At 69.7% G+C, this 57671-nt stretch carries 29 protein-coding genes and 9 pseudogenes; 19 read left to right on the forward strand and 19 right to left on the reverse strand.

Annotation, left to right across the window (positions count from 1 at the left end):
* Nucleotides 1–146 precede the first annotated feature (146 nt).
* Entirely contained in the window at nt 147–662 is a 516-nt protein-coding gene (locus CCZ36_RS02575) for a hypothetical protein (RefSeq protein WP_128816950.1), read from the reverse strand.
* A gap of 297 nt (nt 663–959) precedes the next feature.
* A complete protein-coding gene (locus CCZ36_RS02580; protein WP_069738614.1) occupies nt 960–1826 on the reverse strand; it encodes an alpha/beta hydrolase in 867 nt (288 codons plus the stop codon).
* A 183-nt stretch (nt 1827–2009) separates the two neighbouring features.
* On the opposite strand from CCZ36_RS02580, the pseudogene CCZ36_RS02585 reads away from it, so the two are divergent.
* Nucleotides 2010–4048, forward strand: a pseudogene (locus tag CCZ36_RS02585) (BTAD domain-containing putative transcriptional regulator).
* 328 nt (nt 4049–4376) lie between these two features.
* Here the strand turns inward: CCZ36_RS02585 and CCZ36_RS02590 are convergent.
* Nucleotides 4377–6865, reverse strand: a pseudogene (locus tag CCZ36_RS02590) (alpha-L-arabinofuranosidase C-terminal domain-containing protein).
* A gap of 958 nt (nt 6866–7823) precedes the next feature.
* On the opposite strand from CCZ36_RS02590, the gene CCZ36_RS02595 reads away from it, so the two are divergent.
* Nucleotides 7824–8669 (forward strand): aldose epimerase family protein, encoded by an 846-nt coding sequence (locus tag CCZ36_RS02595; RefSeq protein ID WP_237302585.1) that lies wholly within the window; start codon nt 7824–7826, stop codon nt 8667–8669.
* Between the two features lie 75 nt (nt 8670–8744).
* On the opposite strand, the pseudogene mmsB reads toward CCZ36_RS02595, so the two are convergent.
* From mmsB to chvE, 3 genes and pseudogenes are all read right to left on the reverse strand, one after another.
* Nucleotides 8745–9991 (reverse strand): annotated as a pseudogene (gene mmsB, locus CCZ36_RS02600) (multiple monosaccharide ABC transporter permease).
* On the reverse strand, nt 9988–11562 hold the full coding sequence (gene mmsA, locus CCZ36_RS02605) for a multiple monosaccharide ABC transporter ATP-binding protein (RefSeq protein ID WP_164873600.1): 1575 nt from the start codon (nt 11560–11562) through the stop codon (nt 9988–9990). Before mmsA ends, mmsB begins: the two are co-directional and overlap by 4 nt.
* 56 nt (nt 11563–11618) lie before the next feature.
* Nucleotides 11619–12728, reverse strand: coding sequence for a multiple monosaccharide ABC transporter substrate-binding protein (chvE, locus tag CCZ36_RS02610; protein WP_069738610.1), 1110 nt, complete (start codon nt 12726–12728; stop codon nt 11619–11621).
* A 1310-nt stretch (nt 12729–14038) separates the two neighbouring features.
* On the opposite strand from chvE, the gene tkt reads away from it, so the two are divergent.
* Together tkt and tal are read left to right on the forward strand one after the other, a co-directional pair.
* Complete coding sequence (gene tkt, locus CCZ36_RS02615) at nt 14039–16126, forward strand: transketolase (RefSeq protein WP_128816952.1); 2088 nt, start codon at nt 14039–14041, stop codon at nt 16124–16126.
* A 34-nt stretch (nt 16127–16160) separates the two neighbouring features.
* Nucleotides 16161–17294: a transaldolase gene (tal, locus tag CCZ36_RS02620; protein WP_128816953.1), complete on the forward strand. Its 1134-nt coding sequence runs from the start codon at nt 16161–16163 to the stop codon at nt 17292–17294.
* A gap of 153 nt (nt 17295–17447) precedes the next feature.
* On the opposite strand, the gene CCZ36_RS02625 is transcribed toward tal, so the two are convergent.
* The 4 genes and pseudogenes from CCZ36_RS02625 to CCZ36_RS02635 form a co-directional block, all read right to left on the reverse strand.
* A complete protein-coding gene (locus tag CCZ36_RS02625; RefSeq protein ID WP_128816954.1) occupies nt 17448–18131 on the reverse strand; it encodes an RICIN domain-containing protein in 684 nt (227 codons plus the stop codon).
* Nucleotides 18053–18334: pseudogene (locus tag CCZ36_RS36870) on the reverse strand (family 43 glycosylhydrolase); the annotation flags it as partial. The gene CCZ36_RS02625 and the pseudogene CCZ36_RS36870, both read right to left, overlap by 79 nt.
* A 2-nt stretch (nt 18335–18336) precedes the next feature.
* A pseudogene (locus CCZ36_RS36875) lies at nt 18337–19005 on the reverse strand (family 43 glycosylhydrolase); the annotation flags it as partial.
* A gap of 48 nt (nt 19006–19053) precedes the next feature.
* A complete protein-coding gene (locus CCZ36_RS02635) occupies nt 19054–20484 on the reverse strand; it encodes a glycoside hydrolase family 43 protein (protein WP_237302587.1) in 1431 nt (476 codons plus the stop codon).
* Between the two features lie 1017 nt (nt 20485–21501).
* Between CCZ36_RS02635 and CCZ36_RS02640 the strand changes: the two genes are divergently transcribed.
* On the forward strand, nt 21502–22896 hold the full coding sequence (locus tag CCZ36_RS02640; protein ID WP_370738502.1) for a family 43 glycosylhydrolase: 1395 nt from the start codon (nt 21502–21504) through the stop codon (nt 22894–22896).
* Nucleotides 22897–23769: 873 nt separating this feature from the next.
* On the opposite strand, the gene araA is transcribed toward CCZ36_RS02640, so the two are convergent.
* From araA to CCZ36_RS02660, 4 genes and pseudogenes are all read right to left on the reverse strand, one after another.
* Entirely contained in the window at nt 23770–25260 is a 1491-nt protein-coding gene (gene araA, locus CCZ36_RS02650) for an L-arabinose isomerase (protein WP_069736207.1), read from the reverse strand.
* A 138-nt stretch (nt 25261–25398) separates the two neighbouring features.
* Nucleotides 25399–25941, reverse strand: a pseudogene (locus CCZ36_RS35025) (L-ribulose-5-phosphate 4-epimerase); the annotation flags it as partial.
* Nucleotides 25941–27617 (reverse strand): ribulokinase, encoded by a 1677-nt coding sequence (gene araB, locus CCZ36_RS02655; RefSeq protein WP_128816957.1) that lies wholly within the window; start codon nt 27615–27617, stop codon nt 25941–25943. The gene araB and the pseudogene CCZ36_RS35025, both read right to left, overlap by 1 nt.
* A 141-nt stretch (nt 27618–27758) precedes the next feature.
* Nucleotides 27759–28790, reverse strand: a complete 1032-nt coding sequence (locus tag CCZ36_RS02660) for a LacI family DNA-binding transcriptional regulator (RefSeq protein ID WP_069736204.1) — start codon at nt 28788–28790, stop codon at nt 27759–27761.
* A 337-nt stretch (nt 28791–29127) separates the two neighbouring features.
* On the opposite strand from CCZ36_RS02660, the gene CCZ36_RS02665 reads away from it, so the two are divergent.
* From CCZ36_RS02665 to CCZ36_RS02685, 5 genes are all read left to right on the forward strand, one after another.
* A complete protein-coding gene (locus CCZ36_RS02665) occupies nt 29128–30093 on the forward strand; it encodes an ABC transporter substrate-binding protein (RefSeq protein ID WP_069742555.1) in 966 nt (321 codons plus the stop codon).
* A 76-nt stretch (nt 30094–30169) separates the two neighbouring features.
* Nucleotides 30170–31720 (forward strand): sugar ABC transporter ATP-binding protein, encoded by a 1551-nt coding sequence (locus tag CCZ36_RS02670; RefSeq protein ID WP_069736202.1) that lies wholly within the window; start codon nt 30170–30172, stop codon nt 31718–31720.
* Nucleotides 31717–32724 (forward strand): ABC transporter permease, encoded by a 1008-nt coding sequence (locus tag CCZ36_RS02675; protein ID WP_128816958.1) that lies wholly within the window; start codon nt 31717–31719, stop codon nt 32722–32724. The genes CCZ36_RS02670 and CCZ36_RS02675 overlap by 4 nt, the downstream gene beginning before the upstream one ends.
* On the forward strand, nt 32721–33698 hold the full coding sequence (gene yjfF, locus CCZ36_RS02680) for a galactofuranose ABC transporter, permease protein YjfF (RefSeq protein ID WP_128816959.1): 978 nt from the start codon (nt 32721–32723) through the stop codon (nt 33696–33698). The genes CCZ36_RS02675 and yjfF overlap by 4 nt, the downstream gene beginning before the upstream one ends.
* A 223-nt stretch (nt 33699–33921) precedes the next feature.
* Nucleotides 33922–34362: a hypothetical protein gene (locus CCZ36_RS02685; protein WP_069736199.1), complete on the forward strand. Its 441-nt coding sequence runs from the start codon at nt 33922–33924 to the stop codon at nt 34360–34362.
* A 718-nt stretch (nt 34363–35080) separates the two neighbouring features.
* Here the strand turns inward: CCZ36_RS02685 and CCZ36_RS02690 are convergent.
* Both CCZ36_RS02690 and CCZ36_RS02695 read right to left on the reverse strand, forming a co-directional pair.
* Nucleotides 35081–36064, reverse strand: a complete 984-nt coding sequence (locus tag CCZ36_RS02690) for a phosphotransferase family protein (protein WP_128816960.1) — start codon at nt 36062–36064, stop codon at nt 35081–35083.
* A 152-nt stretch (nt 36065–36216) separates the two neighbouring features.
* Nucleotides 36217–37462 (reverse strand): annotated as a pseudogene (locus CCZ36_RS02695) (IS110 family transposase).
* A gap of 528 nt (nt 37463–37990) precedes the next feature.
* Here CCZ36_RS02695 and rpmF point away from each other — a divergent pair.
* Together rpmF and CCZ36_RS02705 are read left to right on the forward strand one after the other, a co-directional pair.
* Nucleotides 37991–38161: a 50S ribosomal protein L32 gene (rpmF, locus tag CCZ36_RS02700; protein WP_128816961.1), complete on the forward strand. Its 171-nt coding sequence runs from the start codon at nt 37991–37993 to the stop codon at nt 38159–38161.
* A 7-nt stretch (nt 38162–38168) separates the two neighbouring features.
* Nucleotides 38169–39359 (forward strand): GTP-binding protein, encoded by a 1191-nt coding sequence (locus CCZ36_RS02705; protein WP_128816962.1) that lies wholly within the window; start codon nt 38169–38171, stop codon nt 39357–39359.
* A gap of 200 nt (nt 39360–39559) precedes the next feature.
* On the opposite strand, the gene yicI is transcribed toward CCZ36_RS02705, so the two are convergent.
* Together yicI and CCZ36_RS02715 are read right to left on the reverse strand one after the other, a co-directional pair.
* Nucleotides 39560–41827: an alpha-xylosidase gene (gene yicI / locus CCZ36_RS02710; RefSeq protein ID WP_128816963.1), complete on the reverse strand. Its 2268-nt coding sequence runs from the start codon at nt 41825–41827 to the stop codon at nt 39560–39562.
* Nucleotides 41824–44764 (reverse strand): annotated as a pseudogene (locus CCZ36_RS02715) (glycoside hydrolase family 3 C-terminal domain-containing protein). The gene yicI and the pseudogene CCZ36_RS02715 overlap by 4 nt, the downstream one beginning before the upstream one ends.
* 416 nt (nt 44765–45180) lie before the next feature.
* On the opposite strand from CCZ36_RS02715, the gene CCZ36_RS02720 reads away from it, so the two are divergent.
* From CCZ36_RS02720 to CCZ36_RS02750, 7 genes and pseudogenes are all read left to right on the forward strand, one after another.
* The gene (locus tag CCZ36_RS02720) at nt 45181–46854 is read left to right on the forward strand and encodes an extracellular solute-binding protein (protein ID WP_069742548.1); all 1674 of its coding nucleotides are present in this window, start codon (nt 45181–45183) and stop codon (nt 46852–46854) included.
* 36 nt (nt 46855–46890) lie between these two features.
* On the forward strand, nt 46891–47880 hold the full coding sequence (locus CCZ36_RS02725) for an ABC transporter permease (RefSeq protein WP_443069837.1): 990 nt from the start codon (nt 46891–46893) through the stop codon (nt 47878–47880).
* Between the two features lie 17 nt (nt 47881–47897).
* Complete coding sequence (locus tag CCZ36_RS02730; protein WP_069736191.1) at nt 47898–48821, forward strand: carbohydrate ABC transporter permease; 924 nt, start codon at nt 47898–47900, stop codon at nt 48819–48821.
* Between the two features lie 55 nt (nt 48822–48876).
* Nucleotides 48877–51117 carry a WD40/YVTN/BNR-like repeat-containing protein gene (locus tag CCZ36_RS02735; protein WP_128816964.1) on the forward strand — a complete coding sequence of 747 codons (2241 nt, stop codon included), beginning with the start codon at nt 48877–48879 and terminating at the stop codon, nt 51115–51117.
* 28 nt (nt 51118–51145) lie between these two features.
* Nucleotides 51146–53122 (forward strand): beta-galactosidase, encoded by a 1977-nt coding sequence (locus tag CCZ36_RS02740; RefSeq protein WP_128816965.1) that lies wholly within the window; start codon nt 51146–51148, stop codon nt 53120–53122.
* Nucleotides 53119–55337, forward strand: a pseudogene (locus CCZ36_RS02745) (glycosyl hydrolase family 95 catalytic domain-containing protein). The gene CCZ36_RS02740 and the pseudogene CCZ36_RS02745 overlap by 4 nt, the downstream one beginning before the upstream one ends.
* Nucleotides 55338–55370: 33 nt before the next feature.
* Complete coding sequence (locus CCZ36_RS02750) at nt 55371–56078, forward strand: GH12 family glycosyl hydrolase domain-containing protein (RefSeq protein ID WP_069736187.1); 708 nt, start codon at nt 55371–55373, stop codon at nt 56076–56078.
* A gap of 125 nt (nt 56079–56203) precedes the next feature.
* On the opposite strand, the gene CCZ36_RS02755 is transcribed toward CCZ36_RS02750, so the two are convergent.
* Nucleotides 56204–57211 (reverse strand): LacI family DNA-binding transcriptional regulator, encoded by a 1008-nt coding sequence (locus CCZ36_RS02755; protein ID WP_069736186.1) that lies wholly within the window; start codon nt 57209–57211, stop codon nt 56204–56206.
* Nucleotides 57212–57671: the final 460 nt, after the last annotated feature.

The raw sequence follows: 57671 nt of genomic DNA on the forward strand, positions 1-57671 counted from the left end.
CGCAAGCAGGGAGGAGTTGAGCTGGTCGGGGCAGGAGCCGGATCCGCGGGTCGAAGTACGGCTGTGCCGGCCGTCACTCCGGCCCATCGGTTCGCGCCCGGCTGCGGAACCCGGGGGGCGGGCCGGGACTCAGCGGTGCCGACGGGTCACCACCAGTCGACGCCGTTCTTGGCGGCGCAGCGGACGACGCCGTTGGTGGCGAGCGAACCGCAGACCCGGAACTGGTAGTCGGGGTCGGTACTGGTGCGCTTGAAGGGAGTCGTCAGGCTCTGACCGTGGCTCTGTACGGTGAACGGTCCGCACTGGAGCCAGGGGCGGATCGGCCATTCGGGCCTGCCTCCGTCGTCCCATCCGGCGGCACGCCAGTCCATCCACACCTTGTCCCCCGGTCGGGTGGGCCCGCTGATCTTCCCGAAGGCGATCTGCTGGCCCCCGTACACCCCCTTCTCCAAGGTGATGACGACCCCGCCGCCGAGGTCCAGGCTGCGAGGCTTGTCGGTGTCCCCGGAGGCGTTGTCCGGGTGGTCGCGGAAGCCCCGGGTGCCGCCCGTGCAGTCCGACGCGGCGGCCTGGGCCGGGGCGACGGGCCCGGCGACGGCCACGCCGGCCGCGAGGGCGCACACCGCGGTGAGTGAGGTGAGTACGGAGCGCAGCGAACGCATGGCGGAGATGTCCTTTCGGTGGTTTGGCGGTCGCGGCGTCAGCCGCGCCAGACCTTCCTGTACGTGACAGCGTCGTCGAGGTACGGGACCTGCCCGGTGAACGAGCCATGGCCGCGTGGGCCACTGGGGAACGACTCGGTACAGCCACCCATCACCTGGAAGGAGTCAGGTTGCTCCGTCCACCACGGGCTCCGCGAGAAGCCGTAGCCGTCCGCTCCGTTGCTCAGCCGCCCTCGCTCCGTGTCCCCTCTTCTCTCGTTCAGCCTGGGCGACGAAGCCGAGCCGTGCGGGGCTCCTTCAGCGGACGGTGAGGGCCCGGATCTCGGACGCGATCAGCTGGGGGTCCTCTTCGGCCATGAAGTGCCCGCAGGAGACGGTCTGGTGGCGGAGGTCGTCGGCCCAGGCGCTCCAGAGACCCTGGGCGTGGTAGCCGAGGGCGGCGCCCCAGTCCTGCTGGAGGACGGTGACGGGCATGGCCAGCTTGTTGCCGTTCTCCTTGTCGGCTCTGTCGTGGTCCACGTCCACCCCGGCCGAGGCCCGGTAGTCGGCGACGATCGAGGGGACGGCGTCCGCGGAGGCGGCGAGGTAGTGGGCGCGGACGTCGGCGGGGAGGGCGTCCGGATCCTTGGTCCAGGCATCGAGGAAGTAGCCGAAGAAGCTGTCCGCGGCACCCTGGATCATCTTCTCGGGCAGGCCGGGGGCCTGGGCCATCAGGTAGAGGTGGAAGCCGACGCGGGCGTCGACGCCGTGCAGCGCGTCCCACATGTCGAGGGTGGGCAGGACGTCGAGGAAGAGGGCCCGGGCGACGGCGTCCGGGTGGTCCATCGCGGCGCGGAAGGCGACCAGGGCGCCGCGGTCGTGGCCGGCCAGGGTGAAGCGGTCGTGGCCGAGGGCGGCGGCGAGGCGCACGACGTCTCGGGCCATGGTCCGCTTGGAGTAGACGTCGGGGCCGGTTTCGGCGGGCTTGCCACTGGCCCCGTAACCGCGCAGGTCGGGGCAGATCACGGTGTGGTCGGCGGCGAGGTCGGCGGCGACGTGCCGCCACATCAGGTGGGTCTGCGGGAAGCCGTGCAGCAGCATGACGGGGGTGCCGCTGCCGCCGACGGCGGCCTTCAGAAAGACGCCGTCGTCGACGGTCACGCGGTGCTCGGTGAATCCAGGCATGCTCGGGGTTGTCACGGTGGCTCCTGTGGTTCGTGGGAGAGTGGACGGCCCGGACCTGCGACCTCGTCGGTCCTGGCTGTCCGGGGACGTCACCCAGGTTGCGGGCCGCGGATCAGCGATCGATGAGCGCAAACGCTGCACGCTCCGGCGACGGCGCCGCCCCGTCCGCGAAAGGACCCTGCCGTGAGTGTGCAGTTCGGACTGCTGGGACCGGTCGTCGCCTGGGACCCCGACGGGGGCCTGCTGCCGCTGAGCGCGCCCCGGCACCGGGAAGTCCTCGGGCGGCTGCTGATCGCCCGGGGCCGGGTGGTCCCGGTCGGCCGGCTGGTGGCCGACCTGTGGGAGGACGAGCCCCCGGCGGGCGCGGTCGGCGCGGTCCGCACCTTCGTCGCGGCCCTGCGGCGTGCTCTGGAACCCGGGCGCCCGCCCCGGCAGCCGTCCCGTCTCCTGGTCACCGACGGCCCCGGATACGCCCTGCGCGCCGGCCGGGAGGCGGTCGACGCCTGGCGGTTCGAGAGCATCGCCGGCCACGCTGGCCAAGCGTCGCCGCGCGCCGCCGTCGCCCTCTGGGACAAGGCACTCGCCTGCTGGCGAGGGCCGGTGCTCGCCGATTTCCCCGCTGCCGCGTGGGCCGCCGCCGAGCGGGCGCGGTTGGAGGTGCTGCGCCTGGACGCGGTGGAGCGGCGTGCCGACGCCCTGTTGGCGACCGGCGCCGCCCGGGACGCCGTCGCGGACCTGCGGGCCCATGTGGCCGAGCACCCCGGCCGGGAAGACGGCTGGGTGCTGCTGGCCACGGCGCTGGACCGCGCCGGGCGGCGTGACGAGGCACTGCGGGCACTCGCCCGGGCCCGTGGCGCCCTGAACGGAGGCTCGGGCGCTCTGGCGCGGGCCGAGGCACGCATCCTCAGCCCAGCGGACCCCCGGCCGAACCGGCCGGAACGGCCGACGGCGTCTGGGACCGGGCGGCGGCCTCCTGGAACCGCTCGGTGCCCGCCCGGTCCCGGGCGCGGCTGCACGCCACCGCGGGCCTCCTGCGCGATCTCGCGGTAACCGGACCCGACGGACTGGAGGAGGCACATCGGCACCGGCGCGATCTGGTCTCGGCCGCGGAGACGACCGGCGACCCGGAACTGGCCGCCCGGATCATCGGCTCCTACGACGTCCCCGCGGTGTGGACCCGCGCCGACGACCCCGAAGGCGCCGGGGAACTCTCCCGGGCCGCGGCTCGGGCGGCCGCCCGGCTCGGCCCCGAAGGGCCGCCCGCCCTGCGCGCCCGGCTGCTGTCGGTCGTGGCGGTCGAGTCCCGGGGTGACGCCGCCGCCGACGTCCCGCTCCCCCGGGCCTCCGCCGCGCCCGCCACCGAAGCATGGCGGCTGCGCGCCGAACGCGCCGCCGCGGAGGCCGTCCGCACGGCCCGTCGCCTCGGCGACCCCGCTCTCCTGGCGTTCGCCCTCAACGGCGCCTTCATGCAGGGGTTCGCCGCCTGCGGGTCGGCCGCCCGCCGGGACGCCCTCGGCACCGAACTGACCCGCTTGGCCGTCGACCACCAGCTCCCCGGGCACGAGGTGCTCGGCCGCATCGTCCGCCTGCAGGCGCTCGCCGGACTCGGCCGCTTCACGGAAGCGGACGCCGAGGCCGAGGAGACCGACCAGCTCGCGGACCGCAACGAACGGCCGCTCGCCGGGGTCTTCACCGCCTGGTACCGGGCCTTGCGCCTCTGCGAGACGGGTGGCTGGCCGGCTGCCCGCCCCCGGTACACACGCGTCATGGCGGAGACCGCTGACTGCGGCATGCCCGGCCTCACCTCGGGAGCCGCTGCCCTCGTCGAGCTGATCCCCGTCATGCGAGGCGACGCCCTGCCCGATCCCGCCGACTTCGCCGACCTGGACCCGGGCCCGTACCGGCCGTGGCTCGCCCCCCTGCTCCTGGCCGCCTCCGGCGACACCGAGCGGGCCCGGCAAGCTCTCTCGACAGTCCCCCGGCCGCCGCACGATCTGCTCCAGGAAGCGCTGTGGTGCGTACTCGCCCGAGCCGCCGCGTCCGTGGGGCATCTGCCGGTACTGCGCCGCGCCCGGGACGAACTCGCCCCCGCCGAAGCCGAGTACGCCGGCGGGGGCAGCGGCCTGGTCTCCTTCGGCCCGGTCGCACGTCACCTGGCCGCTGCCGACGCGGCCATCGAGGCGCATGCCTCCGCCGCGGGGCGGTCCGCCGACGAGGAGTGAGCGGCCGACAGCGGGACGCTGTCGGCCGAAACCGTTCGTGCTGGGCTCGCGGGGCCGGGTCGAACCCGCCTGCCGCCGCCCGGTGCGATCACCGTCGGAAGGCGAGCCGTTCCCCGGCGCCTGCGGACCGGACACCTCCGTGCAACGCCATCACACCGGTGGACGTCCCGTGCGTCGTGAACATCCACCGTGACCATCGCCGACAGCCACCGCTGCTCCCGCCCGGTCCCGGTACCGGGACCGGGCGGGAGCAGCGGTGTACCTCACCGGACAGCCTCCGAAGGCGACGCACAACCCGAGGAGCGCCCGCGAGAACCGAGGGCGGTCGCTACCGTCGGGCGATCCTCAGGAACGTGACCGAGTTGGCGGGGAACGTGTATGTGAAGGTGTCCGAGATCCCGGTCAGGGTGGACCTGACGGGGGCGACGGGAGTGGCCGTCTCGCTGTTCTCGGCGGACGGCTCGGCCGAGAGGGTCGTCACCCGGCCCGGGAGGCCACTCGCGCCCCGCCCAGGTCGACCCTGGTGCGTGCTCCGGTCGCCTGGGCGTTCACGACCTTGACGATCAGGTCACCGGTCGCCGCGTCCCGGGTGACGACGTGACGGAACGGTTCGGCCACTTGGTCGTCGGTGAAGGCCCCCCACTCCTTGCCGTCCAGGTAGAGGGTCACCTGGCGTCCGCGGACCTTGACCTCGATGTCGTAGGCGCGTCCGGACTCGATGGTGCCGGGCTTGCTGATCAGTGTGGTCTTCGCCCCGTTGTCGGAGCGCTCGACTCCGTGCGCCGTGTTACCCCACCCTCCGAGGTTCCACCAGTAGTAGTTGCCGGTGTCCTTGACGCCGAAGGCGACCAGGAATCCTTCGGCGCCCGCCTGTTTGGTGGCCTTCACGCGCAGGTCGTAGTCGTGCCAGGCGCGGTCGCCCGCGGTGACCGTGGTGTTCTCGGCCGCGACGTCCGTCTGGACGTACTGCCCGTCCTGGACGGCCCAGTTGCCGGCACCGGTGTGGGTCCAGGCCGAGGCCGGTCCGGAGAAGTCGTCGGACAGGAGGGTCCTGCCGTCCGCGGCGGTCACCCGTACGTCGTCGTACGAGGCGGCTGTCGCCCACGTCGACAGGCCGACGGCCCCGGAGATCGGCCCGCTGACGGAGGGGGTGGAGGTGGCCTCCGAGGGAACGACCCGGCCACCCGCGTTGTTCATGAACAGCTTCTGGACCTCGTAGTTGGCCGACCCCCAGGAAGCACGGTTGTTGAACCAGATCAGGTTGGGGCGCCACTGCACGTAGTCCTCGTTGGCGAGGACAGGCGCGTAGGAGGCGAGTTTGACGATGTCCGCGTTGCGCTCCAGACCGGTCATGAACGCGGCCTCGGCGAGACCGTTGCCGAAGGTGTTGCCCTGGGAGGCGTACTCACCCAGGAAGACCTTGGGGCCGGAACGGTCGTAGGAGTCGTAACGCTGGTTGTTCTCCAGGAACCACCGCGGGCTGTTGTAGTAGTGCTCGTCGACCATGGCGACGCCGGCGTCGCGGTTGAGTTGCCAGAGGGTGTCGAAGGTCGCACCGGCCGCGGCCGGTCCGGAGTTGGAGACCACCGTGATCCCCGGGTACTTCGCCGCGATGGCCGCACGGAACTGCGTGAAGCGCTCGAAGAACTCCCGGGGCAGGTTCTCCTCGTTGCCGACCTGGACGTGCGTGAGTCCGAACGGCTCGGGGTGTCCCATGTCGGCGCGTTTGCGCCCCCAGGTGGATGTCACCGGCCCGTTGGCGAACTCGATGAGGTCCAGGGTGTCCTGGATGTGCCGCTTCAGCAGGGCGTCATCGACGACGGCCCGGTTCTGACCGCAGCCGGTGACCAGGGCGGGCACGACGGGCAGCGGCATCGCTCCCATGTCCTCGGCGAAGCGGAAGTACTCGTAGTAGCCGAGGCCATAGCTCTGGTTGTAGCCCCAGAAGTTGGCGTTGGTGGCACGCTGCTCGACCGGCCCTATGGTGTCCTTCCACTGGTAGGAACGGGCACGCTGCCAGCCGGACGCCTCGCTGTAGTCCTCCATCGAGCCGGTGTTGACGAGGCAGCCGCCCGGAAAGCGGAGGAAGCCGGGCTTCAGCGCGGCGAGCTTCTCCGCAAGGTCCTTGCGCAGGCCACCCGGCTGCTTCTTGTACGTGTCACGAGGGAAGAGGGACACTTCGTCCAGGGCGGTGGCGCCGGTCGAGGCTACGGCGAGCCGTCCGGCCGCGGTGGTGCGCGTCGCGGTGAACGTGGCGCGGTACTTCTTCCAGCCGCCCTTCACGGCCTTCTGCTGGGCCGTGGCCAGCACGCCGCCCGCGTCCTTGAGCGTGAGGGTGAGGGTGGTTCCGGCCTCGGCGCGGGCCCATACCGAGAAGTCGTACTTCGCCCCGCTCCTCAGCGACAGTCCGCTGTTGTAGCCGGAATTGGTCAGGGTCGTGCCTGCCGCCACCCGCGCGTAGTTGCGGTTGTTCGCGTGGAGACGGCCGTCGTCGTTCACGACCGTGGCGGAGCCGTCGACGTCCCAGGAGGTCAGCGAGGTGTAGGCCCGGTTGTCGGCGGTGGAGTACTCGAAGGACCTGTTCTGTACGAGTTCGGCGTACAGGCCTCCGTCGGCGGCCCGGTTGATGTCCTCCAGGAACAGCCCGTACATGGTGTCGTCGATCGCGGCCCCCTGCTTGCCCGGGTCCACGGTGATGGCGTAGTCGGTGACGGGCGCCTCGCCGTGCGCGGGGGCCGGCACCAGGGCGGTCGTGACCAGGACCGCGGCGGCCGTCAGGCCGAGCCTGAGACGTGGTCGGGTACTTCTGCGGGACATGGATCCTCCGAGTCGTGGCGCCGGAAGGCGCCGGTCTGGGCGGACAGAGGTGTCGTCGTGCGCCCGCGCCGCCGGTTCGGCCCGCGACGGCGGCCTCACCCCGGGTGACCGGGAGCAGGGCCGCACCGCCGGGAGCGGATGACCGGACGGGCTCGGGGCGGCCCTGTTGGCTCCGGCCGCCGTTCGGGGCTCGTACCACGCACGGGCCATCACCACTTCCAGAACAGGGCGTCCTTCGCGAGAAGGTCGACGCAACCGGCCGACGCGCACACCTCCGGGCAAGGGCGTCACACGACCACCCGCCGAGAATTGTGAGCGCTAACTCACCCTGAGCTCAAGACCCTTGCACGGCCCGCGAGGGCCGGGCGAGCGGGATTGCCCGGCGATCTGTTGGCACAAACGCCCCACTTGACCCGAAACCCGCCGCATACCGCGCCGGACTAAGGATCGAGCGGCGGACGAGAAACGAGCCCGCCCTCGCGCGCTCGACGCCGTGAGAGCCCTGGTGAGCCGCCCTTCGTCTTGTTATCGTTAACACACATGTGCGGGTATGCGGAGCCGAGTACGGTCAGTTGTTCGCCACGCCGCGCCCATACGGAGGCTCCGCCGTCCTCCGTCCCTGTCCGCGCGCGTTCGACAGACCTCTGATCCCCACCGCCGTCGGAACGTACCCGTCGACACCCCTCACCCCCTGCCGCCGTCTCCCCCTGTGGTCAAGGAGCTCCATGAACCCGTCCTCGCCCCCTTTCACCGGAGGCCCTCCGGTCTGTCGCCCCGACCCGGCAGCCGGGCAACGCTGGACCTTCGGCTTCGCCGGGGGACTCACGGCGGAAGTACACACCCACGGCGCCCGCATCCACGGACTGTGGGTGCCGGACCGGCACGGCCGTCCGGCCGATGTCGTCCTCGCGCCCGCGAACCGGGCGGGTCGACCGCCGCCCGGTACTTCGGAGCCACGGTGGGCCGCTACGCCAACCGCATCGCCCACGGCCGGTTCACCCTGGACGGCACGCCGTACCAGCTGACCACGCAGGAGAACGGCCATTCCCTGCACGGCGGAACCGACGGGTTCGACACCCGGATCTGGGAAGCCGAAAGCGTGCACACTCCGGAGCGGACCGGGGTACTCCTGCACCTCCGCAGCCCTGACGGCGATCAGGGCTTTCCGGGAAATCTGGACGTCACGGTCAGCTATCTCCTAGGCCGGAACGACGAACTCACTCTCACCTACGCGGCGGTCACCGACGCCGCCACGCCGGTCAATCTCACCAACCACGCCTACTTCAACCTCGAAGGCGAGGGCGCCGGTGACATCTACGATCACGAGCTGGCCGTCGACGCCTCCCACTACACACCCGTCGACGGGGATCTCCTTCCGTGCGGGGAGCATCTCCCCGTCTCCGGTACCGCGTTCGACCTCCGCAGCCCTCTCAGGCTCTCCGAGGCGCTGGCCCGCTCCGAGCATCGGCCCACGGCAGCGGGCGGGGGGTACGACCACAACTTCGTACTGACCCCGGACGGCGACGGCACGCTGCGCCGTGCGGCCGTCCTCCGCGCGCCGGCCACGGGCCGGTGCATGGAGGTGTTCACCACCGAGCCCGGCCTGCAGGTCTACACGGGCGGACAGTTCGACGGAACCGTCGTCGGCAAGAGCGGAACGCCCTACCGGGCGGGGGCCGGAATCGCGTTGGAGACCCAGCACTTCCCGGACTCCCCGAACCGCCCCGGCGACCCGTCCACGGTGCTCCGGCCCGGCGACGAGTACCGCTCGACGACGGTCCTGCGTTTCGGCATCCGCGGCTGACCGCCCGGGGACGTGCCGAGGTGGCTGTGCCCGCCGGTGACAGAACCGGCGGGCACAGCCACCTCGGGGGTGGTATCAGACGCCCGCTCTGCGCCTGTTCCACACGTCGAACCCGACCGCCGCGAGCAGCACGAGGCCCTTGATGACCTGCTGCCAGTCGGTACCCACCCCGACCAGGTTCATCCCGTTGTTGAGCACGCCGAGGACCAGGCCGCCGATGATGGCGCCGGTCACGGTCCCCACGCCACCGCTCATCGAGGCCCCGCCGATGAACGCGGCGGCGATGGCCTCCAGTTCGAAGTTCACTCCCGCCTTGGGCGAGGCCGCGTTGAAGCGGGCCGCGAACACGAGGCCGGCGAGCGCCGCGAGCATTCCCATGTTGAGGAACACCGCGAAGGTCACCTTCTTGTCCTTGACCCCGGACAGCTTCGCGGCGGGCAGATTGCCGCCCACTGCGTACACGTGGCGGCCGATGACCGCGTTGCGCATCACGTAGCCGAAGCCGACGAGCAGCACGGCCAGGATCAGGAGCACGACGGGAGCGCCCTTGTAGCTGGCGAGCAACAGGGTCGTGACCAGTACGGCGGCGACCAATGCCGTCACCTTCAGCGCGAAGAGGCTGGTGGGGAGCGATTCCAGCGCGAACTCCCGTTGGCGCCGACGGTCTCGCACCTCCTGGAACACGACGAAGGCGATCAGCCCCAGGCCGAGGAGGAGGGTCAGATTGTGGTAGTTGGTCTGCGGCCCCGCTTCCGGCAGGAAACCGTTGGCGATCTTCTGCAGTCCCTCCGGAACGGGCCGAGTGTCTGGCCCTGGAGGAAGATCTCCGTGAGCCCTCGGAACAGAAGCATGCCGGCGAGCGTCACGATGAACGACGGTATGCCCACGTACGCGATGAAGAACCCTTGGACGGCACCCGCGACGGCCCCCAGCAGGAGGGCGAGGATCACCGCGACGGGCCAGGAGAGCTGGTGCTCGACCATGAGCACGGCTCCCACGCCACCCACCAGGGCCATCAGTGAGCCTACGGACAGGTCGATGTGCCCGGAGATGATGACCATCATCATGCCAATGGCCAGGATGAGGATGTAGCTGTTCTGCAGCACCAGGTTGGAAACGTTGCGCGGCAGCAGGAGGTCTCCTCCCGTCCAGACCTGGAACAGGAGCACGATCAGTCCGAGCGCGAGGAGCATCCCGTACTGGCGCATGTTCCGCCGGACGCCGTCCAGAAGCGCACGAGCCACCTGTGCCCCGCCGGGCCGGACGACGCCGTCCCCCTGAGGCGGCGGAGCGGTCGACTTCGTGGTGGCGGGGGTGCTCATTCCTGATGTCCTTCGTTGGGGGTGGCGGTGCGTGCGCCGACTGCGGACGGCGCGGGAACGTCCTGCGTCATGTGCCGCATCAGCACTTCCTGGGTGGCGTCCTCGCGGGTGACTTCGCCGGTCAACCGGCCGGCGGCCATGGTGTAGACCCGGTCGCACATGCCCAGCAGTTCGGGCAGTTCGGAGGAGATGAGGAGAATGGCCTTCCCCTCGGCGGCGAGTCGGTCGATCACGGTGTAGATCTCGAACTTGGCCCCCACGTCGACTCCGCGGGTGGGCTCGTCGAGGATGAGTACATCGGGCCCGGCGAGGATCCACTTGCTGAGAACGACCTTCTGCTGGTTGCCGCCGGAAAGCCGGCCGACCGGTTCGAGGACGTTCGGAGCCTTGATGCCCATGGTCCGCCGGTACCGTTCGGCGACTCTGCGCTCCTCGTGGGCGTCCACGACGCCCCTGCGCGCGAGCGTGCGGAGGGACGCGAGCGAGATGTTCCGGCTCACGGAGTCCTCCAGGTTGAGGCCGTAGTGCTTGCGGTCCTCGGTGACGTACGCGATGCCGTGGGCGACCGCTTCGGGAACCGTGCGGGTGCGCACCTCCCGGCCGTCCTTGAGGACGGTCCCCTGCTGGTAGCGGCCGTAGGAGCGGCCGAAGACGCTCATCGCGAGTTCCGTGCGGCCGGCGCCCATGAGCCCCGCGACGCCGACGATCTCGCCGCGGCGGACCTGGAGCGAGACCCCGTCGACGACCTTGCGGCTGTGGTCCAGGGGGTGGCGTACGGTCCAGTCCCGGATCTCCAGGACCGGGTCGGCGTCGGCCGGGCCCTGGTACGGGGTGCGGTCGGGGAAGCGGCTGTCCAGGCTCCGCCCCACCATGCCTCGGATGATGCGGTCCTCGGTGGTGGCCGGGTCCCTGACGTCCAGGGTCTCGATGGAGCGTCCGTCACGCAGGATGGTGACGGAGTCGGCGATCTGCGCGATCTCGTTGAGCTTGTGCGAGATGATGATGGAGGTGATGCCCTGGTCTTTCAGTTCCCTCATCAGCCGCAGCAGTTTCGCGCTGTCCTCGTCGTTGAGGGCTGCGGTGGGCTCGTCGAGGATCAGCAACCGGACGTCCTTCGCCAGCGCCTTCGCGATCTCAACGAGTTGCTGCTTGCCCACGCCGATGTCGGCCACCCGGGTCTCGGGGTGTTCGTCGAGACCCACGCGCCGCAGCAGCGCGGCGGCACGCTTCAGTACTTCGCGCCAGTCGATGATGCCTCGTCGCGACGGCTCGTTGCCGAGGAAGATGTTCTCGGCGATGGACAAGTAGGGAACGAGTGCGAGCTCCTGATGAATGATGACGATGCCGTGCCGCTCACTGGCCCTGATGTCCTTGAAGCGGCACGGTTCGCCCTCGAAGAGGACCTCGCCCTCGTAGCTCCCGTGCGGATGCACGCCGGAGAGGACCTTCATCAGCGTCGACTTCCCGGCGCCGTTCTCTCCGCACAGAGCGTGAACCTCACCCCGCTCCACGGACAGGGTCACTTCCGACAGCGCCCTGACCCCGGGAAAGGTCTTGACGATGGCCCGCATCTCCAGCACAGGGCCGGCCGGAGGCGCTTCCGGGGACGAGGCGAATGCGGCGGAGCTCAACGGAGCTCCTCGGCCTTGATGTAGCCGGAGTCGACCAGAACCTTCCGGTAGTTCGCCTTGTCGACGCTGATCGGGTCGAGCAGGTAGGCCGGAACCACCTTCTTGCCGTTGTCGTACGTGCTGTCGTCATTGATCTCGGGCTTCTTGCCGTCGAGGACGGCGATCACCATGTCCGCGGCCACCTTCGCCAGTGCGCGGGTGTCCTTGTACACGGTCTGGGTCTGCTGGTTCGCGATGATCGACTTCACGGAGGCGACCTCGGCGTCCTGGCCGGTGACGATCGGCAACGGCTTGGCCGGACTCCCGTAGTCGTCGGACTTCAGGGCGGACAGGATGCCGATCGAGATGCCGTCGTACGGTGACAGCACGGCGTCGACCCTGGCCGTGGAATAGGCGGAGGTCAGCAGGTCGTCCATGCGCTTCTGCGCCGTGCCTCCGTCCCAGCGCAACGTGGTGACCTGGGCGAGCCGGGTCTGCTGGGAACGGACGACGAGCTGCTTCTTGTCGAGATAGGGCTTCAGCACCTCCATGGCGCCGTTGAAGAAGTACTTGGTGTTGTTGTCATCGTTCGAGCCGGCGAACAGCTCGATGTTGAAGGGGCCCTTCTTCGAGCCGTCCTTCAGGCCCAGCTTCTCGACGATGTAGGTGGCTTGGAGCTTGCCGACCTTCTCGTTGTCGAACGAGGCGTAGTAGGCGACGTGCGGGGATCCCAGGATGAGCCGGTCGTAGGAGATCACCGGGATATCGGCGTCCGCCGCCTGCTGCAGGACGTTGGACAGCGCCTCACCGTTGATGGCCGCCACGACCAGGGCGTCGACACCTTGAGTGATCATGTTCTCGATCTGGGCCACCTGCTGGTCGGGGTCGTCCTCCCCGTACTGCAGGCTGGTGTGGAAGCCGCTCTTCTTGAGACTCGCGGTCATGTTGCCACCGTCGGCGATCCACCGTTCGGAGGACTTGGTGGGCATGGAGATCCCGATGGTGAGGTCCTTCTTGTCCTTCGACTCCTGACTTCCTCCCTCGCTGTTCTGTCCGCAGGCCGTGAGGAGCAGGGCGCAACTGGTGGTCGCGGCGATGAGGATGGGTGCGGCTCGGAAGTTCGTCATGGGCATTACCTGGCAATCTCGTCGTTGAGGGTGCTTCTGTCCCGAAGCGCTTCGGCGGCAGCACGTGTCCTCGCACCACCGGGGCGTCGTCCGGGAGGCAGTCGAGGTTCGACAGCCCCGGTCGAGCTTGATTGTTAGCGCTCGCATCACCGCAGGACAAGGGGAACCAGGCTTTTTCTCGCAACGATGCACGGCCGTGGGCACGGAGAAGGGGGCAAAAGTGGGGCATCCGGCAGAGACCGCCCCTCCACGGCGCCCCCCACCGGACCGCGCCCCCCAGAACAGCACGGTCAACCGACGCGCCTGTACCGTACGCGCGCCGATGCCGCCCCGCGAGGGCGCCGGGCGGCACCGGCCGCATCACCTGCCCGCTCCGGCGGGCAGCAGCATGACGGCCGGTCGGCCCATGGGCGCCTCCGAGCGGACCGCGAGGCCGGGTGTCAACCCGCGCCGGAGGCGCGAACCCGACCCCCGAACGGGTTACGTTCACAGCACCGGGACTCAGGCGCTCGACGGTTCCGCGGCAGCACTCGCCGCAGCCGTCACGGAGGCCGTCGTAGCCGACCCCGCCAGGGTCTTCTTCTGCGAGTGACCCCTCCGGCAACGAGTGACCGACGCCGGTGCAGTCGCGGCAAACGCTTCCAGCCACGTGCGGCTACTCCTCGGGAACCGGACGCCCCTCCCCCACCCCACCGTTCTCGCGGACCGGGGGTGACTACCGGCCTCCGGACTCGCTGTCCCCTCACCCTCGTCCGCGAGCCGGAAGGCGTCCGATCCTCCAGCCCCGGAAGCGGCGGCCGGCCGCCGCTTCGGCGCGTGGACGCCTGCCTGCCCACCGACCGGAGGGCCCGCTCACCCTACGGCGAGGGCGAACACCACACGACTGCGGTCGCGGCGTCGAGGCGTCGCGCCAGGAGGGCAGGCTTCGGTACAGGCCACCCCAGGCAGGTCGGGGGCCGGGATCCCGCAGGGGGGTCACCGCGAAGCCGCCGACAAGCGCATCTCGCGCACCGAACGTCCGTCGACCGATCGGTCCCGAGCAACGTACGGTGTCACATCGCGCGAGGGGCATGACCCAAAGACCGACCAAAACACGGGGTGCACTTGCCCCATGCGGTTGTGAGCGTTAACAATCACAGAGTTACGGATGGCGGTCGTCGTGGAGTGCCGCGACGGTGGTCTACGACGTCGCCACCGATCACACACGGAACGACCCATCGGGCTCTCGGGCTCCGAGAAGGCCTCACACGCCGACTGCACCGCACCTGGCACCCCGTCACCTGACCTGTCGAGAGGAGCCCTGACTCAGGGTGAGCATCAAGCCGACCACCACAGACCTCCAGTGGACCGATGTGGACCAGCGGGCCGTGGACACCGCCCGTGTTCTCGCCGCGGACGCCGTACAGAAAGTCGGGAACGGCCACCCGGGCACGGCGATGAGCCTGGCTCCTGCCGCGTACACCCTGTTCCAGAAGGTGATGCGGCACGATCCCGCGGATGCCGAGTGGACCGGCCGCGACCGGTTCGTCCTCTCCGCCGGCCACTCCAGCCTGACCCTCTACATCCAGCTCTACCTCGCCGGATACGGCCTGGAGCTGGAGGATCTGAAGGCCTTCCGCACCTGGGGCTCGAAGACGCCGGGCCACCCGGAGTACGGTCACACCACCGGTGTCGAGACGACGACCGGGCCGCTGGGCCAGGGTGTCGCCAACGCGGTGGGCATGGCGATGGCCGCCCGCTACGAGCGCGGCCTGTTCGACCCCGAGGCGGCCCCCGGCACCTCCCCGTTCGACCACATGGTGTGGGTCGTCGCGGGTGACGGCTGCCTCCAGGAGGGCATCTCGGCCGAGGCGTCCTCGCTGGCCGGACACCAGAAGCTGGGCAACCTGGTCCTGCTCTGGGACGACAACCACATCTCCATCGAGGGCGACACGGAGACCGCGGTCTCCGAGGACACCATCAAGCGGTACGAGGCGTACGGCTGGCACGTGCAGCGTGTCGACCAGCTGCCCAGCGGCGACCTGGACCCGGCGGGTCTGTACGCGGCGCTCCAGGCGGCCAAGGCCGAGACCGGGCGTCCGTCGTTCATCGCGGCCCGCTCGATCATCGCCTGGCCCGCCCCGAACGCGCAGAACACCGAGGCCGCGCACGGCTCGGCGCTCGGCGACGACGAGGTCGCGGCGACCAAGCGGGTCCTGGGCTTCGATGCGGAGCAGACCTTCGAGGTCTCCGACGAGGTCATCGGCCACACCCGTCAGGCCCTGGACCGCGGCCGCGAGGCCCGCGCCGAGTGGGACAAGGCGTTCGCCGCGTGGCGCACGGCCAACCCCGAGCGCGCCGCCTCCTTCGACCGGATCGCCGCGGGCGAGCTGCCCGAGGGCTGGGAGGAGAAGCTCCCCGTCTTCGAGCCCGGCAAGGGTCTGGCGACGCGTGCCGCGTCCGGCAAGGTGCTCCAGGCGCTCGGTGAGATCGTGCCCGAGCTGTGGGGCGGCTCCGCCGATCTGGCGGGCTCGAACAACACGACGATCGACAAGACGTCGTCGTTCCTCCCCGCGGGCAACCCGCTGCCTCAGGCCGACCCGTACGGCCGGACGATCCATTTCGGCATCCGCGAGCACGCGATGGCCGCCGCGATGAACGGCATCGCGCTGCACGGCAACACCCGCATCTACGGCGGCACCTTCCTGGTGTTCTCCGACTACATGCGCAACGCGGTGCGCCTCTCCGCGCTGATGCACCTGCCGGTGACGTACGTGTGGACGCACGACTCGATCGGCCTCGGCGAGGACGGCCCGACCCACCAGCCGGTGGAGCACCTGGCCTCGCTGCGCGCGATCCCGGGCCTGAACCTGGTGCGCCCGGCGGACGCCAACGAGACCGCCATCGCCTGGCGCGAGATCCTGCGCCGCTACACCAAGGTGTTCGGCAAGGGCACCCCGCACGGTCTGGCGCTGACCCGCCAGGGTGTGCCGACGTACGAGGCGAACGAGAACGCGGCCAAGGGCGGTTACGTCCTTTTCGAGGCCGAAGGCGGCGAGCCGCAGGTACTGCTCATCGCGACCGGCTCCGAGGTGCACGTGGCCGTCGAGGCGCGCGAGCAGCTCCAGGCGGCCGGGGTGCCGACCCGGGTGGTCTCGATGCCGTCGGTCGAGTGGTTCGAGGAGCAGGATCAGGGATACAAGGACAGCGTGCTGCCGCCGTCGGTGAAGGCGCGCGTCGCCGTCGAGGCGGGCATCGGCCTGACCTGGTACCGGTACGTGGGCGACGCGGGCCGCATTGTTTCGCTGGAGCACTTCGGTGCCTCGGCGGACGCGAAGGTGCTGTTCCGCGAGTTCGGCTTCACGCCGGAGCACGTGGCCGCCGCCGCGCGGGAATCCCTCGAAGCCGCAGCGCGCTGACGCCGGCAGATACGACTAGTAGGAGATGCAACTCATGACAGACGCACTCAAGCGCCTCTCCGACGAGGGCGTGGCGATCTGGCTCGACGACCTGTCGCGCAAGCGGATCACGTCCGGGAACCTGGCCGAGCTGATCGACCAGAGCCATGTCGTCGGCGTCACCACCAACCCGTCGATCTTCCAGAAGGCGATCTCCTCGGGCGACGGCTACGAGCAGCAGCTCACCGACCTCGCCGCCCGCAGGGTCACCGTCGAGGAAGCCCTGCGCATGATCACGACGGCGGACGTCCGCGACGCCGCCGACATCCTGCGCCCGGTCTTCGACGCCACCGGCGGCCAGGACGGCCGGGTCTCCATCGAGGTGGACCCGCGCCTGGCCCACAACACCCTGGCCACCGTCGCCGAGGCCAAGCAGCTGGCCTGGCTGGTCGACCGGCCGAACACGCTCATCAAGATCCCGGCCACCAAGGCGGGCCTCCCCGCGATCACCGAGACGATCGGCCGGGGCATCAGCGTCAACGTGACGCTGATCTTCTCGCTGGAGCGCTACCGCGCGGTCATGGACGCCTACCTCGCGGGCCTGGAGAAGGCGAAGGCCGCGGGCCTGGACCTCTCCAAGATCCACTCGGTGGCGTCGTTCTTCGTGTCCCGCGTGGACACCGAGATCGACAAGCGTCTGGACGCGATCGGCTCCGAGACGGCGAAGGCCGCCAAGGGCAAGTCCGCCCTGGCCAACGCCCGGCTGGCCTACGAGGCGTACGAGGAGGTCTTCTCCTCCGACCGCTGGGCGGCCCTGGACAAGGCGCAGGCCAACAAGCAGCGTCCACTGTGGGCCTCGACCGGTGTCAAGGACCCCTCGCTCAAGGACACGCTGTACGTCGACGACCTGGTGGCGCCGAACACGGTGAACACCATGCCGGAGGCGACCCTGGAAGCGGTGGCCGACCACGGCGAGATCACCGGCAACACCGTCGCCGGCGGCTACGACCAGGCACGCGCGGACCTCGACGCCATCAAGAACCTCGGCATCTCCTACGACGACGTCGTACAGGTGCTGGAGGACGAGGGCGTCGAGAAGTTCGAGGCGTCCTGGAACGACCTGCTCAAGTCGACCGAGGCGGAGCTTTCGCGCCTCGCCCCCTCGGAAGCTCCGGCACGTCAGATGTAGGACGCCGAGCCGGCCCGCTCCGCGGTGCCTCTCGTCGACGACCGCACTCGATGGCTGCCGGGCTCTGATGGCAGCCATCGGGTGCGGCTCATGCGGCAGAAGGCGTACGACGCAGCCGAAGGGGCGTGGGCGCTCCCACCCGGAGGCCGGTGATCAGCCGATGCTCCACTGCTGGGCGTTGTTTCCGTTGCAGGTCCACTGCCGGACCTCGGCGCCCGGCGCGGTCCCCCAGTTGTAGTTGTCCAGGCACAGACCACTGTGCCGGTTGCTGAGAGTGGAGAAGCCCTCCCCCACCGCACTGACGCGCCACTGCTGGGCGTTGTTTCCGTTGCAGGTCCACTGCCGGACCTCGGCGCCCGGCGCGGTCCCCCAGTTGTAGTTGTCCAGGCACAGACCACTGTGCCGGTTGCGGATCTGGTAGTAGCCGCCGCTCACCGGCGTCATGGCCCAGTCCTGTACCGCAGCCCCGTTGCAGGTCCACTGCTGTACGGCCGACCCGGGCGCGGTCGCCCAATCACGGTCGTCCAGGCACAGGCGGCTGTGCCTGTTGCGGAGTGCGACCGGTGCCGCGGCGGCGCCCGCCTCGCCGGACGGCCCCTGGACGACGGTCGAGGTGGACACCGGGGTGCCGAGATCGGGTGTTCCGTCCGCCTTCCAGGAGATCTTCTGCACGCGGGTCGTGCGCGACGTCCCGCAGCCCTGCGCGGCCGAGGAGTTCGCGTGGTAGGCGATCCAGGTCTCGCTGCCGTCGGAGAGGAGAAGAACGAGTGATGTCCCGGCCCGAAGACGCCTGCGGCGTCGTCGCGCTGGAACAGGGGTTCGGCGTGCTTGGTCCACGACGCGGCGGCGAGAGGGCTGCCGCCCCGGTACTCCAGCATGCCCAGCTTGTAGTTGGGACCGTTGCAGTGGCTGGCCGAGTACGTGAGGAAGGTACGCCCGTCACGCTGTAGGGCGAACGACCCCTCGTTGACCGCTCCGTCCTGCCGCTCCCAGGCCAGGGTCGGGCCGAAATCCGTGTCCCGGTCGCTCCGGCGGTCCACGGGTTCACCATCGGCGCGATGTAGATCGACTGCAGGTTGTCCTGCGGGGCAAAGGCGGAGAACGTCATGTAGAGGCTGCCGTTGAGCTTCAGCAGGCTCGCGTCGATGGCCCAGCCGTTGTCGGGCATGAGGTCGATGATGCCGCGGTCGGTGTACGGCCCCAGCGGGTCGCGCCCGGAACTCTCCAGGACGTGTGTCCTGCGGGGCCCGCCGCTCTGCTCGATCGAGTAGTACAGGTACCAGCGGTCACCGACCATCTCCAGATGCGGCGCCCACATGGCGGTCCCGCCGGTGCGGAAGACCAGGCGCTCCGGGGCGTCACGCAGACCGGCCAGCGTCGGCGACCGGCGCATGACGATGTCGGACGACCAGGTGGTGGCGACGTAGTAGTAGAAGCCCTCGTGGTACACCAAGGTCGGGTCGGCGCTGTTCGGCGCGCCGACCGCGGGATTGGTGAAGGAGGGGCCGGGCGCCGCCTCGACCCGGGGGATCCGATGAGGTTGATGCTCATGATGGTGACGAGAGCCACCGCGAACAGGAGAAGTCGTCCTGTCGATGTTCGTTGTCGAGCGAATGACACCGTGCCTCCTGGGGGCGTCGGTCGTGCCGGGTGAGGGGCAAAAGGAGCTGGAGAGCGGTCTGGGCCGGGCCCCGGGCCGTTCCTCGCGCACACCACACGCGAGGAGCGGCCCCCGGGGCCCTCGCGGATCGAGGAAAGGTCAGTACCCGACGCGGAAGGTCGCGTCGGCACGGCCGCCGGCGCTCACCGCCTCATCGATGCGCAGGGCGAAGCCCGCGTGCCGGAGATGGCGTGCGGGGTGGTTGAGGGAGCGGAAGGACGACCAGTCCGGGTCCGCCAGACCCGGCTCACGACGGAACGTGGCGTCCTGCGCGAACTGTGCCGTTCCGTCGTCGCGGAGAAGCTTGACCGCGAACCCCTGGTGCCGCAGGTAGTGGCCGGGGAAGCTCAGTGACTCGAACGAAACCCCGTCGGCGTCGGCCAGACCGGGCGTCAGGCGCCATACGGAGTCCAGGTGGGGCTCCGACGGCTGTTCGGCGATCCCGGCGTCGAAGTTGGCGTGCCGGACGAAGTGGCCCGGGAAGTTGTACGACTTCAGCCGCTTTCCCTCCGTGCCGCCGAACGTCCGCAGCAGCCGGTCGTACTCTGCGGCGGTCACGGTCTGGATCGTATTGTGCTTCGCGTTCAACGGCGCGGTGTACCGGCTGCGGTCGAGCTTCGTCCAGGAAGCGGACGCCAGGTCTCCCTCCCAGACATCGAACCTCGCGTTCGGGCAGAAGGTGTCGCCCCAGACCTGCCAGGTGCCGGATGTCAGGGACTTGACCACGGTCGGGGCCTCGGTGCACGGGTTCTCCGCGAGAGTGCCGCCGTAGCGCCTGAAGCTGCCCGGGTCCGACGACGCCGACCGGGCGCCGACCAGGCCGCCGGTCGCGTGGTCCTTGTAGTACAGGTAGTTCATGCCGTTGACGTCGGTCACGACATGCGAGTCAATGACGCCCGCCGGGCCGCCGTCGAAGAACGTGATGGGCGCGGTGGTGGTGCGGAAGTCGGTGGTGTAGGCGACCGCGATGACCGAGTACCTGCTGCCCTCGGGGACCGTCGAGTAGGTGATCCCGTACGCCTGCCGGCTCCGGTCCCAGTGAACGGCAGGCGCCCAGCTGTAGGAGTTCGGATTGGTCCGGTTGACGTTGAGCAACCGGTCGGCGGACCAGTTCACCAGGTCCGGGGAGGTCCAGACGTGGATGTTCGGATTGGGAGCGGCGAAATCGCCCCCTCTGGGAATGTCCGTCGCGACGGCCACCCAGGTGCCGTCGTTGAGCCGGTACAGGAAGGGATCGCGGAGGCCCTTGGTGCCGGCCGTGGGTGTGAGCACCGCCCTGTTGTCCTTGAGCGGTGTCCACTCCAGGCCATCGGTGCTCAGGGCCAGGTGGAGGGCGTTCACGTCGCCCGATCCGTTGAGGGACTCCTTGAAGTAGCCCATGACGTAGCCCGCATCGTCGGCGGCCACAGTCGCGTTGCTCGCCGCGTCGGTGGGCTGGGACGCATGTGCGGGCTCGGCGACCACGGCGGTGGCGGCGAGCGAAGCCGCGACGAGCCAGCGGGCGAGCCGACTCCGATGAGATCTTCTCAAGAGGCATCCATTCGCGTGTGGGGGCAGGCGAGCACGGGGAAGGCGGAGATGCCATGCCTGCTTTCCGAAGGAAGGTCAGGAGCGGTCGGTTCCGTCTGCGACGCGGTGAGTGGGAAGAGGCAGGCAGGGCGAAGAGGTCATGCGTGTGCGGGGCATGACGCAGTGGAGCAGCGGTGCTTTCGGGCTCCGCCGACCCGGGCCCTTCGTTCTCGCGGCCGCCGAGAAGGCGCTCGGTGTCCGTCGCCCGGCAGCGACGGATTCCCTGACCGGCCCGACGCGGTCAACCGCGAACACCCCTCGTGGGCAACTTGCCTGCGATGGGTACGAACGCCGGACCGACGGCGGTGAGCAGCACGTAACGTAGCTCACACATCCACCACCGACAACCCCTTCTGTTATCGATAACACTCGCGTGTTGGCCGGCAGTTCACTTCCTCCGCCACCTGAACAGGCGACCTGCGGAACCGCCCTCCTCCACCACGCCGCCCCCTCGCCGGCCGGGCCCACGTCAATGTTCCGCGATGTTTTGCGAGTACGACAAGCCGACCAGGGGCAAGCCCGGCGAACGGGAGTCACCCGCCGCGGAGTACGGCCGACGCGAGGAGTTGTTTCCGAGGGATTGAGCCGACGAACAAGCGCTGTTAACGTTCACACCGATCGAGGCCTCCTTCGACCGCTCGTCGGTGAGGGCCGGGCCGATCCACCACGTACCCGCCCTACTCGTTCTCGGGAGGAGCCGTGTCGTCCAGAAAGGGCCCTTCGTGACCGCGCCGTCCTCGAAGAGCCGCGCCCGGGCCGACCGCCGAGCGGGCGGCCGGACTCACGGCTCGTGGGCACAGCCTTCCCCGGCGCCCTCCGCTTTCCCGCGCGCAGACCCGGTCGCCCGGCCCGCGCTGCTCCCGCCCCGGAGCCAACGCTGGACACCGGTCCGCTGCCGTCCTCGCATCATCGACGAAGGAGATTCCCGTGAGGCTCAGAAGTCGCGGCCTGCTCACCGCGTCGGCCGTCCTGGCCGTGTTGTCGATCGGTATACCGGCCCCCGCCTCGGCGGCTGCGCCCACTCCGGCGGCGACCTTCGTGAATCCGATCGCCCAGCAACGCGCCGATCCGCACATCCACAAGCACACGGACGGCTTCTACTACTACACCGCGACCGTTCCCGCCTACGACCGCATCATCCTGCGCCGGGCCACCACGCTTCAGGGGCTGTCGACCGCCCCCGAGACAACGATCTGGACCAAGCACGCCACCGGTGACATGGGCGCACACATCTGGGCCCCGGAGATCCACTTCATCGACGGCAAGTGGTACGTCTACTTCGCCGCGGCCCCCGCCGACGACCCCTGGGCGATCCGTCCGTACGTCCTGGAGTCGAGTGCCGCCAATCCGCTCACCGGCGCCTGGAGCGAGAAGGGGAGGATCAGTCTGCCGCTGAACACGTTCTCCCTGGACGCCACCACCTTCGTGCACAACGGCACCCGCTACCTGAGCTGGGCACAGGCCGATCCCGCCGTCGGCGACGGCACGGGCATCTACATCGCCCGGATGTCCAACCCCTGGACCATCAGCGGCCGTCCGGCCCGCATCGCCTCCCCCACCCACGCCTGGGAGACCAGAGGCCACCGGGTCAATGAGGGGCCGGCTTTCATCAGCAAGGGTGACAAGGTCTTCATGACCTTCTCCGCCAGTGCCACGGACAGCAACTACTGCCTGGGGCTCCTGACGGCCGACCGGACGGCCGATCTGCTGAACCCCGCCTCCTGGTCCAAGAAGCCCACGCCCGTCTTCACCAGCAACACGGCGACGAGCCAGTACGGTCCGGGCCACAACTCCTTCACCGTCTCCGAGGACGGTGCGTCGGACATCATGGTCTACCACTCCCGTACCTACCGGGACATCAACGGCGACCCGTTGAACGACCCCAACCGGCAGACCCGGATGCAGAAGCTGTACTGGAACAGCGACGGCACTCCCAACTTCGGCGTACCTGTCGCCGAAGGCCCCACCCCCGTCCGCTTCTCCTCGTTCAACTTCCCCGACCGGTACATCCGCCACTCAGGTCTGCGCGCCCGGGTGGAGGCGAACGTCACCGACCTCGCCGACTCGCAGTTCCGCATCGTCAGCGGACTGGCCGGCAACGGCACGGTCTCCCTGGAGTCGACGAACTTCCCCGGCTACTACCTGCGCCACAAGGGATTCGAGGTCTGGCTGGAGAGGAACGACGGATCTTCTCTGTTCTCCGGTGACGCCTCCTACCACCGCAGGCCCGGTCTGGCCGACGCGTCGGCCGGTCTCTCCTTCGAGTCGTTCAACTACCCGGGCCGCTACCTGCGGCACTACGACAGCCTTCTGCAGTTGCAGCCGGTGAACTCGGCGCTGGACCGGGCCGACGCCACCTACTCCACCACTTAGGCAGTGTCTCTTCGATCAGCCGATCGCTGTTGTGGTCATGCTCAACAGGGAGATCTCACGGACGGCGAGTGGGCGGTGCTAGAGCCGCTGTTGCCGAGGAGCAACCACCGCTGGGGGCGGTGGCGGAACCATCGGCAGCGGACTGCACGCAGTTCGAGTCGGTCGTGGACAAGCTCCGGATCCCGCGGCCGGGGCCTGGGCGTTTACGGCGGCCGCCGGACGGTGTCGCGGCGGACAAAACGTACAGCGACCGCGTGATCCGCGGGGATCCGCGGCGTCGCCGTGCAGCAGGATCAACGGCTCACCGGAACCATGCTCCTCGATGTACAGAGACAGGCCGTTGACCTCTGCGTAGCTCATCGCATCACCTTTCGTCATGATCACCGCGGGGTAGACCGTAGCGGCCCGTGAATCTCGTCGGTCACCTCGCAGCTAGCCCCTCACCAAGATCTTCATCGACCTCCCAGGCCCACCCCTCGGACCCTCCGTAGGAGCGGGAAGCCGCTGGCCGGCGTGGTGACCGCGGTGTGCACGATGGCGCGGGCAGGGAGTTGATCCTCAGGGTTGCGCGGCGGCCGTGCGGTGCCTCGCAGAACAGCCGTGTGGGCGGGCCACAGACGTGGCCCGCCCACACGGCTGTCGTGCGGACGGCGCCCCGGCGGGGGCCCGTCCGGTACAGCGCGCCCCGCCGTGTACCCCCGCTCGGTGCTGTGCCGCGGCGACCGATCCGTCCGGCACGCGGGCAGGCCGGGTGGAACAGCCTTCGGTGTGGACGCTGCGGCTCTCGTCGGCGAGCACCGGCGAGCACCTGGGGCTGACCGGCCGGGCGGGGTCTCCCTCCTGCGGGAGGGCCGCGTCACGCCTCGGCCCGGGTCACATCCGCTGGGCGAGCCGGTGGTACGCCTGGTTCCAGCGGAGACGGTCCTCGAAGTCATGGGCCGTCGTGGTGCTGTCGATCATCACCAACTCGGTGCCGGCCATCTGCGCGAAGTCACGCAGCACGTCCGACCCCACCGTGGTGAGGACCGTGTGGTGCGGGCCGCCGGCCATCAGCCAGCACTCGGCCGAGGTGGACAGCGAGGGCCGCGGCTCCCACACGGCCCGCGCCACCGGCAGGCACGGCAGCGGCTCGTCCGGCAGGACGACATCGATGTCGTTGGCGACGAGCCGGAATCGGTCGCCCATGTCGGCCAGACCGATCACGGTGGCGGGACCGGCGGCGGCGTCGAACACCAGGCGCACCGGGTCCTCACGCCCTCCGATCGACAGGGGGTGGATCTCGCAGGACGGCCGGGCGTCAGCGATCGAGGGGCAGACTTCGAGCATGTGGGCGCCGAGGGTCTTGGGCGTGCCGGGCCCGAAGTGGTAGGTGTAGTCCTCCATGAACGAGGCCCGCGGTCCCATGGCCTTCGCGGCGGCGAGCAGTGCGGAGGTCTTCCAGTCGCCCTCGCCGCCGAAGCCGTAACCGTCGGCCATGAGCCGCTGGACGGCCAGGCCGGGGAGCTGACGCAGTCCGCCGAGGTCCTCGAAGTTGGTGGTGAAGGCGCCGAAGCCGCCCTGTTCCAGGAACCGACGCAGACCGGCCTCGATGGCGGCCGCATCGCGCAGCGAGGAGTGGCGATCGCCACCTTGCATCAACTCCGGTGCCAGTCGGTAGAGTTCGGAGTACTCGCCGACGAGCTTGTCGATCTCGTCGGCGGTCACGGCGTCGACGAGCTCGACGAGGTCGTTGACGCCATAGGTGTTGACGCTGACGCCGAACCGGAGTTCCGCCTCCACCTTGTCGCCCTCGGTCACGGCCACGTCGCGCATGTTGTCACCGAACCGCGCCAGGCGGAGGTTGCGCATGCGGTGGAAGCCGATGGCAGCACGGACCCAGTCGTCCACCCGCCTGACGACCTCCGGGTCGGACACATGGCCCACCACGGTCTTGCGGGCCACCCCGATGCGGGTCTGTATGTAGCCGAACTCACGGTCGCCGTGGGCGGCCTGGTTGAGGTTCATGAAGTCCATGTCGATGGACGACCACGGCAGTTCCCGGTTGAGCTGGGTGTGCAGGTGCAGCAGCGGCTTGCGCAACGCGTCGAGCCCGGAGATCCACATCTTCGCGGGAGAGAAGGTGTGCATCCACGCGACCACCCCGACACAGTCCGGGTCGGTGTTGGCGGCCTCCAGTGTCCGCCTGATGGCGGAGGCCTCGGTCAGGACCGGCTTGCCCACGATGTCGGCGCCGATCCGCCCGGAAGCGGCCAGCATCTCCTGGATCCCGGCCGACTGCTCCGCGACCTGGTTCAGGGTCTCGGCGCCGTAGAGGTGCTGGCTCCCCGTCAGGAACCAGATCTGCGGATGGGTGGTGGTGTTCATCGGTCTTCCCCTCGTGGGCTCACTGGCCGTAGACGTTCTGGTAGCGCTCGTAGAGCCGGTCCACGGCGGCCGCGTCGATGGCGTCCGGGTACCGAGCTGGTGCGCGTAGTGGACGGTGCGGGCCACGTCCTCGACCATGACGGCCGCCTTCACCGCCGCACGCGCGTCGCGGCCGACGGTGAAGGGGCCATGGCTGCGCATGAGGACGGCGGGCGAGCGGCTGTCGCGGAGGGTGTCCACGATGCCGCGTCCGATGGAGTCGTCTCCGATCAGCGCGAAGGGGCCGACCGGGACCTCGCCGCCGAACTCGTCGGCGATCATGGTCAGGACGCACGGGATGGGTTCGCCGCGCGCGGCCCAGGCGGTGGCGTACGGCGAGTGGGTGTGAACCACTCCGCCGACCTCGGGCATGTGCCGGTAGACGTACGCGTGGGCGGCGGTGTCCGAGGACGGCGCCAGGTCGCCCTCGACCAGGTTGCCGTGGAGGTCGGTCACGACCATCGTGTCCGCGCTGAGGTCGTCGTAGGACACGCCGGAGGGCTTGATGACCATGAGGTCCTCCCCCGGAACGCGGGCCGAGACGTTTCCGGCGGTCCATATCACCAGCCCGTATCGCGTCAGTTCGCGGTGCAGGTCAGCGACGGTCTGGCGGAGGTTCTTCACGCTGTCGGCGGCGTCCATCACTTCTCCTTCGATTCGATGGCGGAGCGGCGCATGGCGCGCAGTCTGCGCATGACGTCGTTGCCGCCCCGGCCGAAGTGGTCGTGCAGGGCGGTGTACTCGGCGAAGAGCCGGTCATAGGCGGCGGCTTCCGCGGGGCGCGGCCGGTAGACGGCCCGGTCGACCGAGCCCATGGCGGTGGCGGCGGCCCGGACGTCGGGGTGCGCGCCCGCGGCCACGGCCGCGTGGAGGGCCGACCCGAGGGCCGGCCCCTGGGTGGAGCGGATGATCGACAGCGGCATGCCGAGGATGTCGGAGTAGAGCTGCATCAGGAACGCGTTGCGCACCAGGCCGCCGGCGATGATGACCTCGTCGACGGGTACGCCCGCCGCGGTGAAGGTCTCCACGATCGTGCGCGTGCCGAACGCGGTGGCTTCGAGCAGTGCGCGGTAGACGTCCTCGGGCCGGGTGGAGAGGGTCTGCCCCAGAACCATCCCGGACAGTTCGTGGTCGACGAGCACCGAGCGGTTGCCGCTGTGCCAGTCGAGGGCGATCAGTCCGTGCTCACCGACCTGCTGGTTCGCCGCCAGTTCGGTGAGCAGTTCATGGACGGAGAGGCCGCGTTCCCGGGCCTGTAGGTGGCAGCTCTCGGGGACCTGGTGCTCGATGTACCAGGCGAAGATGTCCCCCACACCGCTCTGCCCGGCCTCGTAGCCCCACAGCCCGTCGACGATGCCGCCGTCGACCACGCCGCACATGCCGGGGACCTCGCGCAGGGTGTCGCCGTTGAGGACGTGGCAGGTGGAGGTGCCCATGATCGCGACCAGTTGGCCGGGCTCCACGGCACCGGCCGCCGGTGCGGTGACGTGCGCGTCGACGTTTCCGACGGCGACCGCGATGCCCTGCGGCAGTCCGGTCCAGGCCGCGGCCTCGGCGCTCAGACCGCCGGCCCGGTCGCCGAGCCGGCCGATGGACTGGTCCAGCTTCTCGGTCACGAAGTCGGCGAAGGCCGGGTTCAGTTCGGCGAGGAAGTCCGCGGTGGGGTACTCGCCGTCCTGGTGGATCCCCTTGTAGCCGGCGCTGCAGGCGTTGCGTACGTAGACCCCGGTGAGTCGCCAGACGATCCAGTCGGCGGCCTCCACCCACCGCTCCATGGCCGAGTACACGTCGGGCGCCTCCTCCAGCAACTGCAGCGCCTTGGCGAACTCCCACTCCGAGGAGATCAGCCCGCCGTACCTCGGCAGCCACTTCTCCCCGCGCTCCCGCGCCAGCGCGTTGATCCGGTCGGCCTGCGGCTGGGCGGCGTGGTGGCGCCAGAGCTTGACGTACGCGTGTGGATCCCCGGCGAGCTCGGGGAGGTCGCACAACGGGGTTCCGTCCCCGGTGGTCGGCACCATCGTGCAGGCGGTGAAGTCGGTCCCGATTCCGATCACCCGGGCCGGATCGACCCCGGCGTCCGCGATCGCGGCCGGCACGGCGATCCGCAGGACGTCGAGATAGTCCTCGGGAACCTGCAGCGCCCAGTCCGGCGGGAGGGCCCGGCCCGTCGCGGGCAGGGCCCGGTCGATGACGCCGTGACGGTAGGCGTGGACGCCCGTGCCCAGCTCGGCGCCGTCGCGGACCCGCACCACTACGGCCCGTCCGGACAGCGTGCCGTAGTCGACACCGACTACGAGGGAGTCAGGTTCGTCGGCCATGAAGCCACCTTTGATCGTTCGTAGAAGGACATCCGAAGTGTTATCGCTAACAATCTGCGCGTCAAGACATCCGCCGACGGGAATGTCTGGGCATGTGAGCGTGCTCAGGCCGGAATCAAGAAGATCGGCTGAGGGCTTGGCTCAGTCGCGCGGAGCCGCGACGCTCTCCCGCGGGATGAGCGTGGGGTTGAGCGTGCGCAGCGAGGGCCCCGACTCGCCCTCGATCCGGGCCAGCAGAAGGCTGAGAGTCTCGGTGGCCACCCCGTCGAAGTCGGGGCGCACCGTGGTCAGCGGGGGCGAGAAGAACTCGGCCTCGGGGACGTCGTCGAATCCGACGATGCTCACATCGCGAGGGACGCGACGGCCCCGCTCGGCCAAGGCACGGATGGCTCCGAGCGCAAGGTGGTCGTTGGCCGCGAACACCGCGGTCACATCCGGCATACGGGCCAGCATCTGGCCCGCGCGATAGCCGGAGGACGCGCTCCAGTCCGCGGAACTGACGGGCGGGATCTCGGCGCCGGCCTCGTGCAGAGCGCGCCGCCACCCGCGCGCCCGGCCCGCGGCGTCGAACCAGTCGGACGGGCCCGAGATGTGCCACACGGTCTGGTGCCCGGCCTCCAGCAGGTGCCGGGTGGCGGCGAAGGCGCCCGCCTCCTGGTCGACCGTGACCAGGGCTCCGCCCCGGCCGGGGTCCCCGTCCACGGCGACCAGGGGAACATCGGCCGGGATCTCCGCCAGCGCCTCGTCGGCGGAGGCGGTGGGGGCGATGACCACGATGCCGGCGACCCGCTGGTCGCGGTGGTGCTCCACCGCCGCGGCGATGGAGGAGCGGTCGAGGACGCGCACCCGCCGCACGCTCACCGCGAAGCCCTGGGCCGCGGCGGCCAGTTCGAAAGCGGCCAGCATGGAGGTGGGCCCGTACAGGGTCGAGTTCTGCGCCACCACGCCGATCTGCTGGGACCGGCCGGTCACCAGCGTGCGTGCGGCACGATTGGGGCGGTACCCCAGCTCGGTGATGGCAGCACGCACTCTCAGCCGCGTCTGCTCCCGGACATTGGGATGCCCATTGAGGACGCGGGAGACCGTCTGGTGGGAGACCCCGGCAAGTCGCGCCACATCCGTCATCGCCGGCTCGCGTACCCGGGCAGCCGCCGCGGTGTCCTCCACCTGCATCTCCTGACTCCGCCGTTTCTTCCTGCCCGACACCTGTGAGGGACCACGCAGGGACGCGGCACCCGAACCTTAACCAGGCTAGGGGGCCGACAGCCAGCGCACCCCTCCCCGCGTCCGCCGTGATCTGGGCGCGGAACGCCCCGAGCCTCGTGAACATCAAGGGCTTCTCGATAATGAGCGCTAACATATCTCATCCTCCCTCCCGCCTTCAGATGCGCAAAATCGCCGTAACGAAGGGGTTGACGGGGCAGATGTGAGCGTTCACTCTGATGCACCAGTGACTCCGGTCACGCGAAGCTCGCCACCCGAGTGGGCACAGTTGAGCACGGAGGAAGCAGTGTTGAAGAAGATCGCCACGGGTGTCAGCGTTCTGCTGCTCGCCACACTGACGGCGTGTGGTTCGGGCGGCACCTCGGCCAAGGACGGCGACAGCGGCGAGCTCACCATGGGCTTCGCCCAGGTCGGCGCCGAGAGCGGCTGGCGTACGGCCAACACCAAGTCCATCCAGCAGTCCGCGAAGACAGCGGGCATCGAGCTGAAATTCTCCGATGCCCAGCAGAAGCAGGAAAACCAGATCAAGGCCATCCGCTCCTACATCCAGCAGAAGGTCGACGTCATCGCCTTCAGCCCGGTGGTGGAGACCGGCTGGGACGCGGTGCTGCTGGAGGCCAAGCGGGCCCGCATCCCCGTGATCCTGACCGACCGCGCGGTCGACTCCGACGACGACACCCTGTACGAGACGTTCCTCGGCTCCGACTTCGTCGAGGAGGGCGAGAAGGCCGGCGAGTGGCTGGTCCAGAACACCGAGGGTCCCGTCAACGTGGTGGAACTGCAGGGCACCACCGGCGCCGCGCCGGCCATCGACCGCAAGAAGGGCTTCGAGGAGAAGATCGCCGCGCGCCCCGACATCAAGATCAAGGCTTCCCAGAGCGGCGACTTCACCCGCTCCGGCGGCAAGCAGGTCATGGAGGCCTTCCTGCGCTCCCACCCCGACGTCGACGTCGTCTACGCCCACAACGACGACATGGGCCTGGGTGCCATCGAAGCCATCAAGGCCGCCGGCAAGAAGCCCGGCAAGGACATCAAGATCATCACTGTTGACGCCGTCAAGGACGGGATGCAGGCGTTGGCCGACGGAGAGATCAACTACATCGTCGAATGCAACCCGCTCCTCGGCGACCAGCTCATGGAGCTCGCCAAGAAGGTCGTGGACGGCGAGAAGGTCCCCAAGCGGGTGGTCACCGAGGAGACCACCTTCACGCCCGAGCAGGCGAAGAAGGCGCTGCCCGACCGGCAGTACTGATCCAAGAGCTCCAGTCCCTGCCACCGCGCCCCTCGTGCCGGTGGCAGGGGCTGCACCCACGACGAAAGCACTGGTCATGACCGATTCCTCCGCGCTTACCGGCACCCCGGTGGTCGAGATGCGCGACATCAGCGTCGAGTTCCCCGGCGTCAAAGCTCTCTCGGGTGTCGACTTCCGTCTGCTCCCCGGTGAAGTGCACGCTCTGATGGGCGAGAACGGGGCAGGCAAGTCCACCCTCATCAAGGCACTCACCGGCGTGCATCCTCCGACGACAGGCGTCATACACCTGCACGGCGAACCGGTCGCTTTCGACGCGCCCGGCCAGGCGCAGGATGCCGGGATCAGCACCGTTTACCAGGAGGTCAACCTCCTGCCCAACCTCTCGGTGGCGGAGAACATCCTGCTGGGCCGCGAGCCACGCCGGCTGGGACACATCGACGGACGGGCCATGCGCGCGCGGGCGAAGGAACTGCTCACCCGCGTCGGGCTGTCCATCGAACCCGCCTCTCTTCTGGGCTCCCACCCGATCGCTGTGCAACAACTCGTGGCGATCGCGAGGGCACTGGTCGTGGACGCACGCGTCCTGGTCCTGGACGAGCCCACCTCCAGCCTGGACGCCGACGAGGTCGCCGAGCTCTTCCGCATCGTGCGCGTGCTGCGCGACGACGGAGTCGCCATCCTTTTCGTCTCCCACTTCCTCGACCAGGTCTACGAGATCGCCGACCGCATGACCGTCCTGCGAAACGGCTCACTCGTCGGCGAGTACCTGCCTTCCGAGATGAACCACATCGAACTCGTCGCAGCGATGCTCGGCCGTGAGCTGGGAGTGCTGGAAGAGGTGCAACGGCGCTCGGAAGCCCGGGCTCCCGGCACCGCGCCGCTCCTCACCGCCGTCGCCCTGGGCCGCACGGGAGCGATCGCCCCCGTCGACCTGGAGATCCACGCCGGGGAGGTCGTCGGTCTGGCCGGTCTGCTCGGCTCGGGCCGCACCGAACTGGCCCGCATGCTCTTCGGCGCGGACCGCGCGCATACCGGAACTCTCACGTTCAACGGCAGGGAACACCGCCCCCGCGGTCCCCGGGCGATGATCGCCCAGGGGGTGGCTTTCTGCTCCGAGGACCGCAAGGCCGAAGGGGTCGTCGCCGATCTCAGTATCCGCGACAACCTCGTGCTCGCCCTGCAGGCCGCCCGGGGGTGGGCACGCCCCATCCCGCGGCGCACCTCCGACGCTCTGGTGAGGGAGTACATAGAGAAGCTGGACATCCGTCCCGCCGACCCGGACGCCATCATGAGCACCCTTTCCGGCGGTAACCAGCAGAAAGTGCTGCTCGCACGCTGGCTGGTCACCAAGCCCCGGCTGCTCATCCTCGACGAACCCACCCGGGGCATCGACATCGGCGCCAAGGCGCACATCCAGAAGGTCGTGGCCGACCTCGCGGCCGAGGGAATGGCGGTGCTGTTCATCTCCGCCGAACTGGAAGAAGTGGTACGCGTGTCCGACCGGGTCGTCGTCCTGCGCGATCGGCGCAAAGTGGCTGAACTCACCGGGCAGGACGTCTCGGTGGACAAGATCATGTCTGTCATCGCCGCTCCGAGCGACCACCGCACCGCGGCGGTGGCCTCATGACGCGCTCGCGGCTGTTGTGGCCGCTCGTCGCCCTCGTCGCACTGCTCGTCCTCAACATCGCCGTCGAGCCCTCCTTCGTGGAACTCCGGATCCAGGACGGGCACCTCTTCGGCAGCATGATCGACATCCTCCGCAACGGAGCACCGACCCTCCTGATCGCCGTCGGCATGACCCTGGTCATCGCCACACGCGGCATCGACCTGTCCGTGGGAGCCGTCGCCGCCATCGCCGGCGCGATCGCCTGCACCTACATATCCGGCGGCGGGAACGCGGCGACCGCGGTCCTGCTGGCTCTGAGCGTGTGCGTCCTGCTCGGGCTGTGGAACGGCTTCCTGGTCTCCGTCCTCGGAATCCAGCCGATCATCGCCACCCTCGTCCTGATGACGGCGGGCCGCGGCGGCGCGATGCTGCTCACCGAGGGCCAGATCGTCACCGTCAAGGATCCGCTCTACCGGCAGATCGGCTCAGGCTTCCTCGTCCTGCCGATCGCGATCCTGACCAGCCTCGCCGTCCTGACGGCCGTCGCCCTCATCACCCGCCGAACCGCGTTGGGCATGCTCATCGAAGCCGTGGGGGTCAACCCCAAGGCGGGCGAACTCGCGGGCGTACGCTCCCGCACGATCATCTGGACGGTCTACGTCTTCGCCGGTCTGTGCGCGGGGGTCGCGGGCCTGATGATCAGCTCCAACGTGAACGCCGCCGACGCCAACAACGCCGGTCTGTGGATCGAGATGGACGCCATCCTGGCTGTCGTCATCGGGGGCACCTCGCTGGCCGGAGGAAGGTACTCCCTCGCCGGGACGATGCTGGGCGCTCTCATGATCCAGACGCTCACCACCACCGTCTACACCATCGGTGTCCCGACCAACGTCACGCTGGTCTTCAAGGCCGTCGTCGTGATCGCCGTCTGCCTGCTCCAGTCGCCCCGGACGGCGAGGATGCTCCGCGCACGCCGTGAGACCGCCGTTCCTACGTCCCGCTCCCAGGAGGTGGCCGCCGGATGAGCACCTTGGCTCTTTCCTCCGCGCGCTTTCCCCAGCGTTTCCTGCCCGTGGTCGCCACCTTCGCGGTATTCGTGGTCACCTTCGGAGCCGGGTCGGTCCGGTACGAGAACTTCGCGTCGGGGCAGGTGGTCGCGAACCTGTTCGTCGACAACTCCTTCCTCATCGTCCTCGCGGTGGGCATGACCTTCGTCATCCTGACCGGCGGCATCGACCTCTCGGTCGGCGCGGTCGCCGCCCTCTCGACCATGATCGCCGCGGCCACGCTCAACGCGGGATGGCCTCCGCTGCTTTCGATCGTCACGGTCCTCGGTTCCGGCGCCACCCTGGGTCTGCTCATGGGTCTGGTCATCCACCACTTCGAGGTCCAGCCCTTCATCGTCACGCTCGCAGGCATGTTCCTGGCCCGCGGGCTGTGCTTCCTCATCAGTGTCGAGTCGGTCTCCATCACCGAGCCCGCGTTCCGTGAGTTCGCGAGCGGGGCCATCACCCTGCCGGGCGACATCACACTGACCTACAGCGTCGTGATCGCGCTGGCCGTGGTCCTGGCCGCGCTGTACGTCCTGCACCTGACCCGCTTCGGCCGGACCGTCTACGCCGTGGGCGGCAGTGAGTCGTCGGCCCGCCTGATGGGCTTGGCCACCAGCCGGGCCAAGGTCGGCGTCTACGTGGTGAGCGGCTTCTGCTCCGCCCTGGGCGGCCTGCTCTTCAGTCTCTACATGCTCTCCGGCTACGGCCTGCACGCCGTCGGCATGGAACTCGACGTCATCGCCGCCGTGGTCATAGGAGGGACGCTCCTCGCAGGCGGGACCGGCTACCTGCTGGGCTCAGTGGTGGGGGTGCTGGTCCTCGGCACCGTGCAGTCGTTGATCTCCTTCGAAGGCACCCTCAGTTCCTGGTGGACGAAGATCGTCATCGGCGCGCTCCTGCTGGTCTTCATCGTGCTCCAGCGTCTGATCGTCCGCCGACAGGTCTGAGCCAGAGGCCGGTCGACACGTCTGCGGCCCGTGCAGGGCACGGGGGGCGTCGGTGGCAGAAGGTGCGCCACGTCGAGCGGAGTTCCTGTGAAGCGAAGCTCTGTGACCTGCGCACCGCGGGGTGACCGCGCACCCCACCCAGGTGTGCGCCACCGCCGATGCGAGCCCGTCGCCGGCCCGGCGAACGCATGGGCTGCGCGGCCGGGTGGGCTAACCTGCCCGGATGAGTCTCCTTGATGACGTGGCCGAGCGCGACGGCCGACGGTGCTGGGTGTGCGACGAGGCGGTCGACCTCGACAAGTCGGTGAACGACCCGCGAGGGCCCAGCGTCGACAGCCGGACCGCCGACCGGAAGGCCAAGGTCACCGAGCGGCTCGCGCACCGCGGATGCAACACCCGCAAGGGTGCGGTCAAGGTGGTCATCGCCTGGCCGGACCACCTGTACGTGGTCGAACCCGCGCCGCTGATCACCGTTGCCGGGAGGCTGGAGCGCAAGGGGGGCCGCGAGATGGTGGGCCGCTGCCCGACCAGGCGGGACGCGCAGGAAGCGGCGGACTGGCTGGTGGACCGGTTCTCCCGACTGGTTCCCGGGCTGCCGGTGACCGCGGACATCGAGCCGGGCGGCGGCCAGTTCCTCGTCTTCCTGGCCTCCGGCCGCCGCTGACCAGGGATCACCCGTTCTCCTCCGAGGCCCACGCGGCCGGGAGAACATCCCGCCCCCGTCGCCACTTCTTCACGCCGATGCCGACGCCCTGGACGACAAGGGCGTCGGCATCGACCGTAGCGCCGGTCGGCTTCCTGTCGCCGGGACCTCGGCCTGGCGCTCGTCCGTGCTGCCCGACGGACTCCCGCACCACGCAGGCAGCGTCCGCACCTGTCGGTTGTCGGCGGTCAGCACGTCCTCCCGTCGGCGTTCGGGGGGTGATCAGCTCAGGAAGCTCAACCGCACCTGACGAGCCGGATTATCGACGTTGGTGTCCGCCAACCTCCGTTAAGGCAACCCTGAGGACAGCTCCAGGGTCATCGCCCGACCCGTCGCGCCACCTCCGTGTTCCAGGTTTCAGCCGGGAAGCGTCGGCGAGGGCGGTCGGCTTGCACGGCGGACGTCCTTCAAGCGGGTGACGACGTACCGCCACTCCGCTTGCGTCAGTGGCGCGGGCGAGAGGAGGTGACTGTGCGCGACTGCCTCTCGCCAAACCCCCCTAGACATCTCAGGGGGCGAACAAGTCAAGCGGCGCCTCGGTAATCGGCTTGCGGACCATGAGGCGAACCCGTTGCACCCTTACGATCTCGGCTCGCCTGGAAGACGGGTGGTTCGAATGTCCCGAACAACTGCCTGCATGACGGGGTTGTTCTCTTGGTCGCAGGCCACCGATCCGGCTTCAGGCGTAGCGTGCGAAAAGCGCCTGGAGGTATCCCTCCAGGCGCCTGGTCAGCAAGGTGGGGGTCAGATTGGCACGGCCCACTTCGCGCCATGGGACGGCGACCTTCTCCGCGTCCGGAGCGAAGGCCAAGGCGTCCAGCAGACGCCAGTAGAGATGAGAAGCGTGATCTTCAGCCAGCGTCCCTCCCTCCGCAACGTAGAGGTCGGCGAACTGCATGCCCGTGGAAACCCCGTGCAGCAGGGCGAGGGCTGTCGAGCAATGGGCCACGTCCAGGTCGGCCGGTCCCCATGAGGTCTCCACCCAGTCGACGACGCCGCTGATCCGCAATCCGTCGCCGTCGCCGGTGAAGAGGACATTGCCGGGATGGAAGTCCCGGTGCAGGAAGCAGGCCCGGTAGTCCGGGGGCTCGCGGCGGATCACGTCCACGGCCCGTTGCCACAGCTCAGGCTGCTCGGTGTCTTCGGGCGGGTTCACCCGCTCGGGAGAGGTCCACGCCTGATAGGTGCGAGGCCGTGCCTCTGCGGTCACTGGCAGCCGGTGGATGCGCAGCAACTGGTGGGCCAGCAGTTCGGCACGCCGGTCGGTGCCCTCATCACCCAGGCGCACGGTCCCAGGCAGCAGGGACATGAGCAAGGACGGATGGTCGCAGTACTGTGCTGTCGGGTCCACCGCCACCAGTCTGGCTGCGGGCACATCCGTGCTGCCGAGCAGGCGCAGAATGGCTGCCTCGCGGGTCAGCAGGCCCTCCGCGTGGCGAACGTAGAAGGGCTTGACGAAAGACCGCAGGACCAGCGACCGTCGACCGCCCGGCCCGCAGATGTCCAGACGGCGCATTTCCGACGTCCAGCCGCCACGCAACCTCGCGACGTCCTCGATGCGTTCTGCCTCGGTGAGCCCCTTCTCCACCCAGGCACGCGTCGCACCCCAGCCCTGGTCCTCAAGATTGTTACCGGTGTGCTCGGTTCCCTCGCCCGCAACCATGGGGGCAGGCTACTCACTTATCCGACAGATGCCTTGGTCGCCCCACCTCCAACTCTTGGCAATGACTGCGTAGTTTCGCCGATATGACTCCCACGCTGAGACTCAGAGCCAGCTGAGTGGGTGTACTGACGAGCCCGTGGCCAACTTCCAGATCACGCAGCTGTTTGCTGTAGCGGGGCGAAGGCGCGCTGTTCGTCGAACGGCTGCCGTGTTTGGAGACAGTGGTGTAGCTGTCCGAGGAAGCGGTTGAGCAGGTCGCGTTGGGCGGCGTTGTGCCAGTCTCCGTGTTCGCGTCGGTGCCGGTAGTGGGCGTTCGCTCCTGCTGAGGCGGTGAGGGATGAGAAGGCCCAGAGGAAGCCGGCGTGCATGAGCCGGTTGTTCTTGACGAAGCGGCGGCCGACGAAGTGCTTCTTGCCGGAGGCCCGGGTGATTGGGGCCGAGCCGGCGTAGGACTTCAGGGCTCTGGCGTCGGCAAACCGTGTCCGGTCGTCGCCGATCTCGGCGAGCAGCCGGGCTCCGAGCCGGGGGGTCGAGGCCGGGGAAGCTGAGCAGGATCTCGCTGTCGGCGTGCGCCTTGAACGCGGCTTCGGCGGCCGTGGTGAGGTCGTCCGCGGCCTGGCAGGCGGCATCCAGCTGCTTGAGCAGAGCCAGCAGCTGTTGGCCGAACGCGTCCTCGACGGCCGGGCGATGCCGGGCGTACTCGGAGCGGAAGATCTCCCGCAGGCGCGCGGTCTCGGTGTCGAAGGCGCGGGTGCGGCCGCTGCGCTTGAGGGCGGCGCGCAGCTGGGCGAGGGTGAGTTTCGCGGCCTTCGCCGGCGTCGGGGCGAGGGTGAGGACCGTTCGGGCGTCTGCCCTGGTCAGGCCGCCTTCCTTGCCCTGGAAGGCGTGCAGAGCGGCGGGGTAGTACTCGCGCAGCAGCGAGCGGACCTGGTTGGCGACCTGCTGGCGGCTCCAGACGGCGTCCTGCTGGGCTCGGGCCAGCACGGTGATGGCCTGGGCGAGTTCGCTGTCGGCGGGCAGCGGCCGGTGGGCGTGCATGTCGGTGCGCAGGATGTTCGCCAGGACCAGTGCGTCGCCGGGGTCGGACTTCTTGCGGCTGACGCCGTGCCGGTCGCGGTAGCGGGAGGCGGCAAGCGGGTTGATCGCGAAGACCTTGCGATCACCGGTGCGCAGGACGGCCACGAGCAGGCCACGGCTGGTTTCGATGGCCACGGGTATGGGGTTCTCCGGGCTGTCGCCGTGTTCCGCCAACAGGTCCAGGAGTTTGCTGTAGCCGGCCGCGTCATCGCTGATGCGAGCCTTGGCGAGCAGGGTGCCGGTGTCGTCGACGACGGCGACGTCGTGGTGGCGCTCCGCCCAGTCGATGCCGCAGAACACGGTCGAGTCATCCTCCCAGATCCGTTCATTTATGCAGGTCACGAGCACATGCGGGTCGCGCAGCGTCCTAATCCCAGGACTCACAGGTCCGCCATCTCAGTAGCCGTTCGCGACACCAGCGCACTCCAGGGGCTCGGTCTGTCTGCAGAGCTCGCGGGCTCGCGGGTAAATCACGAGGCCGACCCTGGGGCGGGCTCGTGCCGTGACGATCAACGTTCGGCCGGCCGCCGGGAGTTTCACGGTGATCACGGAGGCGCCGGGCTGTGCCGCTCTTGACAGAGGTCTCGAAGACCAGGGGAAACGAAGGCATCAGCCCGGCGCCCGCGTCATCACCGCGAGGTGCGGACGATGGTGGGGTCCGTGGCCGTGGCGAAGGCGCCGGGTCTCACCGCTCTAGGTGAAGGCCTCACGGGCCAGGCTGACATCAGGCGTTGCCCGACGCCCACGACACCGCCACGGCTCCCACCGGTGGACAGCGGCGCAATCTCAAAATGACATTCATTTTCATGTAGGATAGTTCCCGTCCACCACCCGCCCATGGAGGTCACCATGGCCGTACCCAAACGCAGGATGTCTCGCAGCAACACCCGGCACCGCCGCGCGCAGTGGAAGGCCGTGACGCCTCAGCTCGTGACCGTGACCGTGGACGACGTGCCGTACCGCGTCCCCCAGCAGCCGGCCCGGGCGTACGAGCGCGGTCTGCTCCGTCCCGAAGGCTGATTCCCGCATGCACACCGCCGCCCCTTCACCGCTCCTTCCCGTCACCGTCCTGTCGGGCTTCCTCGGCGCCGGCAAGACGACCCTGCTCAACCACGTCCTCACCAACCGGGAGGGCCTGCGCGTCGCCGTCATCGTCAACGACATGAGCGAGATCAACATCGACGCCGCCCTGGTACGCGGCGGCGATGCGGCCTTGTCGCGCACCGAGGAACGCCTGGTCGAGATGACCAACGGGTGCATCTGCTGCACCCTGCGGGACGACCTTCTGGAAGAGGTGGACCGGCTCGCACGCGAAGGGCGCTTCGACTACCTGCTGATCGAGTCGTCCGGGATCTCGGAGCCCATGCCGGTAGCCGCCACCTTCGCCTTCGCCCGCGACGACGGGGCCACCCTCGGCGACCTGGCCCGCCTCGACACGATGGTCACGGTTGTGGACGCCGCCAACTTCCTGCCCGAGCTGGCCGGTGGTGACGAACTGGCCGAACGCGGCCTGGACCAATACGAGGATGACGAACGCACGGTCAGCGACCTGCTGATGGACCAGATCGAGTTCGCCGACGCCATCGTCATCAACAAACTCGACCTCGTCGATGACGCGGCCGCCGACCGGCTCCGGGCCGCTCTCGCCCGCCTGAACCCAGCCGCTCACCTCGTGCCCGCGGTGCGAGGTCGCGTACCCATCGGCGAGGTCCTGGGCACGGCCCGGTTCGACCTGGAGCGGGCACAACAGGCGCCCGGCTGGGTGATGGAACTCAACGGCGACCACGTCCCCGAGACGGAGGAGTACGGCATCTCCTCCACTGTCTTCCGCTCCACCGAGCCGTTCCACCCGGAGCGGCTGTGGACCTTCGTGACCGAGACGCTCGACAGCGGCACCCATGGACAGGTCCTGCGGTCCAAGGGCTTCTTCACCCTCGCCAGCCGGCCCCGGGTGACGGGACTGTGGTCACAGGCCGGCTCGGTGGCGCGCTTCGAGCCGTCCGCCGCCCGTGCCGCCGACAACCGCTACGCCCAGGAAATCGTGTTCATCGGCACGCACCTGGACACGGACTCGCTGCGGGCGGCCCTGACCGTCTGTCTCATGCGGGAGGGCGAAGAGCTGCCCGCCGAGGACCCCTTCCCCGCGTGGGACACCTACAGGTTCGACGAGAGCTGCGCTCACGAGCACGCCCCCCTCGCAAGCGCGACGGGGCACTGAGACTCCGGACCGGACGGTGGTCGCAGCCACGGCACCGTCCGGTCCGGTACACACACCAGGCAGGAAGGCAACCCAAGGGCAGGGAGGGGCCTATCCCAGCACCGGGGCGGCAGCCTCGGCCCAGGCCCTGTCCCATGGAACGGCAGCGCCGCCGGGCACCCCTGGCGGGGCCCAGCGGGCTGCGTGGTGGTGGGTGGAGCTCAGGCGACGACGACCGTCCCGGACCCCTCCCCCTCCGCGCCGGATCCGTCGACGGTCACCCGGAAGAGCCGGTCGGTCCCCTCCGCCGTGACGCGGGCCCCGGCCCCGTCCCGCACGACGTGGAACTCCACCGCCGGGGCGCCGGTCAGGTCCGGCACGGTGACCGTGCGCGCGTCCGTACCGGTGCCGAAGATCCGCAGGGTGAGGCCGTCCAGCCAGTCCCCGTCCGGACGCTGGTCGTCGGCGCCCCACGGGAGTACGGTTCCGTCCCTGACCAGCAGCGGCAGGCTGTCGAAGCCGTGCGTCTCGTGCCGCCAGGCGGGGCCGGTGACGCGTTCGCCGGTCAGCAGTGAGGTCCAGGTGCCCTCGGGGACGTAGTACTCGACCTCGCCGTCCGCGGTGAAGACCGGCGCGACCAGCAGGTCCGGGCCGAGCATGTACTGCCTGTCCAGGGTGCGGCAGGCGGGGTCGCCGGGGAACTCCACCAGCATGGGCCGCATCATCGGGATGCCCGTACGGTGCGCCTCGGCGGCAACTCCGTAGAGGTAGGGCATGAGGCGGTGCTTGAGCAGGGTGAACTTCCGCGCCACGTCGACGGCTTGCTCGCCGAACTCCCACGGCACCCGGTAGGAGACGTTGCCGTGGAGCCGGCTGTGCGAGGACAGCAGGCCGAAGGCCAGCCAGCGTTTGAAGACCGCCGGGTCGGGGGTGCCCTCGAAGCCGCCGATGTCGTGGCTCCAGAAACCGAAGCCGGACAGGCTCAGCGACAGCCCGCCGCGCAGGGACTCGGCCATGGCGGTGAAGGAGGCGAAGCAGTCACCGCCCCAGTGCACCGGGAACTGCTGGCCGCCCGCCGTCGCCGACCGGGCGAAGAGCACCGCCTCCCCCGCTCCGCGCTCCTTCTCCAGAAGTTCGAAGACGGTGCGGTTGTAGATCTGGGCGTAGTAGTTGTGCATCCGCTCCGGGTCGGAGCCGTCGTGCCAGACGACGTCCGTGGGGATGCGCTCGCCGAAGTCCGTCTTGAAGCAGTCGACACCCTGGTCGAGCAGAAGACGCAGCTTGTCGTTGTACCAGGCGCGGGCGGCCGGGTTGGTGAAGTCGACGAGCGCCATCCCCGGCTGCCACAGATCCCACTGCCAGACGTCACCGTTGGCGCGCCGCACCAGGTAGCCGTGTTCGGCGCCCTCCGCGAACAGGGCCGACTTCTGGGCGATGTAAGGGTTGATCCACATGCTGATGCGCAGGCCCCGCTCCTTGAGGCGGGCCAGCATCGCCTCGGGGTCGGGGAAGACCTCCGGGTCCCACAGGAAGTCCGACCACTGGTACTCGCGCATCCAGAAACAGTCGAAGTGGAAGACGCTGAGCGGGATCCCGCGCTCTGCCATCCCGTCGACGAAGGAGGTGACGGTCTCCTCGTCGTAGGACGTGCAGAAGGACGTCGTCAGCCACAGGCCGAAGGACCAGGCCGGCGGCAGCGCGGGTCTGCCGGTCAGGGCCGTGTAACGGGACAGGACGTCCTTCGGCGTCGGGCCGGCGACGATGTAGTACTCCAGCGACTGGTCCTCGACGCTGAACTGCACCTGCCCGACCGATTCCGAGCCGACCTCGAAGGAGACCTTGCCGGGGTGGTTGACGAAGACGCCGTAGCCGCGTGAGGACAGATAGAACGGGATGTTCTTGTAGGCCAGTTCGCTGCTGGTGCCTCCGTCGGCCTGCCAGATGTCGACGGTCTGCCCGTTCTTGACGAACGGGGTGAAGCGCTCACCTAGTCCGTAGACGTACTCCCCGACGCCCAGTGCCAGTTGGGCGATCATGTGGTGCGTGCCGTCGGGCGCGGTCGCGAACGCCGTGCCCTTCGGGTCCACCCCGGTGAGGCGCCGGCCGTCGGCATCGAGGAAGGAGACGCCCCAGGGGCCGTCCCCGTCCATCCGCAAGGTCAGTGGCCCGCTGGTGAGTTCCGTTGCCGCACCGTCCCGGCGGATGCGGGCCGCGGGCGCCGTGGTGTCGTCCGGCAGGATCGTGAAGTCCGGCCCCCGCCGGGCCTTGCCCGCGTGATGGGTGGTACGGACGCCGATGACACCCTCGGCCGGGGAGAAGCACTCGACGGTGATCAGCGGGGTGTTGAGCGTGTCGCCGCGCGCCGCCACACGCTTCACCGCGGCGTACGCGGTGAACCGGTCGGCCTCGACGCACAGATCACGGATCTCGGTCGCGTACGAGGCTCGGACGCCCTCGCGCATGAGCCAGAAGCCGTCGGTGAACTTCATGCGGTCTCCTTCGTGGCGGGAACGACGTCCACGCGGGCGAGGCGTACGTCGCCCCTGAGGGCGATGCCCATCTCGTGCACCCCCCGGAGGTCCAGCTCGGCCTCGACGGTGCGGTACGCGTACGGTCCGCCGGTGTCCGGAAGCTGGAGCGCCAGGCTGCGGCCGCTCACGCTCACCGTGATGGTCCCCTCCCCGAGGCCAGGAACCTCAGCCCGGACACCCCCTCGCCGAAGTCGCACGCCCGGTAGACGAGGCTCCCCTCCTCGTCGGCGGACGCGGGCGCCACGACGTCGCCCTCCGTCTTCGTACGGTCGAGGATCTCCGTGTTTTTCTGCCGGTCGTAGTCGACGGCCTCCAGACCGTGCGTCGCCACCGGCCGGGGGCCCTGCGCCTCTCCGTCGACGACCGCTGTCGCGATGAGCCGGATGTCGGCGCTCGACGCTCCCGCGAGGATCTCGTAGGCGCCCGGCTCGACGGTCCACCGGCCGTGTGCCACGCTCCAGTGCCCCAACTCCTCTACGGGCAGCTCGAATGCGATGTGCTCCGCCGCGCCGGGCGCAAGGCGCACCCGACGGTGGGCGACCAGCTTGCGCCGCGGCAGGTCCTGGAGATCGCCAAGGCCGGGGAGCCGGCGCCCCGGCCCCTCGCGGGCGGGTTCGGCCGTCTTGGCGGGTCCGGCCGCCCGGACGTAGAGCTGCACCACCTCGTCGGCGGCGAGCCCGCCGTCGTTGGTGACGTTCAGTGACACGCGCAGCCGCTCGCCGTCCACCTCCGTGCGCAGGGCCGAGTACGTGAAGTCGGCGTAACCGAGGCCGTGGCCGAACGGGAAGAGGGGCGTGCCGTCGAAGTAGAGGTACGTCTGCCGGGAGCCGATGATGTCGTAGTCGAGCAGGCCGGGCAGATCGTCGTCGCTCGCGTACCAGGTCTGCGGGAGCCGGCCCGCCGGGGACACGTCGCCCGCGAGGACGCGGGCGAGCGCGGTACCCGCGGCCTGCCCCCCGTGCGCTGTCCAGAGCAGGGCCGGCAGCCCGTCCGCCGCGTCGCCGACCGCGTAGGGGTAGGCGGAGGCCAGGACGAGGACCGTACGAGGGTTGGCGGCGTGCGCGGCGCGCCACAGCCGGTCCTGCTGGGCGGGGAGGGCGAGGGTCGTACGGTCCTCGGTCTCGCGGCCGTTGATGTGGGGGTCGTTGCCCGCCACGACGACCACGGTGTCGGCGGCCGCGGCGACGCGGGCCACCGCGTCGGCGCCGTGCTCGACGGTCTCCCGTTCGAAGACCGTGGCGTCCTTCCGGGAGATCTTCCCGCCCGCGTCGGCAACCTTCGCGCCGTCGGCGGCGACTGAGACGTACCCACCGGTCCCGAGGTGCAGCAGGCGGTACCCGCCGTCGGCTCCCTCCACCGCTTCCAGGCGGAACGTCTCCTGGACCACCCAGCCGCCCGGCTCGTCCGCGGACGCCCTGACGTACCCGTCGTCGGCGACGGAGAGGTACAGCCCCTCGTCCGTACGCAGGGTCAGGACGCCGTCGCCCCAGTCCACGAGGGCCAGGTCGGTTGCCTCGTCACCGCAGGTCAGCGGAGGCAGGTCGGTGCGGCCCGCGAGGAGGGCCGGGTCCAGGGCGCCTTCCGCGCCGCGCGCCCCGCCTTCCGTCGCCCCGTCGGCGGCGGGTACGTGGACCCAGCCGTCGGGACTCTTCAGTCTGACCCGGTCCACGCCCTCCGCGAAGAGGACGTTCTCGGCGCCGTACCGTGCGCGGATTCCGTCGAGCGGCGTCGAGCGGTGCATGAGCGTGCCGCTGTACCAGTCGAGCTTGCAGGCGTCCGCGAGCAGTCCGACGACCGCGACGGTCCGGCCCTGCTTCGGCTCCAAGGGCAGCAGGCCGTCGTTCTTGAGCAGGACGACTGCCTGCTCGGCGGCTTCCAGGGCGAGAGCCCGGTGCTCCTCGGTGTCCAGGTCGTCGACCTGCGCGTACGGGTCGAGCTCTGGGTCGAATTCCCCGAGCGCGAAGCGCATGGCGAGCAGACGGCGGACCGCCGTGTCGATGTCGCTCTCGTCGATGAGCCCCTTCGCGAGCGCGTCGCGGATGCGTCCCGCCATGACGGTGGAATCCGTGCCGTGGTCGGTGAAGCTGTCGACACCCGCCTTCAAGGAGGCCGCGGTGGCCTCCTCGTGGGTGTCGAAGTAGTGCTCGGAGTCGACCAGGTTCGACGGGGCGCCCGCGTCCGAGCAGACGACCAGCGGCTGGTCGGTCCAACGGCGCAGGTACTGCCCCAGCAGCGGGGAGACGTGGTTCGGGCGGCCGTTGACCAGGTTGTAGGCGGGCATGACGCCGGCCACCGCACCCGCCCGCACCGCGTCACGGAAGGCCCGCAGGTCGTACTCGTGCAGGACGCGCGGGCGGACCGAGGAGGACCCGGTGTCGCGGTCGGTCTCGTTGTTGTGTGCGAGCCAGTGCTTGAGCACGGGTGCGGTGCGCCAGTAGCGGGGATGGTCCCCGCGCAGTCCCCGGGTGTAGGCGACGGCGATGGCGGAGGTGAGAGCCGGGTCCTCGGAGTACCCCTCCTCGCCGCGGCCCACAGCGGGTGGCGGAGCAGATTCACGGTCGGCGCCCAGACGTTGAGCCCGACGCGGTCGTCCTGGGCACGCTTGGCCCGCACCTCGTTGCCGACGGCCTCCCCGATCCGGCGGACCAGGTCGTCGTTCCAGGTGGCGCCGAGGCCGACGGCCTGCGGGAAGACGGTGGCGGGCCCCATCCAGGCGACCCCGTGGAGAGCCTCCTGTCCGGTACGGAACGGGCCGACCCCCAGACGCTCCACCGCCGGGGCGAACTGGTGCAGCATCGCGATCCGCTCGTCGGACGTGAGCCGTCCGAGCAGATCCTCGGTGCGCCGGGAGAAGGACAGCCGCGGGTCGCGGAAGGGAAGTGGATGGTCCGTCACGTGCGGGTCCCCTTGAAGAGGTGGGAGGTATTCCGGTCTGCCCGCGCCAAGTCATCTTCCAGCGCCAGGCAAGGAGAAGATCGTTCGAAGCGCTTCGATGCTCATCGGACGACCCCGCGAGTGTCAAGGGCACGACCGCCCCCAAGAGGCGCTTCCGCGCAGATCGGCGCGCCATCAAGCCGGGAAGCGGTTCGGATACGGGTCGGACGAATATCGAAACGAACTCTTGTGCGGCCGACACCCTTCACTTAACCTCGCTGCAACATCGAAGCGCTTCGACTAGCAGCCCGTCGACCGCTTCAGCTCAGCCGGTCCCGTTCCGGCCGGCTCGGCCGGTAACGCCCCTACCTCAGTGACAGGGCCGAGCGGCAGTCGCCGCCGCGAGCCGCCCTGTCGCACCACGAAGGGTTGACGCAATGACGCCGAACTCCCCCTCCGCTCCCAGCCGGAGACGATTCCTCGCCTCCTCCGTGGTTGTCGCGGCAGCCGTGGGCGGCGGCATGCCGTTTCTCGCCGCCTGCGGCGGCGGTTCCGGTGGCTCGAAGAACGAGGGCACCACCACCGGTCAGAAGCTGAAGGACATCCTTCCCGCGTATGTGCCCTCGACGACCGTCACCCCTGACATCCCCAGCAAGAACGGCTCAGCCGACGGTTTCACCACGGCGCTCCCCGCCGCCGAGCTGGCGGTGTCGGTGCCCCAGAAGCTGGGCAAGGGCAGCGAGATCAGCATCATGGCGCCGCTCTGGGGCACCTCGCCCGGCGAGGGCAACGCCTACTGGACAGCCATGGACACGGCGGCCGGCGTCAAGGTCACGTGGCAGAACCAGGACGGCAACGTCTACGGGCAGAAGCTCGGCGCGGTGCTCGCCTCCAGCTCCATCCCGGATGCCGTCGTCGTCCCGGGCTGGGAGCTCGGAGGCAAGATCCCGAGCGCCATCGCCAACAAGTTCGCGGACCTGGGCCCCTACCTGTCGGGCGACAAGGTCAAGGCGTACCCCAACCTGGCGGCCATTCCCACCGGCGCCTGGCAGCGCGGCATCTTCGCCGGCCGGTTGCGCGGGATACCCATGCCCGCCGAGGCCACGCCCAACATCACCCCCTTCTACCGCGCCGACATCTTCGAGGAGAAGGGATACGAGGTCCCGACCACCACGCAGGAGTTCTACGACCTCTGCAAGGAGATCAACGCGCCCAGGAGCAAGGTGTGGGCGTGCAGCGACATGACGTGGTCGGCGTTCGTCTTCTTCGGGGTGCTGCCGGAGAAGCCCTACTACTGGCAACTGGTCGACGGCAAGCTGGTGAACCGCTACGAGACCCAGGAGTACCTGGAGGCGCTGGAGTGGTCACGCTCGCTGTACTCGGCCGGCTTCGTGCACCCGGACGCCAAGGCGGAGACGGGTGACATGCGCACCACATTCTCCTCGGGCAACGTCATGATGTACAACGCGGACATCTCCGACTGGTACGCCGCGACCGCCGTGCAGCGGCTGGACAAGCCGGACTTCCGGATGGGGGCGATGGACTTCTTCGCCCACGACGGCGGTGACCCCGTCATCTACGAGGCCTCCCCCTCCAACATCTGGTGCTTCGTCAGCAAGAAGGCCGGCAAGAAGGTCGTCGAGGACCTCCTCGCCCTGGCGAACTTCACCGCCGCGCCGTACGGGAGCAAGGAACAGCGCCTGCGGGCGTACGGCCTGGAAGGCACCCATCACAGCCTCGAGGACGGTGTCCTCGTCAAGAACGAGCAGGGCAACAACGAGGTCTTCGCCACCTACGAGTACATCGCCACCTCCAAGCCGTACCGCGCCTACCCGGACTATCCGGACGTCGCCAAGGGCGTCGTCGAGTGGCAGCAGCGCCAGGGCGCACACCTGAAGAAGCCGCTGTTCCACGGGATGCAGATCCAGGAGCCCACCCGGTACACCGAGCTCAACGCGCAGTTCGAGGCCATGGAGAAGGACATCGTGCGCGGCCGCAAGAAGGTCGGCGACATGCAGCAGCAGGTCTCGGACTGGAAGACCAGGGGCGGCGACAAGCTGCGCGACTGGTACAAGAAGCTGCTCGACGAGACCGGTGAGTCGGCCTCCTGACATGTCACTGAGCACAGATGACCGGCGCGCGCGGGAATTCCCCGCGTCGCCGCCTGCCGAGAAGGACGGGGCGGCCCCGAAGACGTACGGGTGACCGCGAAGGTGCCCCTGCGGCACCGGCTGCGGCGCGACCGGACGCTGCTGCTGATGACCCTGCCGGCGATGCTGCTGCTGATGGTCTTCGCCTACATCCCCCTGGCGGGCAACGTCGTCGCCTTCCAGGACTACGACCCGTACATCGCGGACGACGCCTTCCAGGCGATCCTGCAGAGCCCCTGGGTCGGCTTCGAGTGGTTCCAGCAGATGGTGAACGACCGGCTGTTCTGGTCGGCGCTGGGCAACACGCTGACGATCTTCCTGTTGCAGCTGACGCTGTTCTTCCCGGTGCCCATCCTGCTCGCGCTGTTCATCAACAGCTTCGTGCGGCCCCGGGTCCGGGCTGTGGCGCAGGCGATCCTCTACCTGCCGCACTTCTTCTCCTGGGTCCTGGTCATCACGGTCTTCCAGCAGATGTTCGGCGGCGCGGGACTCATCGCGCAGACGCTGCGGGAGAGGGGTCATGAGGGCTTCGACCTCATGACGAACCCCGGCCTGTTCAAGTTCCTGATCACCTTCGAGATGATCTGGAAGGACGCCGGCTGGGGCGTCATCGTCTTCCTCGCCGCTCTGGCCTCGGTCAGCCCGGAACTCTACGAGGCGAGCGCGATGGACGGTGCGAACCGCTGGCGCCGGATGTGGCACGTCACACTGCCCGCCCTGCGCCCGGTCGTGGCCCTTCTGCTGGTCCTCCAGGTGGGCAACGCGCTCACCGTGGGCTTCGAGCAGATCCTGCTCCAGCGCACGGCCGTCGGCCCGGGCGCCTCCGAGGTCCTCGATACCTACGTGTGGAACGTGGGCATCCAGTACGGCGGCTTCAGCTATGCGGCGGCCGTCGGGATCGTCAAGGGAGTCTTCGGTCTGCTGCTGGTCCTCGGTGCCAACAAGGTCGCCCATCTCATGGGCGAGCAGGGGGTGTACAAGAAGTGAGCGGCCTGCTCTACCGAATGACCGGCGTGGCCGGGACCAAGCCCGGTACGCGGGGCCGGCTGCGGCCGGTGTGGGAGGAGGAGCCGACGAAGGCGGGGCTCGCCTCCAAGGGCGTGGTCCTCGTCCTGGCCTGTCTGGCCGTGCTCTTCCCGCTCTGGGTCGTGGTCGTCACCAGTCTGTCCTCGGTGCGGACCATCACCGACGCGGGCGGGCTGGTGGTGATCCCTCGCGGCATCACGTTCGTCGCCTACCAGGAGCTCCTGGGCGGCGGCCAGGTCACCCGGGCCGCGGTGGTCAGCATCTGCGTGACCGTGGTCGGGACGCTCTTCAGCATGGCCGTGTCGGTCATGTGCGCCTACGGCCTGTCCCGGCCGGGATCGGTGCTTCACCGTCCGCTGCTGCTGTTCATGCTCGCCACGATGTTCTTCGGGGCGGGCCTGATCCCCACCTACCTGGTGGTCCAGGGGCTCGGCCTCACCGACTCCTACCTGGCCCTGATCCTCCCGAGCGCGCTGAACGTCTTCAACATCCTGGTCCTGCGTGCCTTCTTCATGAGTACGGCCCAGGAGCTCGTCGAGAGCGCCCGCATCGACGGAGCGGGTGACTTCCGCATCCTGTGGCAGATCATCATGCCCCTGTCCCGCGCGGTCATCGCGGTGATCACGCTCTTCTACGCGGTCGGCTACTGGAGCGCCTGGTTCAACGCGTCCATCTACATCAGCGACCCGGAGATGATGCCGCTCCAGAACGTGATGAACCAACTGGTCCTGAAACAGGAACGGCCCACCGGTCTGACGCAGGTCATCAACACCGGCCACCTGTCACTGCTCGCCATCCAGATGGCGGTCATGGTGCTGGCGCTGATCCCGGTCGCGGTCCTCTCACCGTTCGTGCAGAAGCACTTCAAGGAAGGCATGCTCACCGGCGCCGTCAAGGGCTGATCAACGCCTCCCGCACCGCACTCACCCGTCATTCCCCACCGGAGGGTCTTTCGCCATGCGTGCTTCGTCCGTCCCGCAGCCAGAACCCGCCCCGCGTCCCCGGCGCCGCACCGTCCTGGCCGGTGCGGCGGTGGTCGCGGCCTCTGCCTCCGTGCTGCCGGCCGCGGGCACGGCCTCGGCCGCCCGGCGCCCCGGGAAGACCCAGCCGCACCGCTGGCGCACCGCGGCGATCGGCGGGACGGGCTTCGTGACGGGCGTCCTGTTCCATCCGGCCGTGCGAGGTCTCGCCTACGCCCGCACGGACATCGGCGGCGCCTACCGCTGGGACGACCGCGGGTCCCGGTGGACGGCACTCACCGACCACATCGGCTGGGACGACTGGAACCTGATGGGCGTCGAGGCGATGGCCGTCGACCCGGCGCACCCCGACCGGCTGTACCTGGCCCTCGGGACCTACACACAGGCGTACGCCTCCCCTGGCGCGGTGCTCAGGTCCGAGGACCGCGGGGCGACGTGGTCACGCGCCGATCTCACCGTGCGCCTCGGGGCCAACGAGGACGGCCGGGGCTGTGGCGAGCGGCTCATCGTGGATCCGCGTGACAGTGACACGCTCTGGCTCGGAACGCGCCACGACGGGCTGCTGCGCTCCACGGACCGGGGTGCCACCTGGGCCGCCGACACCTCCTTCCCGGCCACGCCGTCGGCGGGCGGCCAGGGCGTCACCCTGCTGGTGGCGGCCGGCCGGGCGGTGTACGCGGGCTGGGCGGACGGCGGCGGCACGGCGCTCTACCGCAAAGACACCTCCGGCGGCTGGGAGGCCGTACCCGGGCAGCCGTCCGCCGGAGCCGCGACGAAGGTGCCGGTCCGCGCGGCGTACGACGCGGGCAGCCGTGCGCTGTACGTGAGTTACGCGGACGGGCCGGGCCCGAACAACCAGGCCGACGGCTCGGTGCACCGCCTCGACACGGTGACCGGAGCCTGGAGAGACGTGACTCCGGTGGCCCCGGGCGACGGCGACGCGTTCGGGTACGGCGGAGTGGCTGTGGACGCCTCCCGCCCCGGCACCGTGGTGGTCTCCACGAACAACCGCTGGGGCCTTGTGGACACCCTGTTCCGTTCCACGGACGGCGGGGTGAGCTGGACCTCCCTCAAGGACACGGCGGTGCTGGACGTCTCGGAGACGCCGTATCTGAAGTGGGGCGGGGAACCCAAGTTCGGCTGGTGGATCCAGGCCCTGGCGGTCGACCCGTACGACTCGCGGCACATCGTCCACGGCACCGGCGCCACGATCTACGGGACCCGCGACCTGGTCCACTGGGCCCCCGAGATCCGCGGACTGGAGGAGTCGTCGGTACGCCAGCTGATCGCACCGCCCTCGGGAGCCCTGCTGCTCAGCGGCCTGGGCGACATCGGGGTCATGCGTCATGACCGACTGACCGTATCCCCTTCGCGCGGCATGGCGTCGAACCCGGTCTTCGGCACGGCGACGGGCCTGGCCCTGGCCACGCTGAAGCCGTCGTACGTCGTGCGGACGGGCTGGCCGTCGGGATCCGCATCGGCCGGTGCGTATTCCCGCGACGGCGGTGCGAGCTGGCAGCCGTTCGCGTCCCAGCCGGCGATCGCACCTTCGGCTCCCGGCCCGGTGGCGGTCTCCGCCGACGGGGCGACGCTGTTGTGGACGTTCATCCACTGGGACGGCACCAAGTACGCCGCACACCGCTCCACGGACAGCGGGGCGACGTGGGCGGAGGTGCCCACGTTCCCCAAGGGCGGCACACCGGTCGCCGACCCGCTCGATCCGAGGCGCTTCTACGTGTACGACACGGACACGGGGGCGGTCTTCCTCTCCACGGACAAGGGGGCGACCTTCACCGAGGGCGCGACCGGGCTCCCTTCGGGGGACGTCCAGTTCCGTATCGCCGCGGCTCCCGGACGCTCGGGCGATCTGTGGCTCTCCGCCAAGGACAACGGCCTCCTGCGCTCGAACGACGGCGGCCACACGTTCACGCCGGTGGCCGGCTGCCAGGCCTCGTACGCCCTCGGCTTCGGCAAGGCCGCCCCGAGAAAGGGACGGGCGGGGTACCCGGCGATCTTCCAGACCGGGCGGGTCACCGCGACATACGAGGGTGTGGCCGTGCTCCGCTCGGACGACGCGGGCGCGACCTGGGTCCGTATCAACGACGACGCGCACCAGTGGGGGTGGACCGGCGAGGTCGTCACCGGCGACCCCCGCGTCCACGGCCGTGTCTATCTGGGCACCAACGGCCGCGGCATCCAGTACGCAGACCCCCGGTGAAGACTCCCCGTAGAGGAAGGAGACATCCATGCCGTCCCTGCACGACGCCACCCGTGGCCGCGTCCTCTTCGGAGGCGACTACAACCCCGAGCAGTGGCCCGAAGAGGTGTGGGCCGACGACGTCCGGCTGATGAAGGAGGCCGGGGTCAACTCCGCGACCGTCGGCGTCTTCTCCTGGGCGAAAATCGAACCCCGCCCCGGCGTCAGGGAGTTCGGCTGGCTGGACCGGCTGATGGACCTCCTGCACGCAGGCGGCATCGGCGTCGTCCTCGCCACCCCGACATCCTCGCCGCCACCGTGGATGGGGGCCCTGCACCCGGAGACACTGCCCCGCACCGAGGACGGCTCCGTCGTCAACTACGGCTCCCGGCAGCACTTCTGCCCCAGCTCACCGGTGTACCGGCGCTATGCGGCAGCCCTCACGGAGGACCTCGCGGCACGGTACGCCGGCCATCCCGCGCTGACCATGTGGCACATCAACAACGAGTACTGCACGCACTGCTGGTGCGACGAGACCGGCGCGCACTTCCGACGCTGGCTGGCCTCCCGGTACACCACCCCGGAGGCGCTGAACGAGGCCTGGGGCACGGCGTTCTGGAGCCAGCGCTACGACACCTGGGCGGAGATCCTGCCGCCGCGCAAGGCGCAGTACACGCGGAATCCGGCCCAGGAACTGGACTTCAAACGCTTCACCTCCGACGCCCTGATGGAGTGCTACACCGCCGAACGGGACATCGTCGCCCGGCACACCCCGCACATCCCGGTGACGACCAACTTCATGCCGCTGTGGTCGGGCCAGGACGCCTGGGCCTGGGCCGAGCAGGAGGACGTCGTCTCCGTCGACATCTACCCGGACCCGACGGACCCGCGCGCCGGACAGTACAACGCGATGCTGGCCGACATGACCCGATCGCAGGCCCGTGGGCCTTGGATGGTGATGGAACAGGCGGCCGGGTCGGTGAACTGGCGTGGCGTCAACCGTCCCAAACCCGCCGGCCTCAACCGGCTCTGGTCGCTCCAGTCGGTGGCGAGAGGTGCGGACGCACTCTGCTACTTCCAGTGGCGGCAGTCCCGGCAGGGGGCGGAGAAGTTCCACTCCGGGATGCTGAGCCACGCCGGGGAGAGCGGCCGCACCTTCGGGGAGGTCAAGCGCATCGGCGCCGAACTCGCGCTGATCGGGGCCGAGGTGACCGGCACCGTGGTCCCGGCCGAGGTCGCCGTGCTGCACGACTGGGACGCCTGGTGGTCGAGCACCCAGGAGGGCCGGCCGTCCTGTCTCGTGTCGTACCCGGAGCTGCTCCAGGCCTGGCACCGGGGGCTGTGGGACAGCGGTGTCGGCATGGAGTTCGCCCGCCCCGAGGCGGATCTGAGCGGGTACCGGTTGGTGCTCGTGCCTCAGCTCCACCTCCTCGGTGACGCGGCGATCGACAACCTCGTCGCGTATGTGCGAGGTGGCGGCACCCTCGTGTGCGGGTTCTTCACCGGAGTCGCGGACGTCGACGACCGGATCAGGCCGGGTGGCATGGACGGCAGACTGCGTGAGCTGTTCGGTATCCGTACGGTGCACGAGTGGTGGCCGCTGGACGCGGGAGCGACGGTCGCGTGCGACGGTTTCCGGGGCACGCTGTGGTCGGAGGAGCTGGAACCCGACGGCAGCGCGGAGACGGTGGCCGCCTACCGGGAGGGTGAGCTGGACGGTCTTCCCGCGGTGCTCCGCAAGGGCGGCGCGTGGTACGTCTCGACGCTGCCCGAGCCCGAGGCGCTGCGGGACCTGCTCGGCCGGGCGGCGGCCGAGGCCGGCGTACGCCCCGTGCTGGAAGGGCTGCCCTCCGGCGTCGAGGCGGTGCGGCGCGGCGAGCTGCTCTTCCTGCTGAACCACGGCCGGGCACCGGCCGTGGTGGAGCTGCCGGGTCGCCACCTCGACCTGCTCACAGGGGCCGAGGCCGACGGCGGTGTGGAGCTGGACCGCTACGGCGTCGCCGTGCTCAAAGACGTCCCGGCATGATCGACGGCACGTGGGAACCCCGTCCGGCCTCCCGCTGGGAGGACGCGTTCCTCAGCGGGAACGGCCGTCACGGGGCGATGGTGTACGGAAACCCGGCCGACGACCGGGTGATCGTCAACCACCACTTTCTGGTGCGGCCCAACGGCAGCGAGGACCTGCGTCCGCCGGAGCTCGCCGACCGGCTCCACCGCCTCCAGGACGCGCTCCTGTCCGGGGACACGACGGCCGCGGAGGACTTCGGCGCCGGCCGCCCGCTGGTGTGGGTGCAGCCCTTCCACCCGGCGTTCCGGACGTGCGTGCGCCGCGGACGGGGGCTGCAGGAGGCGGTCGCCGGATACCGGCGCGAGGTCGACTTCACGTCGGGCGAGGTGACCGCGTCGTACGAGGCCTGGCGGAGCAGCGTCTTCGTGTCACGGGCCGACGACGTGATCGTGCAGCACATCACGGACCCCGGACCGACCGCGGACGTCGTCCTGGACCACTCGCTGCCCGGCGCCCCCGCGCGCCTCGCGGTCGGCCGCTCCGCGGTCCTGACCCCGGACGGTGCGCGCCTGGCTCTGAGGGTGGGCTATCCGGACAGCGGGCTCGGGTACACGGGCGTCACCGCGGTGCGGGTGGACGGCGGCCGTGTCTTCGTGGCCGGCGAGGGCATCCGGATCGAGGGAGCGCGGAGCCTCACCCTGACGACCCGGGTCGTCAGGGGGGCCGACCGCCCCGACCCCGGGAAGCTGTGGGCGGCTCTGCCCTGCGAGGACTACGCCACGCTGCTGGAGCGCCACCGGCCGCCGCACCGGGCCGCGTACGGGCGTGCCTCCTTCACGCTGCGGGACGCGGTGCCGGAGCGGGAGCTGCCCGGCAGCGAGCTGCTGCGCAGACCGAAGTCCCCCGCGCTCCTGGAGCGGCTCTTCGCGGCGGGCCGCTACCACCTGCTGTCCTCCTCGGGGGCGCTGCCACCCCGGCTGACCGGTCTGTGGACCGGCGACTGGGACACGGCCTGGTCCGGGGCCTTCACCACGAACGCCAACCTCAACCTCCAGGTCGCCTCCGCCGCGGCAGCCGCACTCCCGGAGGTCACCGAGGCCCACGCGTCCCTCGTGCACGGGCAGTTGTCCGACTGGCAGGACAACGCCCGGGCGCTCTTCGGAGCGCGGGGCATCGTCGCACCGTCCCACACGGACGGCGCGTCGGGCCGCACACGACACTTCCAGCGCGCCTATCCGCTGCATCTGTGGACGGCGGGAGCCGACTGGCTGCTGCAGCCGCTGCTGGAACACGCCGAGGTCACGACGGGCACCCCGGACGCCGCTCTGACCGGCGCGCTCGTCGAAGCGGCGCTGTTCTACGAGGACTTCCTCAGCCGTGAGGACTTGGACGGGAACCTCGCGGTCGTGCCCTCGTACTCCCCCGAGAACCGGCCGGCCAACGCGAGCTGGGGAACGGTGAACGCGACGATGGACATCGCCGCGGCCCACCACGCCCTGACGACGGCCGCCGGACACGCCCCCGGGCACCCGTCCGCCGGACGGTGGCGGTCACTCGCGGCCCGGCTCCCGGCGTACCTCGTGAACGAGGACGGGGCGCTCGCCGAGTGGGCTTGGCCGGGCCTGCGGGAGACGTACGACCACCGCCATCTGAGCCACCTCTATCCGGTGTGGCCGCTGGACGCGATCAACCCGTACGACACCCCGGAGCTGGCCGCGGCCGCACACCGCGCCCTGGAACTGCGCGGCTCGGAGAACGACTCCGCCCACGGACATCTGCACCACGCCCTGATCGCCGCCCGGCTGCGGGATCCCGCCAGGGTGTCGGCGGCACTGGAGGCGGTGCTGGGCGGAGACTTCTTCCACGACTCGTTGATGAGCGCGCACTACCCGTCCCGGAACGTCTACAACGCGGACGCGGCCCACAGCCTGCCCGCCGCCGTGATCGAGTCGCTCGTCCAGTCGGCGCCCGGCCGCCTGGTGCTGCTGCCGGCAGTCCCGGCGGCGTACTCGGCCGGCGAACTCCTCGGCGTACGGACACGGTTCGGCTCACACCTCGACCTGCGGTGGTCGCAGGACGGTGCCACCGCCGTGCTGCGCCCCACCCGTGACGCCCAGGTCGATCTGCGTACGGGTGACAGGCACGCACTCACCGAGACCTCCGCCGGAAACCCCCGGCTCCGCTGGAGCTGACGGCCGGCGTGGACCGCGTCCTCACCCTGGGACCGCGGTAGCACTCCTCCATCCCCACATGGAAGGAACACCCCGTGGCACATTCCACCCTGACCAGGCTCCTGCTGGCCCCGACGGCAGCCGTGGCCGCGCTGATCGGCTTCGCGGCGGCTCCCGCCCACGCCGCGATCTGGACCTCGTCGGAGCAGTGGGGCAACTACACCACGTCCGACAGCTACATCCTCTACAACAACATCTGGGGCTCCGGAGCGGGCACCCAGTCCATCTGGGCCAACTCGTCGAGCAACTGGGGCGTGACGGCGAACCACCCGAACACCGGCGGCATCAAGTCGTACCCGAACGCCAAGAAGATCGTCAACAAGCCGATCACGTCGCTCTCGTCCCTGACCAGCGGCTACAACGTGACGGTCCCGTCATCCGGTGCGTACAACACGTCGTACGACATCTGGGACACGGACTACGACTACGAGGTGATGCTGTGGGTGAACCACAACGGCGCCGTCGGCCCGCTCGGCACCTCCCAGGGAACGGTCACCCTCGGCGGGCACACCTGGGCCGTCTACAAGGGTGACAACGGCGCCAACCAGGTCTTCTCGTTCCTGCGGACCTCTGACTCGACCGCCGGCACCGTCGACATCCTGCCGATCCTGAAATGGATCAAGGACACCAAGGGCTGGTGGGGCAACGAGACCATCGGTGACGTCCAGTTCGGCTACGAGATCACGTCCTCCGCCGGCGGGCTGAACTTCACGACCAACGGGTTCAACGTCTCGTCGAGCTGATCCGGACGGACGCCGGGCCGGGGGTTCCCCGGCCCGGCGTCCGCGCGCCGTGTCAGCGGGCCTCCCCGAGCGCCGCCGGGCCGCCCGTCGGCCGCTTCGGCGGTCTGCCCAGGCCCCGTCGGCACTCAGGCCGGAGCCGGTCCCGTGCTCGCGCGCACCGTGAGGACGGGCTCCAGCAGTTCCACCTGGTCGGTACCCCGGCCGGCGAGCTTCGCGACCACCTGTTCCACTGCGCGGCGCCCCATCTCCTGTGCCGGGATGGCCACGGAGGTGAGCCGCACCGAGGCCTGCGTGGCCACCTGCTCGGGGCAGACGGCCACGACGGACACGTCCTCCGGCACCGCTCGTCCCTGCTGCTGGAGCAGGTTGAGCAGAGGCTCGACCGCGGCCTCGTTCTGCACGATGAAGCCGGTCGTTCCGGGCCGTTCGTCGAAAACGCGGCCCAGTGTGCCGGCCGTCGCCGCGTACCCGCCCTCGCAGGGACGGTGCAGGATCCTCATCCCTGCCTCCTGCGCCTTCGCCCGTACGCCGTCCACGGTCCGTTCCGCGAAGCCGGTGTGCCGCTCGTAGACGGCGGCCGCCTCGCCGATCACCGCCACCTCACGGTGTCCGAGTCCGGCGAGATGCTCCACGCAGAGTGCACCGGTCGCCTCGAAGTCGAGGTCGACACAGGTCAGCCCACTGGTCTCGGCCGGCAGGCCGATCAGGACGGCGGTCCGGCCCGACTCACGGAGCAGCGGCAGCCGCTCGTCGTGCAGTTCGACGTCCATCAGGATCATCGCGTCCGCCAGAGAACTCCCCGCGATCCGCCGGACGGCCGCCGGCCCCTCCTCGCCGGTGAGCAGGAGGACGTCGTAGCCGTGCGTGCGGGCACTGGTGGCGACGGCGATGGCGATCTCCATCATCACGGGCACGTACATGTCCGTGCGCAGGGGCACCATCAGCGCGATGATGTTGGACCTGCTGCTGGCGAGGGCACGGGCGCCGGCGTTGGGGTGGTAGCCCAGCTGCTGAATACTGTGCTCGACCCGTTTTCGGGTGGAGGCGGAGATCGACCGCTTGCCGCTGAGGACGTAGCTCACCGTGCTCGCGGACACTCCGGCGTGCTGGGCGACCTCGGCAAGCGTGACCATTCGGCTTCTCCCCTACAGATGGCGACCACAAGGGAGAGCAGGTGAAGCGCTTCGACAGCGCCTGACTGCGCTCCCCTTCACACTCTGACATGCACAGACATCGTGAAGCCTAGACTCGCCCCCAAACCACTGTCCAGAGAGGAGTCGAAGCGCTTCGATTCGCGCCGAGGCAGCGGACGGGAGGGGACTCGTCATCGTATGGACTCCTGGCAGCCAGCTTCGCGCACTGCGGCCGTACGAACAACGCGGCTCCCCCCTAGGGGAGTTGGGTCGGACATCGGGCGCTGTTCGGGCCGCGGTAGCCGACAGCTCTTCACGCCGTACCGCCGGTCCCGGGAGTGTGGCCGGGGCCCAGGGCACCACTCGCGGGGTTTTCGCAAGGCAGCCGTACCGCACCCCCACCGGCTCCCCGCTGAACGCCGGAGGTGGTGGGCGCGGGGTGGACAGAGGGCAGCACCCA

This window comes from Streptomyces sp. S063 (genome assembly GCF_002832675.1).
Classification (GTDB): Bacteria; Actinomycetota; Actinomycetes; order Streptomycetales; family Streptomycetaceae; genus Streptomyces; species Streptomyces sindenensis.

Bases quoted from the DNA above. Each gene is read 5' to 3' on its own strand.
- CCZ36_RS02675 (WP_128816958.1), top strand. From the start codon at position 31,717: ATGACGCGCTCGCGGCTGTTGTGGCCGCTCGTCGCCCTCGTCGCACTG.
- CCZ36_RS02690 (WP_128816960.1), bottom strand. From the start codon at position 36,064: ATGGTTGCGGGCGAGGGAACCGAGCACACCGGTAACAATCTTGAGGAC.
- chvE (WP_069738610.1), bottom strand. From the start codon at position 12,728: ATGACGAACTTCCGAGCCGCACCCATCCTCATCGCCGCGACCACCAGT.
- CCZ36_RS02705 (WP_128816962.1), top strand. From the start codon at position 38,169: ATGCACACCGCCGCCCCTTCACCGCTCCTTCCCGTCACCGTCCTGTCG.
- rpmF (WP_128816961.1), top strand. From the start codon at position 37,991: ATGGCCGTACCCAAACGCAGGATGTCTCGCAGCAACACCCGGCACCGC.
- CCZ36_RS02735 (WP_128816964.1), top strand. From the start codon at position 48,877: ATGCGTGCTTCGTCCGTCCCGCAGCCAGAACCCGCCCCGCGTCCCCGG.
- CCZ36_RS02670 (WP_069736202.1), top strand. From the start codon at position 30,170: ATGACCGATTCCTCCGCGCTTACCGGCACCCCGGTGGTCGAGATGCGC.
- mmsA (WP_164873600.1), bottom strand. From the start codon at position 11,562: ATGCGGGCCATCGTCAAGACCTTTCCCGGGGTCAGGGCGCTGTCGGAA.
- CCZ36_RS02660 (WP_069736204.1), bottom strand. From the start codon at position 28,790: ATGCAGGTGGAGGACACCGCGGCGGCTGCCCGGGTACGCGAGCCGGCG.
- yjfF (WP_128816959.1), top strand. From the start codon at position 32,721: ATGAGCACCTTGGCTCTTTCCTCCGCGCGCTTTCCCCAGCGTTTCCTG.
- yicI (WP_128816963.1), bottom strand. From the start codon at position 41,827: ATGAAGTTCACCGACGGCTTCTGGCTCATGCGCGAGGGCGTCCGAGCC.
- CCZ36_RS02720 (WP_069742548.1), top strand. From the start codon at position 45,181: ATGACGCCGAACTCCCCCTCCGCTCCCAGCCGGAGACGATTCCTCGCC.
- CCZ36_RS02685 (WP_069736199.1), top strand. From the start codon at position 33,922: ATGAGTCTCCTTGATGACGTGGCCGAGCGCGACGGCCGACGGTGCTGG.
- CCZ36_RS02755 (WP_069736186.1), bottom strand. From the start codon at position 57,211: ATGGTCACGCTTGCCGAGGTCGCCCAGCACGCCGGAGTGTCCGCGAGC.
- CCZ36_RS02740 (WP_128816965.1), top strand. From the start codon at position 51,146: ATGCCGTCCCTGCACGACGCCACCCGTGGCCGCGTCCTCTTCGGAGGC.
- CCZ36_RS02575 (WP_128816950.1), bottom strand. From the start codon at position 662: ATGCGTTCGCTGCGCTCCGTACTCACCTCACTCACCGCGGTGTGCGCC.
- araB (WP_128816957.1), bottom strand. From the start codon at position 27,617: ATGGCCGACGAACCTGACTCCCTCGTAGTCGGTGTCGACTACGGCACG.
- araA (WP_069736207.1), bottom strand. From the start codon at position 25,260: ATGAACACCACCACCCATCCGCAGATCTGGTTCCTGACGGGGAGCCAG.
- CCZ36_RS02580 (WP_069738614.1), bottom strand. From the start codon at position 1,826: ATGCCTGGATTCACCGAGCACCGCGTGACCGTCGACGACGGCGTCTTT.
- CCZ36_RS02730 (WP_069736191.1), top strand. From the start codon at position 47,898: ATGACCGGCGTGGCCGGGACCAAGCCCGGTACGCGGGGCCGGCTGCGG.
- tal (WP_128816953.1), top strand. From the start codon at position 16,161: ATGACAGACGCACTCAAGCGCCTCTCCGACGAGGGCGTGGCGATCTGG.